The organism is Nesterenkonia populi (assembly GCF_007994735.1).
Lineage (GTDB): Bacteria > Actinomycetota > Actinomycetes > Actinomycetales > Micrococcaceae > Nesterenkonia > Nesterenkonia populi.
Genome location: NZ_VOIL01000001.1, coordinates 114,818 through 172,488, shown reverse-complemented (window position 1 = coordinate 172,488; position 57,671 = coordinate 114,818). Strand labels below are relative to the sequence as shown.

General features: G+C 66.5%; 51 protein-coding genes and 1 tRNA gene (1 of these 52 cut by a window edge). 33 read left to right on the top strand and 19 right to left on the bottom strand.

What is annotated here, in order from left to right; genetic code table 11:
• The 15 genes from FWJ47_RS00770 to FWJ47_RS00700 form a co-directional block, all read left to right on the top strand.
• Positions 1-882, top strand: partial view of a TRAP transporter substrate-binding protein gene (locus FWJ47_RS00770; protein ID WP_147102951.1) — the 3' portion only. The gene continues 255 nt to the left of window position 1, outside the view; 882 of the gene's 1,137 nt are visible here — the last part of the coding sequence; its start codon lies off the left edge, out of view; its stop codon occupies positions 880-882.
• A 201-nt stretch (positions 883-1,083) separates the two neighbouring features.
• Positions 1,084-2,331 carry a cytochrome P450 gene (locus tag FWJ47_RS00765; RefSeq protein WP_147102949.1) on the top strand — a complete coding sequence of 416 codons (1,248 nt, stop codon included), beginning with the start codon at positions 1,084-1,086 and terminating at the stop codon, positions 2,329-2,331.
• Positions 2,332-2,376: 45 nt separating this feature from the next.
• Positions 2,377-2,703: a 2Fe-2S iron-sulfur cluster-binding protein gene (locus tag FWJ47_RS00760; RefSeq protein WP_147102947.1), complete on the top strand. Its 327-nt coding sequence runs from the start codon at positions 2,377-2,379 to the stop codon at positions 2,701-2,703.
• A gap of 1 nt (position 2,704) precedes the next feature.
• A complete protein-coding gene (locus FWJ47_RS00755) occupies positions 2,705-3,967 on the top strand; it encodes an NAD(P)/FAD-dependent oxidoreductase (protein WP_211358938.1) in 1,263 nt (420 codons plus the stop codon).
• 10 nt (positions 3,968-3,977) lie between these two features.
• Complete coding sequence (locus FWJ47_RS00750; protein WP_147102945.1) at positions 3,978-4,607, top strand: TRAP transporter small permease; 630 nt, start codon at positions 3,978-3,980, stop codon at positions 4,605-4,607.
• Entirely contained in the window at positions 4,604-6,103 is a 1,500-nt protein-coding gene (locus FWJ47_RS00745; protein WP_170228420.1) for a TRAP transporter large permease, read from the top strand. The genes FWJ47_RS00750 and FWJ47_RS00745 overlap by 4 nt, the downstream gene beginning before the upstream one ends.
• A gap of 63 nt (positions 6,104-6,166) precedes the next feature.
• Positions 6,167-7,327 carry a TRAP transporter substrate-binding protein DctP gene (gene dctP, locus FWJ47_RS00740; protein WP_147102943.1) on the top strand — a complete coding sequence of 387 codons (1,161 nt, stop codon included), beginning with the start codon at positions 6,167-6,169 and terminating at the stop codon, positions 7,325-7,327.
• Between the two features lie 11 nt (positions 7,328-7,338).
• Complete coding sequence (locus FWJ47_RS00735) at positions 7,339-8,916, top strand: GMC family oxidoreductase (protein ID WP_147102941.1); 1,578 nt, start codon at positions 7,339-7,341, stop codon at positions 8,914-8,916.
• Positions 8,903-10,357 (top strand): fumarylacetoacetate hydrolase family protein, encoded by a 1,455-nt coding sequence (locus tag FWJ47_RS00730; RefSeq protein WP_147102939.1) that lies wholly within the window; start codon positions 8,903-8,905, stop codon positions 10,355-10,357. The genes FWJ47_RS00735 and FWJ47_RS00730 overlap by 14 nt, the downstream gene beginning before the upstream one ends.
• The gene (gene hpaE, locus FWJ47_RS00725) at positions 10,354-11,859 is read left to right on the top strand and encodes a 5-carboxymethyl-2-hydroxymuconate semialdehyde dehydrogenase (RefSeq protein WP_147102937.1); all 1,506 of its coding nucleotides are present in this window, start codon (positions 10,354-10,356) and stop codon (positions 11,857-11,859) included. The genes FWJ47_RS00730 and hpaE overlap by 4 nt, the downstream gene beginning before the upstream one ends.
• A gap of 33 nt (positions 11,860-11,892) precedes the next feature.
• Complete coding sequence (hpaD, locus tag FWJ47_RS00720) at positions 11,893-13,008, top strand: 3,4-dihydroxyphenylacetate 2,3-dioxygenase (RefSeq protein WP_147102935.1); 1,116 nt, start codon at positions 11,893-11,895, stop codon at positions 13,006-13,008.
• Between the two features lie 15 nt (positions 13,009-13,023).
• Positions 13,024-13,809: a 2-oxo-hept-4-ene-1,7-dioate hydratase gene (gene hpaH / locus FWJ47_RS00715; protein WP_147102933.1), complete on the top strand. Its 786-nt coding sequence runs from the start codon at positions 13,024-13,026 to the stop codon at positions 13,807-13,809.
• Positions 13,794-14,585, top strand: coding sequence for an HpcH/HpaI aldolase family protein (locus FWJ47_RS00710; RefSeq protein ID WP_147102931.1), 792 nt, complete (start codon positions 13,794-13,796; stop codon positions 14,583-14,585). The genes hpaH and FWJ47_RS00710 overlap by 16 nt, the downstream gene beginning before the upstream one ends.
• Positions 14,586-14,618: 33 nt before the next feature.
• Entirely contained in the window at positions 14,619-16,514 is a 1,896-nt protein-coding gene (locus FWJ47_RS00705) for an FAD-binding monooxygenase (protein ID WP_147102929.1), read from the top strand.
• Positions 16,511-17,893 (top strand): NAD-dependent succinate-semialdehyde dehydrogenase, encoded by a 1,383-nt coding sequence (locus FWJ47_RS00700; RefSeq protein WP_147102927.1) that lies wholly within the window; start codon positions 16,511-16,513, stop codon positions 17,891-17,893. Before FWJ47_RS00705 ends, FWJ47_RS00700 begins: the two co-directional genes overlap by 4 nt.
• 117 nt (positions 17,894-18,010) lie before the next feature.
• Here the strand turns inward: FWJ47_RS00700 and FWJ47_RS00695 are convergent, their stop codons facing one another.
• Genes FWJ47_RS00695 through FWJ47_RS00680 form a run of 4 tightly spaced genes read right to left on the bottom strand, consistent with a single transcriptional unit; the run spans position 18,011 to position 22,449 of the window.
• Positions 18,011-19,798: an acetyl/propionyl/methylcrotonyl-CoA carboxylase subunit alpha gene (locus FWJ47_RS00695; protein WP_147102925.1), complete on the bottom strand. Its 1,788-nt coding sequence runs from the start codon at positions 19,796-19,798 to the stop codon at positions 18,011-18,013.
• 1 nt (position 19,799) lies between these two features.
• Positions 19,800-20,522, bottom strand: a complete 723-nt coding sequence (locus FWJ47_RS00690; RefSeq protein ID WP_147102923.1) for a Maf family protein — start codon at positions 20,520-20,522, stop codon at positions 19,800-19,802.
• Positions 20,519-20,848, bottom strand: coding sequence for a hypothetical protein (locus tag FWJ47_RS00685; protein WP_147102921.1), 330 nt, complete (start codon positions 20,846-20,848; stop codon positions 20,519-20,521). The genes FWJ47_RS00690 and FWJ47_RS00685 overlap by 4 nt, the downstream gene beginning before the upstream one ends.
• The gene (locus FWJ47_RS00680; protein WP_147102919.1) at positions 20,845-22,449 is read right to left on the bottom strand and encodes an acyl-CoA carboxylase subunit beta; all 1,605 of its coding nucleotides are present in this window, start codon (positions 22,447-22,449) and stop codon (positions 20,845-20,847) included. Before FWJ47_RS00680 ends, FWJ47_RS00685 begins: the two co-directional genes overlap by 4 nt.
• 115 nt (positions 22,450-22,564) lie before the next feature.
• Between FWJ47_RS00680 and FWJ47_RS00675 the strand changes: the two genes are divergently transcribed.
• The 9 genes from FWJ47_RS00675 (at position 22,565) to FWJ47_RS00635 (ending at position 32,637) form a co-directional block, all read left to right on the top strand.
• On the top strand, positions 22,565-23,407 hold the full coding sequence (locus FWJ47_RS00675) for a biotin--[acetyl-CoA-carboxylase] ligase (protein ID WP_147102917.1): 843 nt from the start codon (positions 22,565-22,567) through the stop codon (positions 23,405-23,407).
• A gap of 38 nt (positions 23,408-23,445) precedes the next feature.
• On the top strand, positions 23,446-24,090 hold the full coding sequence (locus tag FWJ47_RS00670) for a hypothetical protein (RefSeq protein WP_147102915.1): 645 nt from the start codon (positions 23,446-23,448) through the stop codon (positions 24,088-24,090).
• On the top strand, positions 24,080-25,483 hold the full coding sequence (locus tag FWJ47_RS00665) for an adenylate/guanylate cyclase domain-containing protein (protein WP_342779628.1): 1,404 nt from the start codon (positions 24,080-24,082) through the stop codon (positions 25,481-25,483). Before FWJ47_RS00670 ends, FWJ47_RS00665 begins: the two co-directional genes overlap by 11 nt.
• A 53-nt stretch (positions 25,484-25,536) precedes the next feature.
• A complete protein-coding gene (locus tag FWJ47_RS00660) occupies positions 25,537-26,307 on the top strand; it encodes a PP2C family protein-serine/threonine phosphatase (RefSeq protein WP_246126102.1) in 771 nt (256 codons plus the stop codon).
• Positions 26,308-26,607 (top strand): Asp-tRNA(Asn)/Glu-tRNA(Gln) amidotransferase subunit GatC, encoded by a 300-nt coding sequence (gene gatC, locus FWJ47_RS00655; protein WP_147102913.1) that lies wholly within the window; start codon positions 26,308-26,310, stop codon positions 26,605-26,607. It begins immediately after the preceding gene.
• A gap of 10 nt (positions 26,608-26,617) precedes the next feature.
• Entirely contained in the window at positions 26,618-28,144 is a 1,527-nt protein-coding gene (gene gatA / locus FWJ47_RS00650) for an Asp-tRNA(Asn)/Glu-tRNA(Gln) amidotransferase subunit GatA (RefSeq protein WP_147102911.1), read from the top strand.
• Between the two features lie 11 nt (positions 28,145-28,155).
• Complete coding sequence (gene gatB / locus FWJ47_RS00645; protein ID WP_147108678.1) at positions 28,156-29,661, top strand: Asp-tRNA(Asn)/Glu-tRNA(Gln) amidotransferase subunit GatB; 1,506 nt, start codon at positions 28,156-28,158, stop codon at positions 29,659-29,661.
• 173 nt (positions 29,662-29,834) lie between these two features.
• On the top strand, positions 29,835-31,460 hold the full coding sequence (locus FWJ47_RS00640) for an alanine/glycine:cation symporter family protein (RefSeq protein WP_147102909.1): 1,626 nt from the start codon (positions 29,835-29,837) through the stop codon (positions 31,458-31,460).
• Between the two features lie 223 nt (positions 31,461-31,683).
• Complete coding sequence (locus FWJ47_RS00635; protein WP_147102907.1) at positions 31,684-32,637, top strand: L-lactate dehydrogenase; 954 nt, start codon at positions 31,684-31,686, stop codon at positions 32,635-32,637.
• A gap of 11 nt (positions 32,638-32,648) precedes the next feature.
• Here FWJ47_RS00635 and purL read toward each other — a convergent pair whose 3' ends face one another.
• Genes purL through purS form a run of 3 tightly spaced genes read right to left on the bottom strand, consistent with a single transcriptional unit; the run spans position 32,649 to position 36,057 of the window.
• A complete protein-coding gene (gene purL / locus FWJ47_RS00630; RefSeq protein WP_246126101.1) occupies positions 32,649-35,024 on the bottom strand; it encodes a phosphoribosylformylglycinamidine synthase subunit PurL in 2,376 nt (791 codons plus the stop codon).
• The gene (gene purQ / locus FWJ47_RS00625) at positions 35,021-35,803 is read right to left on the bottom strand and encodes a phosphoribosylformylglycinamidine synthase subunit PurQ (protein WP_147102905.1); all 783 of its coding nucleotides are present in this window, start codon (positions 35,801-35,803) and stop codon (positions 35,021-35,023) included. Before purQ ends, purL begins: the two co-directional genes overlap by 4 nt.
• Positions 35,800-36,057 (bottom strand): phosphoribosylformylglycinamidine synthase subunit PurS, encoded by a 258-nt coding sequence (purS, locus tag FWJ47_RS00620; RefSeq protein ID WP_147102903.1) that lies wholly within the window; start codon positions 36,055-36,057, stop codon positions 35,800-35,802. Before purS ends, purQ begins: the two co-directional genes overlap by 4 nt.
• Positions 36,058-36,202: 145 nt before the next feature.
• Between purS and FWJ47_RS00615 the strand changes: the two genes are divergently transcribed.
• Both FWJ47_RS00615 and FWJ47_RS00610 read left to right on the top strand, forming a co-directional pair.
• Complete coding sequence (locus FWJ47_RS00615) at positions 36,203-36,835, top strand: LysE family translocator (RefSeq protein ID WP_147102901.1); 633 nt, start codon at positions 36,203-36,205, stop codon at positions 36,833-36,835.
• A gap of 269 nt (positions 36,836-37,104) precedes the next feature.
• Complete coding sequence (locus FWJ47_RS00610) at positions 37,105-37,758, top strand: NADPH-dependent F420 reductase (protein ID WP_147102899.1); 654 nt, start codon at positions 37,105-37,107, stop codon at positions 37,756-37,758.
• 8 nt (positions 37,759-37,766) lie between these two features.
• Here FWJ47_RS00610 and FWJ47_RS00605 read toward each other — a convergent pair whose 3' ends face one another.
• The 11 genes from FWJ47_RS00605 to FWJ47_RS00555 form a co-directional block, all read right to left on the bottom strand.
• Entirely contained in the window at positions 37,767-38,798 is a 1,032-nt protein-coding gene (locus FWJ47_RS00605) for a hypothetical protein (RefSeq protein ID WP_147102897.1), read from the bottom strand.
• Between the two features lie 156 nt (positions 38,799-38,954).
• Positions 38,955-40,238, bottom strand: coding sequence for an aspartate kinase (locus FWJ47_RS00600; protein WP_147102895.1), 1,284 nt, complete (start codon positions 40,236-40,238; stop codon positions 38,955-38,957).
• 77 nt (positions 40,239-40,315) lie between these two features.
• Positions 40,316-41,137, bottom strand: coding sequence for an ectoine/hydroxyectoine ABC transporter ATP-binding protein EhuA (ehuA, locus tag FWJ47_RS00595; protein WP_147102893.1), 822 nt, complete (start codon positions 41,135-41,137; stop codon positions 40,316-40,318).
• Positions 41,121-41,798: an ectoine/hydroxyectoine ABC transporter permease subunit EhuD gene (gene ehuD / locus FWJ47_RS00590; RefSeq protein WP_147108672.1), complete on the bottom strand. Its 678-nt coding sequence runs from the start codon at positions 41,796-41,798 to the stop codon at positions 41,121-41,123. The genes ehuA and ehuD overlap by 17 nt, the downstream gene beginning before the upstream one ends.
• 41 nt (positions 41,799-41,839) lie before the next feature.
• Positions 41,840-42,736: an amino acid ABC transporter permease gene (locus FWJ47_RS00585; RefSeq protein ID WP_147102891.1), complete on the bottom strand. Its 897-nt coding sequence runs from the start codon at positions 42,734-42,736 to the stop codon at positions 41,840-41,842.
• A gap of 90 nt (positions 42,737-42,826) precedes the next feature.
• A complete protein-coding gene (locus FWJ47_RS00580; protein WP_147102889.1) occupies positions 42,827-43,795 on the bottom strand; it encodes a transporter substrate-binding domain-containing protein in 969 nt (322 codons plus the stop codon).
• Between the two features lie 184 nt (positions 43,796-43,979).
• Positions 43,980-44,576: a recombination mediator RecR gene (gene recR / locus FWJ47_RS00575; protein ID WP_147102887.1), complete on the bottom strand. Its 597-nt coding sequence runs from the start codon at positions 44,574-44,576 to the stop codon at positions 43,980-43,982.
• An 11-nt stretch (positions 44,577-44,587) separates the two neighbouring features.
• Positions 44,588-47,200: a DNA polymerase III subunit gamma and tau gene (locus FWJ47_RS00570; RefSeq protein WP_147102885.1), complete on the bottom strand. Its 2,613-nt coding sequence runs from the start codon at positions 47,198-47,200 to the stop codon at positions 44,588-44,590.
• Between the two features lie 10 nt (positions 47,201-47,210).
• Entirely contained in the window at positions 47,211-48,212 is a 1,002-nt protein-coding gene (locus tag FWJ47_RS00565; RefSeq protein WP_147102883.1) for an acyltransferase family protein, read from the bottom strand.
• Complete coding sequence (locus FWJ47_RS00560) at positions 48,212-49,309, bottom strand: acyltransferase family protein (protein WP_147102881.1); 1,098 nt, start codon at positions 49,307-49,309, stop codon at positions 48,212-48,214. Before FWJ47_RS00560 ends, FWJ47_RS00565 begins: the two co-directional genes overlap by 1 nt.
• Positions 49,310-50,235: 926 nt before the next feature.
• Positions 50,236-50,940: a hypothetical protein gene (locus tag FWJ47_RS00555; protein ID WP_147102879.1), complete on the bottom strand. Its 705-nt coding sequence runs from the start codon at positions 50,938-50,940 to the stop codon at positions 50,236-50,238.
• Positions 50,941-51,066: 126 nt separating this feature from the next.
• On the opposite strand from FWJ47_RS00555, the gene FWJ47_RS00550 reads away from it, so the two are divergent.
• The 7 genes from FWJ47_RS00550 to FWJ47_RS00520 all read left to right on the top strand — a co-directional run bounded on the left by FWJ47_RS00550 (position 51,067) and on the right by FWJ47_RS00520 (position 57,453).
• Complete coding sequence (locus FWJ47_RS00550; protein ID WP_147102877.1) at positions 51,067-51,303, top strand: helix-turn-helix transcriptional regulator; 237 nt, start codon at positions 51,067-51,069, stop codon at positions 51,301-51,303.
• A gap of 234 nt (positions 51,304-51,537) precedes the next feature.
• The gene (locus FWJ47_RS00545; protein WP_147102875.1) at positions 51,538-51,759 is read left to right on the top strand and encodes a helix-turn-helix domain-containing protein; all 222 of its coding nucleotides are present in this window, start codon (positions 51,538-51,540) and stop codon (positions 51,757-51,759) included.
• A 366-nt stretch (positions 51,760-52,125) separates the two neighbouring features.
• Positions 52,126-53,772, top strand: coding sequence for a Rep family protein (locus tag FWJ47_RS00540; protein WP_246126100.1), 1,647 nt, complete (start codon positions 52,126-52,128; stop codon positions 53,770-53,772).
• A 43-nt stretch (positions 53,773-53,815) separates the two neighbouring features.
• Positions 53,816-54,094, top strand: a complete 279-nt coding sequence (locus tag FWJ47_RS00535) for a hypothetical protein (RefSeq protein ID WP_147102871.1) — start codon at positions 53,816-53,818, stop codon at positions 54,092-54,094.
• Positions 54,081-54,626 carry a plasmid mobilization protein gene (locus FWJ47_RS12395; protein WP_425465986.1) on the top strand — a complete coding sequence of 182 codons (546 nt, stop codon included), beginning with the start codon at positions 54,081-54,083 and terminating at the stop codon, positions 54,624-54,626. Before FWJ47_RS00535 ends, FWJ47_RS12395 begins: the two co-directional genes overlap by 14 nt.
• Positions 54,623-55,894, top strand: a complete 1,272-nt coding sequence (locus tag FWJ47_RS00525; protein WP_147102867.1) for a relaxase/mobilization nuclease domain-containing protein — start codon at positions 54,623-54,625, stop codon at positions 55,892-55,894. The genes FWJ47_RS12395 and FWJ47_RS00525 overlap by 4 nt, the downstream gene beginning before the upstream one ends.
• A gap of 506 nt (positions 55,895-56,400) precedes the next feature.
• The gene (locus FWJ47_RS00520; protein WP_170228419.1) at positions 56,401-57,453 is read left to right on the top strand and encodes a tyrosine-type recombinase/integrase; all 1,053 of its coding nucleotides are present in this window, start codon (positions 56,401-56,403) and stop codon (positions 57,451-57,453) included.
• A 97-nt stretch (positions 57,454-57,550) separates the two neighbouring features.
• Here the strand turns inward: FWJ47_RS00520 and FWJ47_RS00515 are convergent.
• Positions 57,551-57,639: transfer RNA gene (locus tag FWJ47_RS00515), tRNA-Ser, on the bottom strand.
• Between the last annotated feature and the right edge of the window lie 32 nt (positions 57,640-57,671).

Here is a 57,671-nt window from a genome sequence, read left to right as displayed (position 1 = left end):
TCACTCTGCGACGCCGTCGAAGTCATTGACTGCGTCCGCGACGGCCGCGCCCAGCTCGGGGTGAGCATCCCCGACTACACCCCGGCCTACTTCCCCTCGACGTCGATGGTCTCAATCCCCTTCATCGGCCAGGACTGGCAGGCCATCACCCAGGCCCTGCACGAGCTGCACGTCACCAACGAGGACGCCCAGGCAGTGATGACCGGCAACAATATCCACCACCTGGCCACCTGGCCGGTCGGACGGATGCTCATCGGTACCCACGAACCTGTGGAAACGCCCGAAGACCTGGCGGGACTCTCCCTGCGCGCCTCCGGGCCCCTGGCCATCTCCCTCTACGAGAACCAGGGGGTCAACGTCATCTCCCTGGCCGCCAACGAAGTCTTCGAAGGCATCGAGCGCGGCGTCATCGACTCTGTGGCCGCCAGCATCGACTTCCCTGTCAACTACCAGCTCAATGAGCTGCTGCCCCACTGGACCGACCCGGGTGTCGGCGAGTACTCAGCCTTCGGCATGTGGATGAACCTCGACGCCTACGAGGAGCTCGACGACGAGCTCAAGCAGGTGGTCGACGACGTCGCCGCCGACCTCTCCAGCGGCGCCGGAGCTGGGATCTTCTACGAGCAGGCCATCGAACAGTGCCCCCAGATGCTCGAGGCTGAGAACCTCGAGAGCTTTACCCGCTGGGACGAGGATGCTTCCAACGCCTGGGCCGAGGGGACCGGCGACAGTCTCCAGGAGGAGTGGGTCGCGCTGGCCGCCGACCAGGGGCTGGAGAACGCCGACCAGGTCCTCGAGGACTACCTGGCTAGCCTCGAGGAGCACACCGACCCCGACGCCGAAGACGCCACGAGCAGCTGCATTGACCAGGCCGCCCAGTGATCGGCTGCAGCTGCTGAGACCGTCTGCCCGGGACCGCGCCAGCGGCCCGGGCAGGCGCATCTGCGGACCTTGCTGACAATCACGGTTCTACCGCGGATATACCCCGAATCAAACCGTTTTACCCGGTTATGTGATCCACGCCATACTGATGTGAGCGCACGAATGTGCTGTGAATCACATTTTAGAGCGAGGAGGCTCACGATGACGATCACACCCACCCCCGAGACCTGGGCCGCGAACACCGCCCCCATCGAGGCGCCGGTGGCCGACGGCGTCGCCATCGACCAGCTCTACGCCGACCCGTATCCCATCTACCGCCGGCTGCGCGAGATCGCGCCGGTCCACTGGGTGCCCGCCATCGACCGCTACCTCGTCGTGGGTTTCAGCGCCATTCACACCATCGACCACGACCCCGAGACTTACACCGCCGACGAAGAGGGCTCGCTGATGAAGCGGGCCATGGGACATTCGATGCTCCGCAAAGACGACCCCGAGCACGCCGTCGAGCGCGCCGCCCTGGGCGGAGTGCTCAAGCCCAAAGCCATCAAGACCGTGTGGAACGAGGTGTTCCAGCGCAACTACGAGCACTACCTCGCCGAGTTCATCGCCTCCGCCGAGGAGGACACCATCGATGGCCGCCCGGTGAGGCGCGCCGACTTCCACACCGGATTCGCCGAGCCTTACACCGCCGAGAACCTCCGCGAGATCCTTGGGCTCCGCAACGCCACCTGGCAGGACATCCGCCGATGGAGCCAGGATATGATCAACGCCACCGGAAACTACGCCGACGACCCTGAGATTTGGCGGCTTGGCGAGAAAGCCTTCGACGAAGTCGACGACGCCATCGACGAGGTTCTCCCCACCGGCGAAGGCCACACCCTGCTGGCCCAACTCGCCGAGTCCGGCATGCCGCTGCAATCCATCCGGGCTAACGTGAAAATGACCATCGGTGGCGGATTCAATGAGCCCCGCGACGCGATGGGGACGCTGCTCTGGGCCCTGCTCGAACGTCCCGGCCAGCTCGTCCAGGTCCGCGAGGCCGGCCCGTCCGGCTGGGAACGGGCCTTCGACGAAGCTGTTCGCTGGGTCGCGCCCATCGGCATGTACTCCCGCCAGACCACCCGCGAGACCGTCCTGGAGGACGTGCGGCTTCCTGCCGGAGCCAAACTCGGCGTCAACGTCGGCGCCGCCAACCGCGACCCTGCCCAGTTCGAGGACCCCGAAGCCTTCGACACCAACCGCGAGCAGAAGCCCCACCTGGCCTTCGGCGCCGGCACCCACTACTGCGCCGGAGCCTGGGCGGCCCGCGCCCAGGTGTCCCGCGTAGCCCTGCCCCAGATCGACCAGCGCCTGCCCGGCCTGCGCCGCGACCCTGAACGCCCCGGCGTCGCTGGCGGATGGGTCTTCCGCGGCATGCTCTCGCTGCCGGTGGTCTGGGACACGGACTGACCGCCAGACGGCCCCGGCAAGCACCCACCACCACCAGGAGACCCCGTGCCCCGCATCACCTACCACCAGCCCGGTGGCAGCAGCCAGACCGTTGAGCTCGAGACACCTGCCCCCATCATGCAGACCGCGCTGCGCAACGGCGTACCCGGCATCGTCGGCGAATGCGGCGGCCAGGCGATGTGCGCCACCTGCCACGTCTACGTCCGCAACGAGTACCTCGACCAGCTGCCGGAGAAGTCTGAGGAGGAGGAAGAGATGCTGGAAGAGGCAGCCGCCGAGCTCGACGAAGAACGCTCCCGGCTGGGCTGCCAGATCACCATCGGCGAAAACCTCGACGAGATCGCCGTCGATATCCCCGAAAGACAGGTCTGAGATGGACACCACGACACCGCTGACCGGCGAGGACCACGTCGTCATCATTGGCGGAGGCCTGGCCAGCGTCGAACTGGCCGACGCACTGCGCCAGCAGGGCTATCCCGGCCGCCTCACCCTGGTCTGCGCCGAGACCCACGCGCCCTACCAGCGGCCCCCGCTGTCGAAGGACCTGAAGCTCACCGACGCCGTCCTCGAAGTCCTGCCCCTGCGCGGGCCCGGCTTCTTCGAGGCCAACGACGTCGATGCCCGCTTCGGGGTCACCGCCGAGCACATCGATCGGGCCGCTCGTCGGGTGCGGCTCTCCGACGGCAGCGACCTCGACTACACCCACATGGTGCTGGCCACCGGGGCCCGCAACCGCAGCCTGCCCGTCGTTGGTGCCGAGCTCATCGGAGTGCAGGCCCTGCGAACCTTCGACGACGCCGCAGTCCTGCAGACCGCACTGAGCCACGCGGAGAACGTCGTCATCGTCGGCGCCGGATTCATCGGGCTGGAAGTCGCCGCCTGCGCTAACGGACTGGGGAAGAACGTCACCGTCCTCGAGTTCGCCGAACGCCCCATGGGCCGGGCGCTGTCACCGCTGAGCAGCGGGCACATAGCCGAGACTCACCGGACCGCCGGCATCGACCTGCGGCTCGGCGAAGGGATCGAGCGTATCGAGGGCGAAGCCGGCTCGGTCGCCGTCGCCCTCGGCAGCTCCGGGACCCGGTACCCGGCCGACACAGTGCTCATCGGCGTGGGCGTGGCCCCTAACACCGAGCTCGCCGAGGCGGCAGGACTGGCCGTGGACAACGGCATCCTCGTCGACGCCCGGCTGCGTACCGAGGACCCGCGCATCTGGGCCATCGGCGACTGCGCGAACTATCCCAACGCCCACAGTCGCTCGATGACTCGCCTGGAATCGGTGCAGAACGCCACCGACCAGGCCCGATACCTGGCGACGGCGCTCACCGCCGCAAGCGCCGAAGACCCCGGCGACTACTGCAGCCTGCCGTGGTTCTGGTCCAACCAGGGTCCCGTCCGCATTCAGATCGCCGGCCTCATCATCCCCGGGGACGAGACCGTCCTCCACGGTGACCCCGCCAGCGGGAAGTTCTCCGTGCTGGCCTTCCGCGACGGCGTGCTCGCCGCCGTCGAATCCATCAACTCCCCTCGTGACCACCGGGCCGCCCGGGCCCTTCTCTCGGCCCCCGTCCCACCCACCCGCGAGCAGCTGGCCGACCCAGAGTTGGATCTGCGCGCGTTCGCCGCCGTGAAATGAGGAACTGACGATGACGATCCTTGAGACCGCAGTCCGCCAGATAGCCCGCGTGCTCGCCGTGCTCTCCGCCGGCGCCATCGTGGTGATGGTCGTCGCCATCGCCTGCGATGTCATCGTGCGCAACACCACCGGAGCCAGCGTGCGCGGCATGCTCGAACTTGCGGAGACCAGCCTGGTCATCAGTGTGTTCTTCGGCCTCGCCTGGGCCGGGGTCAAAGGCGAGCACGTCTGCGTGACTCTGCTCGTCGACCGCTTCCACGAGGCCGCCACCCGTTTGGTGCAGATCGTGGTCTGGGCGCTCTCGACGGTGTTCATCAGCTGGCTGCTCTACGCCACTGTGCTGCGCGCCATCGATTCGACCACGATGCGCGAGGAGCGGTTCGGCCTGGTGCGCTGGCCCATCTATCCGATGCGCTGGGTCATCGTCGCCGGGCTCGTCGCCCTGCTGCTGGTGGCGCTGCTCAATCTGGCGCGTTCGGTGGCCGGACGCCTCCCCATGGGGCCGGAGAGCGAGCTTCAGGCCGTGCTGGTCCAGCAGGAGAGGGTCGCGGCCCAGACTGAGGAGAGCCTCGAGGCCCTCGACAAGCAGGTCCCCGGCGCCTCGGCGGCCGAGACGATCCCCGCGGGAGGCACCCGATGACCACCGGAATGATTATCACCGCCGTGCTCGTGCTGCTGGTGGCCCTGCTGCTGTTCCGGGTCCCGGTGGCCATCGCCCTGGGCGGCTCCGGCGCGGTCGGGCTCCTGCTGCTGCACAGCTTCGACTACACCACCAACCTGCTGGGCTCCGAACCTTTCGGTCAGACCGCCAGCTTCGGGCTGACGATCATCCCGATGTTCATCCTCATGGGCATGTTCGCGGTGCGCGCCCACGTCGCCGAGTACGTCTTCCGGATCGCCGACAGCGTCCTCGGCCGCTTCCCCGGCGGCCTCGGCGTGGCCACCGTCGCCGCCAGCGCCGGGTTCTCCGCTGTCTCGGGCTCGAGCATCGGCACCGCGGCGACGATGGCCCGGCTGTCGGTGGCAGAGATGCGCGCCGCCGGGTACCCAGCCTCCCTGGCGACCGCACTGGTGGCCGTGGCCGGGACGCTGGGCTCAATGATCCCGCCGAGCACCTTCCTGGTTCTCTACGCGATCCTCGCCCAGCAGTCGGTGGGCCAGATGCTCGCCGCGGGCATCGTGCCCGGCGTGCTGACCGCCATCGCCTACTCTGCCTACCTTGTCATCGCCGGGCAGCGACTTAAGCGCAAAGGCGTCATCCGCCCCCCGCATCTGCGTCACGCCGTCAGCGAGCACGTCGCGGCCGCCAAGACCGCCAAGACGACGACGGCGGGCAGTGCGGAAGAGCCGGCGACGGTGGCCGCGGCCGCCATCGCCACTGAGGAGCCGCCCGCCGGGCCGGAGTCTGTCGAGGCAGTACCGCCGCAGGGTGCCGCCTCGCGCAAGCCGACCCCGCTGAAAGAGCTGCCCTGGCGCGGCCTCTTCTACATCGCCGCGCTGTTCTGCATCGTGCTCGGCGGCATGTACTCCGGCTACTTCACCGCCACCGAGTCGGCAGCCTTCGGTGCCATCGCCGCGGTGCTCATCCTGCTCTTCGAGCTGCGCAAGACCGGGCTGCGCGGCATTTCCGCCGGCATTGCCGGAGCGCTGCGGGACACCGCCTCGACCACGGCGATGGTTTTCTTCATCGTCATCGGTTCAGGCATCCTCACCGCCTTCTTCGTCGCCGCCCGGGTGCCGCAGATGATCACCGACGCGGTGATGAGCGTGAATCTGCCGCCCATGGTGGTCATGGCTCTGCTGCTGCTGGCGCTCATCCCGCTGGGCATGATGCTGGAGTCCCTCTCGATCCTCGTCATCTCCGTGCCGCTGCTGCTGCCCATCGCCACCGAATTCGGCTTCGACGCCATCTGGCTGGGCATCCTCATCGTCAAGCTCATCGAAATCGGCATGGTCACCCCGCCGGTGGGGATCAACGCCTTCGTCGTCGCCGGAACCACCGGGCTGCCGAGCGAGACCGTCTTCCGCGGCATCGTGCCGTTCTTCGTGGTCGACCTGGCGCTGATCGCTCTGTTCTTCTTCTGGCCCGACCTGGTGCTGCTGCTGCCCAGCTACGTCGCCGAAGGCGCCGGCTAGCCCGGAACCCGTCACCTGCCTGGTCCATTGCACCCGCATCCACACCATCGAGGGAGAAACACTATGACACTGCACCCCCGCACCTCTGCCCCCCGCCGCCTGGCCCAGGTCACTGGCCTGATCGCCGTCGCCGCCTTGGGGCTGACCGCCTGCGGCAACGGTGAGGGCGAGCCCACCGGAGGCGACGGCGCTGACGATGGTGAGACCTACACCTTCACTCTGGCCGCCGGTGCCCTGGAAGGCACCCCGCACTCTGCCATCGAGCAGCACTACCTCGACCTCGTCGAGGAGCGCACCGACGGGCGCATCGAGTTCGAGCGCACCTCCTTCGAGGCCCTCTGCGCCGTCGACGAGGTCATCAACTGCCTGCGCGACGGGCGCGCCGACATCGGCACCACCGTCACCGACTACACCCCGCATATGCTGCCGACCCTCTCAGTAGTCAGCATCTCCTTCCTCAACACCGACATCCAGGCCACAGCTGCCGCACTCTACGACATGCACACCGACTACGAGCCGGCCCGCGAGCAGCTCGAGCAGAACAACCTGCAGTACGTGGCCACCTGGCCGGTGGGCACCATGTTCCTCGGCTCGGCCGGCCCGGTTGAGAAAATCGACGACCTCAACGGGCTGCGGGCCCGCGCCGCCGGCCCGGTCACCCAGCTGACCCTGGAGTCGGCCGACATCAATGTCAACGCGATCACCGCGCCTGAGACTTACGAGTCCGTCCAGCGCGGGGTCATCGACTCCGTCGCCGCGGCATTGGACTTCGGTGTGAACTACCAGATCATCGAGCAGCTGCCCTACTGGACCGACCCCGGGTTGGGCCAGTACACCGCCTACGGCATGTGGTGGTCCAAGGAGGCTTACGAGTCGCTCCCTGAGGATCTGCGCGAGATCGTCGGCGAGGTTACCGAGGAAATGAACTACGGCGAGGCCATCGAGACCTACAACGAGGCGATGCGCGACGTCTGCGACGGGATGCTCGAATCCCCCGACGTCGAGTCCTTCACCCGCTGGGACGAGGACGCCACCGCCGAATGGCACGACCTGGTCGGCGACGAGGCTGAGGACCTGTGGCTGGAGATCATGGACGACTACGGCTACGAGGACGCCGAGGCCTACCTCGAGGAGTACAAGTCCGCCTACGCCGCTCACGAAAGCGACGACAACCCCGTCGACGCCGGGATCTCCTGCGTGGACGAATGGCAAGCAGCGAATTGAAAGGCCAGACCATGAGGCAATCTATCCAGACCGCAGATTTTGATGTGCTCATCATCGGCGCGGGCTCGGCCGGGAACGTCATCGCCCGCCGTCTGCTGGACCACGGCTTAACTGTGGGTCTGCTGGAAGCGGGCGGCCCCGACAGCAATCCCACCATCCAAGACGTCTCCTCCGCCGGGGCGCTGTGGTTCGGCCCAGAAGACTGGCAGCACTGGACCACGGAGCAGCCCGGCTGCCAGGGGCGTCGGCTGCATCTGCCCCGCGGCAAGGTGATGGGCGGTTCCCACGCCCTCAACGCCGCTATCTGGATGCGCGGAGCCAAACAGGACTTCGACACCTGGAACTACCTCGGATGCCCCGGCTGGGGCTGGGAGGAGGTGCTCCCGGTCTACATGGCCATCGAGAAGTACGACGGCGGGGCCTCCTCCACACGAGGAGGATCGGGTCTGCTCGACGTCGTGAAGGACTACCCGATGAATCCCATCCAGGACTCCATCCTCACCGGTGCCGAGGAGATGGGCATCCCGCGCAACGAGGACTACAACTCCGGCGATGTCGAAGGCGTCTCTAAGATGCAGCTGACCATCCGCGACGGCAAACGCTTCAATACCTGGAGCGCCTACCTGAAGCCTGTGGCCCAGCACCCCAACCTCACCATCCTCACCGAAGCCCATGTGCGGCGCCTGATGGTTGAGGAGGGTCAGGTGACCGGCGTCGTCTTCACTCATGAAGGAGAGGAGAAGACCTTCCGCGCCGGGGAGACCATGCTCACCGCCGGTGTCATTGGATCAGCCGAGATCCTGCTGCGCTCCGGCATCGGGCCGGCCGAGGAGCTGCGCGAAGCGGGCGTCGCCCCAGTTCACGACCTCCCGGGGGTCGGCAAGAATCTCCATGACCACCTGCTCGCTCCCGTCATCTACACCACTACTGCCCGCGAGGTTCCCGCCCCGCAGACCGGGGCGGCCGAGACGCACTTGTTCTGGAAGAGCCGCCCCGATCTGGCCGTGCCGGATACCCAGCCCATCCACTTCGCGCTGCCGATGTACTCTGTGGACTCCATGTCTGGGCCAGAAAACGGATTCTCCCTTATGGGAGGCCTGGTCCGGCCGCTCAGCCGCGGCGAACTGACCCTGACCGGACCCGATCCTGAGGATCAAGTTCGGATCGATCTGGGCGCCCTGACCGAACAGGCCGACGTCGACTCCCTGGTCGCATCCGTCCGGCAATGTCGGGAGCTGGGGTGCACCCAGGCGCTGGCCAGCTGGGGTCCAGAGGAGCTTTACCCCGGGCAGGATGTCTCCGACTCCGAGGAGGACCTCGAAGAGTACGTCCGCAGCACCGCAGTGACCTACCACCACCAGGTCGGCACCTGCCGGATGGGACTCGACGTGCTCGCCGTCGTCGACCCCCGCACTTTTGCGGTGCGTGGACTGAAAGACCTACGCGTGGCTGACGCTTCCATCATGCCGCTGGTCCCCACCGGCAACACCAACGCCCCCACCATCATGATCGCCGAGCGCGCCGCCGCCTTCCTGACCGGCAAGGACATCATCGGCGCGGAGAAAGAAGCTGTCCATGCCCAACCCTGAGCAAACCATCCCCCGACCCTCGAAGATCATCGCCGTTCATCTCAGCTATGCCTCCAGGGCCGCCCAGCGCGGCCGTGAGCCGGACGCTCCCTCCTATTTCCTCAAGCCCACCAGCTCTATCTCCCCATCCGGCGCAGCAGTCCACCGTCCGGCAGGCACGGAGCTGCTGGCCTTCGAGGGGGAGGTCGCCCTGGTGGTCGGAACTCCCGCGCGACAGGTCTCGGTCGAACGGGCCTGGGATCACGTGCAGTGGGTCACCGCCGCGAACGACTGGGGCCTCTATGACCTGCGCGGCGCCGACAAAGGCTCCAACGTCAGGAACAAGGGGCGTGACGGCTACACCCCTCTGGGGCCGGAGCTGATAGACGCCCGCAAGGTCAGGCCGGAGGACCTGCGGCTGCGCACCTGGGTCAACGGTCAGATCGTCCAGGAGGACATCACTGCCGGGATGATCTTCCCGCTGGCGCAGTTCGTCGCGGATCTATCCCAGCACCTCACCCTGGAGGAAGGGGATGTCATCCTCACCGGAACCCCGGCGGGAGCCTCCGTCGCCCAGCCCGAAGACGTGGTCGAGGTGGAGGTCGACGTCCCCCAAGCGGGGTTAAGCAGCGGTCGCCTGGTCTCCCGCGTCGAGGAAGGGCCCGACACCTTCGACCCTGCATTGGGCTTCACCCCAGCAGTGGACGACAAGCAGCGTGAAGAGGCTTGGGGAAGCCGCGAGGCGGCCGGACTGCCGCAGCCGCGCACAGGGCTCAGCCCTGAGCTGAAGGCCAAGTTGCAAGAGGTGCCGGTTGCAGGACTCTCTCAGGAGCTGCGCAAGCGTGGGTTCAACAGCGTCTCCATCGACGGAGTGCGGCCCACCCGTCCCGGCACCAAGCTGGTCGGAACCGCGAAGACTCTGCGCTTCATCCCCAACCGCGAGGACCTCTTCAAGTCCCACGGCGGTGGAGGCAACGCCCAGAAGCGTGCCTTCGACGCGGTCGGCGAGGGTGAGGTCATCGTGATAGAGGCGCGCGGGGAGCGCGGCTCCGGCACTCTGGGAGACATCCTCGCCCTGCGCGCAGTCGCCCGCGCGGCCGCCGGGGTGGTGACCGACGGCGGAGTCCGCGACTACAGCACCGTTGCAGAGATCGACCTGCCCGTCTTCAGTCAGGGGCCCCACCCCGCGGTGCTGGGCCGCAAGCACGTTCCCTGGGACACCGACATCACCATTGGTTGCGGAGGCGCAGCCGTGCAGCCCGGTGACGTGATCGTCGGGGACAACGACGGCGTTGTCGTCATCCCTCCGGAGATCGCCGAGGACGTGGCTGATGCCGCACTGGCCAAGGAGGCCGAAGACGCGTGGGTGGCCGAGCAGATCAAGGCCGGCCACCCTGTCGACCAGCTTTTCCCCATGAACGCCGAATGGCGTGCACGCTACGCAGAGGAGACCAACCGATGAGCTCGTTCAACTCCCCCGTCCCCGCTGAGCTGCCCGAGCGGATCCAGCACTACATTGGCGGCGAGTATGTCGACTCCGCCGGCGGCGCCACCTTCGATGTCCTCAACCCCGTTACCAACGAGGTCTACATCCAGGGGGCTGCCGGCCAGAAAGAAGACATCGACCGGGCCGTGGTCGCCGCCCAGCGAGCCTTCGACGAGGGCGCCTGGGCCAACGCCCTGCCCAGGGAGCGCTCCCGGGTCCTGCACCGCATTGCCGACATCGTCGAGGAGCGCGGCGCCCGGCTGGCTGAGCTGGAGACCTTCGACACCGGTCTGCCCATTACTCAGGCCCGCAGCCAGGGCAAGCGCGCGGCCGAGAACTTCCGCTTCTTCGCCGATCTCATCGTCGCCCAGCACGACGACGCCTTCAAAGTCCCCGGGCGCCAGGCCAACTACGTCAACCGCAAGCCGATCGGCGTGGCCGGGCTCATCACTCCCTGGAACACCCCGTTCATGCTTTCGAGCTGGAAACTGGCACCCGCTCTGGCCACCGGTAACTCCGTGGTGCTCAAGCCGGCGGAGTTCACCCCGCTCTCAGCAGGCCTGTGGGCCGGGATCTTCGAGGAGGCCGGACTGCCCAAGGGTGTGTTCAACCTGGTCAACGGCATCGGCGAGGAGGCCGGCGACGCGCTGGTCAAGCACCTTGACGTGCCGCTGATCTCCTTCACCGGTGAGTCCCGGACCGGCCAGATCATCTTCGGCAACGCTGCCCCGCACCTGAAGGGTCTCTCCATGGAGCTGGGCGGGAAGTCGCCGGCCGTGGTGTTCGAGGACGCGGACCTGGAAGCCGCCATCAACGCCACCATTTTCGGCGTCTTCTCGCTCAACGGCGAGCGCTGCACCGCGGGCTCGCGCATCCTGGTCCAGCGCAGCATCTACGACGAGTTCGTGGAGCGCTACGCCGCCCAGGCCAAGAGGGTCAAGGTTGGACTGCCTCACGAGCCCGCCACCGAGGTCGGCGCGCTGGTCCACCCCGAGCACTTCGAGAAGGTGATGAGCTACGTCGAGCTGGGCAAGACCGAGGGCCGGCTCGTCGCAGGTGGCGACCGTCCCGAGGGCCTGGAGTCCGGAAACTTCGTCAACCCCACCGTATTCGCCGACGTGCCCCGTGACGCCCGGATCTTCCAGGAGGAGATCTTCGGGCCCGTGGTCGCCATCACCCCCTTCGACACCGACGAAGAAGCGCTAGAGCTGGCCAACGACACCAAGTACGGGCTGGCTGCCTACATCTGGACCAACGACCTGAAGCGCTCCCACAACTTCGCCCAGAACGTCGAGGCCGGAATGGTGTGGCTGAACTCCAACAACGTGCGTGACCTGCGCACTCCCTTCGGCGGAGTCAAAGCTTCCGGCCTCGGGCACGAGGGCGGCTACCGCTCGATCGACTTCTACACCGATCAGCAGGCCGTACACATCAACCTCGGCGAAGTTCACAACCCCGTGTTCGGCAAAGCCGACTGACCCCTGCACGCACCAGAGCAAGGACGCCCTGACATGACCCAGAACCCCACCGCATCCGACGACGTCGTCCCCACCCCCTCTTCGCCTGCACCTGACGTGGTGCGCTGCGCGTACATGGAGTTGGTGGTCACCGACCTGAAGCGCTCCCGGGACTTCTACGTGGATGTGCTGAACCTGGTGGTCACCCACGAGGACGACACCACCATCTACCTGCGCTCCATGGAGGAGTTCATCCACCACAACCTGGTGCTGCGCCAGGGCGAGCAGCCCGCTGTCGCCGTGTTCTCCTACCGGGTCCGCAGTCCCGAGGAGCTGGACAAGGCCGTGGCCTTCTACGAGGAGCTCGGCTGCCCGGTGAAGCGCAGCAAGGATGGGTTCCTCAAGGGCATCGGTGAGGCCGTCAGGGTCCAGGACCCGCTGGGCTTCCCGCTGGAGTTCTTCTATGAAGTTGACCACGTGGAGCGGCTGGCCTGGCGCTACGACCTCTACACCCCCGGGGCGCTGGTTCGCCTGGACCACTTCAACCAGGTCTACCCGGACGTTCCCAAGGCCGTGCGGCACATGGAGGACCTCGGGTTCCGGGTCACCGAGGACATCCAGGACGATGAAGGCACCACCTACGCCGCCTGGATGCGGCGCAAGCCGACCGTCCACGACACCGCCATGACCGGCGGGGCCGGCCCGCGGATGCACCACGTCGCCTTCGCCACCCACGAGAAGCACAACATCCTGGCGATCTGCGACAAGCTCGGCGCCCTGCGGCTGTCCGACCACATTGAGCGCGGCCCCGGCCGGCACGGGGTCTCCAACGCTTTCTATCTCTACCTGCGCGACCCTGACGGCCATCGGGTGGAGATCTACACCCAGGACTACTACACCGGGGATCCGGACAACCCGGTGGTGACCTGGGACGTTCACGACAACCAGCGCCGCGATTGGTGGGGGACCCCGGTGGTCCCCTCCTGGTACACCGAGGCATCCACCGTGCTGGACCTCGAGGGGAACCCCGTGCCGGCCCAGGTGCGGACTGATGACTCTGAGATGGAGGTCACCATCGGCGCCGACGGGTTCTCCTACACCCGTAAAGGCGATGAAGACTCCATGCCTCATTGGAAACTCGGCGAGTACAAGCTGGGACACCAGCTGTAGAGGAAGGACGGACCCATGCTGACATCTGAGAAGATCACCGCCATCGCCGACGAACTCGCTGAGGCCGAGCAGAGTCGCAGCACCATCAAGCTCCTCACCGCACGCTACCCGGAGATGACGGTCGAGGATTCCTATGCCGTGCAGAACGAATGGCGCAGGCGACGCATCGAGGCCGGTCGTCGTCCGGTCGGGCGCAAGATCGGGTTGACCTCCAAAGTGATGCAGGCGGCCACGGGCATCACTGAGCCGGACTACGGGGCGGTCTTCGCCGACATGGTCTATGAGAATGGCGCAGTGATCGAGCACAGCCGGTTCTCCAACGTCCGGATCGAAGTGGAGCTGGCCTTCGTGCTCAGTGAGGGCCTCGCCGGTCCCGAGGTCACGGTCTTCGACGTGATGCGCGCCACCGAATACGTCATCCCGGCGCTGGAGATCCTCTCCAGCCGCATCGAGATGCAGGGCCGCACCATCGTCGACACCGTCAGTGACAATGCCGCCATGGGTGCGATGGTCTACGGAGGTAACCCGACCAAGCCCCACGACGTCGACCTCCGGTGGGTCTCGGCGCTGCTGTACCGCAACGAGACCATCGAGGAGTCCGGAGTCGCTGCGGCCGTGCTGAACCACCCCGCGAACGGGGTGGCGTGGCTGGCCAATAAGCTTGCCCAGCACGGAGACTCCCTCTCCGCCGGGGAGATCGTCCTTGCCGGGTCCTTCACCCGTCCGATGTGGGTCCAGCCCGGCGACACGGTGCTGTGCGACTACGGGCAGATGGGAACCGTGACGTGCCGATTCGACTGACGCCGACACTTGGGGAGCAGATCTCCCAGTCCCCACGGACCCTCTTCGGCGGATGGATCTGCTCCGGCTCACCGGTGGTCGCCGAGATCATGGCAGGCTCGGGCCTGGACTGGCTGCTCATCGACATGGAGCACGCCCCCAACGGGCTGGATTCGGTGCTCGCCCAGCTGCATGCCGTCTCCGGATACGCGTCCACCCCGGTGGTCCGGGTGCCCTGGGGGGACCCGGTCACCATCAAGCAGGTGCTGGACCTCGGCCCCCAGAACATCCTGGTGCCGATGGTCTCCACCGCAGAGCAGGCACGGGAAGTCGCCTCCGCGGCGCACTACCCGCCGGCGGGCATCCGAGGCGTGGGCAGCGCCCTGGCCCGCTCCGCACGCTGGAACCGGGTGGAGAACTACCTGCAGAACGCAGCCGAACACGTCTCGGTCTTCGTGCAGGTCGAAACCCTCGAGGGCATCCGCAACGCCCGGACGATCGCAGAGGTCGAAGGCATTGCCGGGATCTTCCTCGGCCCTAGCGACCTGGCCGCCTCCATGGGACTCATCGGGCAGCAGGCCCACCCCGACGTCGTCAGCGCCGTGAAGGGAGCCTTTGAGGAGATCGCCGCGGCAGGCAAGCCCGTCGGCGTCAACGCCTTCGACCCCGCCGTGGCGCGCGAATACGCCGAGGCAGGAGCCTCCTGGATGTTGGTCGGCGCCGACGTGGCCCTGCTCGCCCGCGGCTCCGAGAAGCTCGCCGCCGACTTCATCCCGCCCCGCGCATCCGGCGACTGAGCCGGCCTGCGCCAGACGAAAGGTTCAGCTTCCGTGCACTTCCACCACCACGGCTACGTCTCAGCAGACCCCCGCGTCCAGGCACCTGCCGGGATCGGACTCGACCGGCCCCAGGAGCTCCCCGACGAGATGGACGTCCTGATCGTCGGCAGCGGTCCGGCCGGGATGATCGCCGCAGCACAGCTGGCGCAGTTCCCCGAGATCCACACCCGAATCATCGAACGCCGCCCCGGTCGGCTCGAGGTCGGGCAGGCCGACGGGATCCAGGCCCGCAGCGTCGAGACGTTCCAGGCGTTCGGGTTCGCCGACGAGATCATCAACGAGGCCTACCGGATCTCCGAGATGACGTTCTGGAAGCCGGACCCTGAGAACCCGGACCACATCGTCCGCACAGCCCGGCCCCTCGACGACGAGCACGGCATCAGCGAGTTCCCGCACCTGATCGTCAACCAGGCGAGGGTGCTGGACTACTTCGCCGAGCACATGCAGCGCTCGCCGTCCCGGATGAGCCCTGACTACGGCGTCGAATTCCTCGGTCTGGCGCTCGAGGCTGACCACGAGCATCCCGTCAGCGTGCGGGTCAGGCATCTCACCGGAACACATGAAGGCCAGGAGCGCACCGTCCGGGCCAAGTACGTGCTGGGCGCCGACGGGGCCCGCAGCGGGGTTCGCGCAGCCATCGGGCGCAAGCTCAAAGGCGACCAGGCCAACCACGCCTGGGGTGTGATGGACGTGCTGGCCACCACCGACTTCCCCGACATCCGCCTCAAATGCGCCATCCAGTCCCGTTCCGGCGGCAACATCCTCCACATCCCCCGGGAGGGCGGGCACCTCTTTCGCATGTACGTGGACCTGGGCGAGGTCGCCCCCAACGACGGTGGTAAGGTCCGCGAGACCAGCTTGGACGAGGTCATCGCCAAGGCAAACTCGATCCTGCACCCCTACACCCTGGACGTGAAGCACGTCGCCTGGCACAGCGTCTACGAGGTGGGGCATCGGATGACCGACAAGTTCGACGACGTGCCAGAGGAGGCCGCCGGAACCCGGGCCCCGCGGGTATTCATCGCCGGGGACGCCTGCCATACCCACAGCGCCAAGGCCGGGCAGGGGATGAACGTCTCCATGCAGGACGGGTTCAACCTGGCCTGGAAGCTCGGCCAGGTGCTCACCGGCCGCAGCCCGGAGTCCCTGCTGAGCACCTACTCCGCAGAGCGGCAGACCATCGCTCAGAACCTCATCGAGTTCGACAAGGAGTGGTCCGCTCTCATGGCGAAGAAGCCGGAGGAGCTGGACGACCCCGCCGCCGTCGAAGAGTTCTACGTCAAGACCATCGAATTCCCCGCGGGGTTCATGACTCAGTACGAGCCGTCGATGATCACCTCAACATCCGAGCACCAGGCGCTGGCCGAGGGTTTCATGGTGGGCAAACGGTTCAAATCGGCGATTGTCTCCCGCGTATGCGACAGCAACCCAATGCACTTGGGGCACCACGCCACCGCCGATGGCCGCTGGCGGATCTACGTATTCGCCGACTCCCCGGCAGCCGGACAGGATTCCGCGCTCAACGGCTGGGCGGAGTGGGCAAGCACATCCCCGGATTCCCCGGTGATCCGCTATACCCCCGAGGAGAGCGACGGCGACGTCATCTTTGATGTCAAAGTCATCTATCAGCAGAACTACCGAGAGATCGAGATCCCCCAGGTCCCTGAGGCCTTCCTGCCGCAGGTGGGGCCCTTCGAGCTGAACTATCGAGAGAAGGTCTTCGCCACAGGACACGGCGAAGACATTTTCTCCGAACGCAGCGTCAGCCGTGACGGAGCCGTCGTCATCGTCCGCCCTGACCAGTACGTGGCGCATGTGCTTCCGCTTGAGGACACTGCTGCGCTGGCCGACTTCTTCTCCGCGATCTTCTCGGAGCCCTCCGCATGAGCACGCTGACAGTTTTCAACCCAGCCACCGGGGAGCCCATCGATGAAGTCCACGACTTCACAGGTGAAGAGGCCGCCGCTCTGGTGAACACCGCCCAAGCTGCCTTCGAGCAGTGGTGGAGGACCTCCCCGCGGCACCGGTCCGAAGTGCTCATTGATGCTTATCAGAGGATGAATGACGATGCGGAGCGGCTGCGCGATCTCATTGTCGCCGAGAACGGCAAATCACGGTCCGACGCTGCAGCGGAGGTCGCTTACGCCTCCGAGTTCTTCCGCTGGTACGCCGAGGAAGCAGTGCGCGCCCCCGGATACTACGGGGAAGCTCCTGCCGGGGGAGTGCGCAACGTCGTCACCCGCCACCCGGTGGGCGTGGCCGTGCTCATTACTCCCTGGAATTTCCCCGCGGCCATGGCCACCCGCAAGATCGGCCCGGCGCTGGCCGCCGGATGCTCGGTGCTGCTGAAGCCGGCGAGTGAAACCCCGCTGACAGCCTTCGCCATCGCCGAGATCCTCGCCAAGGCGGGAGTGCCTGACGGGGTGGTCCAGGTCGCGGCCACATCCAAGGCTAGTCGAGTGGTCACTGCGTGGTTGCAGGATGAACGGGTGCGCAAACTCTCCTTCACCGGGTCCACCGGAGTGGGCCGGCGGCTGCTTGCGCAGTGCTCGGAGAGAGTGGTCAACACATCCATGGAGCTGGGCGGTAACGCGCCCTTCATCATCACCGCTGACGCCGACATTGACGCGGCCGTGCAAGGGGCGATGCTCGCCAAGTTCCGCAACGGTGGTCAGGCCTGCACTGCCGCTAACCGGTTCTATGTCCACGATGCCGTTGCCGAAGAGTTCGCCGACAAATTCGGCCAGCGGATCAGCGCTCTCACAGTGGGCAACCCCGTCGAGGGATACCAGATCGGCCCCGTCATTCACGCTGAGGCAGCACAGGAGATACAGGCGCTGATAGACAAGGCGCTGGAGCAGGGCGGCAGCATTGCGGCTCGGGCCCAGCTGCCGCAGGGGGCGGGGAAAGCTTTCCTCGCGCCTACCCTGCTGACCGGAGTCCCTTCGCGCGCGGAGATCCTCTCCGAGGAGATCTTCGGGCCGGTGGCACCAGTGGCCACCTGGAGCGAGGAGGATGAGGTCATCGCTGAGGCCAACGCAGCTGAGGTAGGGCTGGCCTCCTACGTCTATGCAGGCAGCCTCCGCCGGGCGATGCACATCGGTGAACGTCTGGAGGCGGGAATGGTAGGCGTCAACCGAGGGATCGTCTCGGACCCCTCCGCACCCTTCGGTGGAGTCAAGCAGGCCGGAATTGGCCGTGAGGGCGGTTCCTTCGGCATCGAGGAGTTCACCGAAATCCAGTACCTCAGCGTCGACTGGTCCTGAGGGGCCTCGGCCAGGCCGGCCTCGACGCTCAGTCTTGGGTTCCTCTCGGTCCACGTTTTCGGCGTGCGGCCCATTGTCCCTTACTGAGGACGGCCCCATCTTGGAGTGAAGAGCGACTCAGCCTTCGATGCCGGCGATGGTGTCGCCGCCCTTGACGCCGGTGCCGGGCTTGACCTTCAGGCCCTTGATCTTGCCGGACTTGTGGGCGGTGATGGGCTGCTCCATCTTCATGGCCTCCAGCACCACGACAAGGTCGCCCTCGGCCACCTTGTCGCCGTCCTTCGCGGCGACCTTCACCACTGTCCCCTGCATGGGGGACGTGAGTGCCTCACCGCTGGCTGCCGCGACCGTCGTCGTGCGCTTGCGGCGGGCCTTCTTGGGCGCGGCGGCCTTGCCGGCGCCCAGCTTGCCGTTGGCGAGGCCGCCGGGCACTGAGACGGTGACCCGCTTTCCGTTGACCTCCACCACCACGTCTTCACGGGGCTCGGCCTCAGCCCCCCCGGTGTGAGCGGTCAGGGCGTTGTAGGGGGTGATCTTCCCTTCGAACTCAGTCTCGATCCAGCGGGTGTGAACCGTGAAGGATGACGGCGACTTCTGGGTCAGCTCGGGAGCGAACGCCTCGTCGGCGACCACGATCCGGTGGAAGGGCAGGACGGTCGGCATGCCGTCGACCTGCATCTCATCCAAGGCCCGGGAGGCTCGCTGCAGAGCCTGCCTGCGGTCTGCGCCGGTGACGATCAGCTTCGCCACCATGGAGTCGAAGGCCCCGGAGATGCTCTCCCCGGCCCTCACCCCGGAGTCCACGCGCACGCCGGGCCCGGCTGGGGTCTCGAAGCGCTCCAGGGTGCCGGGGGCCGGCATGAAGCTGCGGCCGGCGTCCTCCCCGTTGATGCGGAACTCGAAGCTGTGCCCTCGGACCTCCGGGTCCTCGTAGCCGAGCTTCTCCCCCCGGGCGATCCGGAACTGCTCGCGGACCAGGTCGATGCCGGTGACCTCCTCGGTGACCGGGTGCTCCACCTGCAGACGGGTGTTGACCTCGAGGAAGCTGATGGTGCCGTCCTGCCCGATCAGAAACTCGCAGGTGCCGGCCCCGGTGTAGCCGGCCTCCTTCAGGATCGCCTTGGAGGACCGGTACAGCTGCCGGGTCTGCTGCCGGGAGAGGTAGGGGGCGGGGGCCTCTTCGACCAGCTTCTGGTTGCGGCGCTGCAGGGAGCAGTCGCGGGTGGAGACCACGACGATGTCGCCGTGGGCGTCCGCCAGGCACTGGGTCTCCACGTGGCGGGGCCTGTCCAGGAACTTCTCGATGAAGCACTCCCCGCGGCCGAAGGCGGCGGTGGCCTCACGCACCGCGGACTCGTAGAGCTCCACGATCTCGTCACGCTCGCGGACCACTTTGATGCCGCGTCCGCCGCCGCCGTGGGCTGCCTTGATGGCGATCGGCAGGCCCTGCTTGTCGGCGAACTTCAGGACCTCCTGGACGTCTTTGACCGGCTGCTTGGTGCCCGGTGCCAGGGGGGCGCCGACCTTCTCGGCGATCTGCCGGGCGATGACCTTGTCGCCCAGCGTGCGGATCGCCGCGGGGGAGGGGCCGATCCACACCAGCCCTGCATCGAGCACCGCCTGGGCGAAGTCGGCGTTCTCGGAGAGGAACCCGTAGCCGGGGTGCACGGCGTCGGCGCCGGTGGTCTTCGCGGCGTCGACGAGCTTCTCGATCACCAGGTAGGAGTCGGCGGCGGACTCGCCGCCGAGGGCATATGCCTCGTCGGCCAGGCGGACGTGCACGGCGTCGCGGTCCGGCTCCGCGTAGACGGCTACCGCGGAAAGGCCCTCGTCGTGGGCGGCGCGGATGATGCGGACCGCGATCTCCCCGCGGTTGGCGATCAGTACTTTGGAGAACTCGGTCATCTCAGGCGTCCTTCGTGGTGTTGGTGCGGAAGTCTTTGATGGTGCTGCCCAGGCGCTCCAGGAGCCGGCCCAGGGCGGCGGGCGAGACCCCGATGACGGCATCACGGTCGCCGTCCACGCGGTCGATGAACTCGGCGGCCCCGCCCTCCAGGGTGAACGCGCCGGCGCAGTGCAGCGGCTCCCCGGAGGCGCAGTAGGCCCGGATCTGCTCGTCAGAGGGCTGACCGAAGGTGATGTCGGAGGAGACGGTCTCCTCCGCGGAGGCCAGAGAGCCCTCGGGCACGCCCAAGGGTCCGGAGGTCAGGGCGGCGGAGCCCAGCCAGGAATGCTGCGCGGTGGACGTCGCCGACCCGGCCGCCACCAGGAAGTGGCCCGTGTGCAGGGCTCCGGTGCGGCCGCGCATCTGCTGCCAGCGGGCCACGGCGACGTCGACCTCGTAGGGCTTGCCGTAGGCGGTGCCGTCCAGCTCGAAGACGGAGTCGCAGCCCAGCACGAACGCGCCGCGGGCCTCCGGGCGGGAAGCCACATTCTCTGCCTTGGTCTGGGCGAGCAGCAGCGCCTCCTCGGCGGGGCCGACCTGCTGACCGGCCTCACGGGCGGCCTCGACGGCGGCGCGCTCGTCCACCTCGGAGACGACGATGTCGAACTCGATCCCGGCGTCGAGGAGGATCTGGCGCCTGCTGGGCGAGGCTGAGGCGAGGATCAGGCGGGGCTGGGCGCTCATCGCAGACCTCCTGCGTTCTTCCAGGAGTCGGTTCCGGGGCGGCCCCAGAGGCCTATCCGGCTGAAGGTCAGGCTGCGGCGGCGCTGCAGGCGACGGTCCCGTGGCCCGGTCTGCCCGGCGTCGTCGTGCTCCCCGCTCTTGGCGCCGGCCAGCGCGGAGATCACGGTGACGACGGCGGCGGTCTCCTCAGCGGAGAGCTCCGCTCCACGCATGCTCAGCTCGGGGCCGTCAGCGGTGCGGTTCGCGTCGCCCGGCGGCGCCTCATCGGCTTCGGGGCGACGCAGCGTGCCCGCCTGAGCTTCGGTTCCTGGGTCGAGGGCGCTCACAGCGGGATGTTCCCGTGCTTCTTGGCGGGCAGGGACTCACGCTTGTGGAACGTGGCGCGCAGGGCCTTGGCGATCTGCCAGCGGGTCTCGGCGGGCTCGATGACGACGTCGATGTAGCCCAGCTCGGCGGCCTGGTAGGGGTTGAGCAGCTGGGCCTCGTAGTCGTCGATGAGCTCGGTGCGCCTGGCCTCGACGTCGCCTCCGTCCTTCTCGGTCTCGGCGAGGTCCCGGCGGTAGAGAATGTTGACCGCACCCTGGGCGCCCATCACGCCGATCTGGGCGGTGGGCCAGGCGAGGTTCACGTCAGCGCCGAGCTTCTTGGAGCCCATCACGATGTAGGCGCCGCCGAAGGCCTTCCGGGTGATCACGGTGATCTTGGGGACGGTGGCCTCCGCGTAGGCGTAGAGCAGCTTCGCGCCGCGGCGGATGATGCCGTTCCACTCCTGGTCGGTGCCGGGCAGGAACCCGGGCACGTCCACCAGGGTGAGCACGGGGATGTTGAACGCGTCGCAGAAGCGGACGAACCGGGCGGCCTTCTCGGAGGCGGAGATGTCCAGGGTGCCGGCGAACTGGGAGGGCTGGTTGGCGACGACTCCGACGCTGCGGCCCTCCACCCGGCCGAAGCCGATGATGATGTTGGGCGCGTACATCGCCTGCAGCTGCAGGAAGTGCCCGTCGTCGAGGATCTGCTCGATCAGAGCCGTCATGTCGTAGGGGGTGGAGGCCGAGTCGGGGATGAGCTCGTTGAGCGCCTCGTCCTCCGGCTCCACCTTGGGGCGTGCCTCTGCGGCGTCTGCGGTGTCCTCCTCCACGGGGGCCTCGGCGAGGTTGTTCAGCGGCAGGAACTCGAGGAGCTCCTTGGCGAACTCGATCGCGTCCTCCTCGTCCTGGGCCATGTAGGCGGCTGTGCCGGTGGTGGTGGAGTGGGACCGGGCCCCGCCGAGGCTCTCCATGTCCACGTCCTCGCCGGTGACGGATTTGATGACGTCGGGGCCGGTGATGAACATGTGGCTGGTCTTGTCGACCATGATGATGAAGTCGTTCAGCGCCGGGGAGTAGGCAGCCCCGCCGGCGGAGGGCCCCATGATGAGGGTGATCTGGGGGACGACGCCGGAGGAGCGCACGTTGTTCCGGAAGATGTCGGCGAACATCGCCAGGGAGGCGACGCCCTCCTGGATGCGGGCCCCGCCGCCGTCGTTGATCCCGATCACCGGGCAGCCGTTGCGGGCGGCGAACTCCTGAACCTTGACGATCTTCTCGCCGTTGACCTTGGAGAGGGAGCCGCCGAAGACGGTGAAGTCCTGGGCGTAGACGGCCACCAGCCGGTCGTCGACGGTGCCGTACCCGGAGACCAGCCCGTCGCCGATGGGGTGCTTGCTGTCCATCCCGAAGGCGGTGGAGCGGTGGACGGCCAGCGCGTCGAGCTCTACGAAGCTGCCTTCGTCCAGCAGCATCTCCACGCGTTCCCGGGCGGTGTGCTTGCCGCGGTTGTGCTGCTTCTCCACGGCGGCCTGACCGGCCGGGGCCAGGGACTCATCACGACGACGCCGGAACTCGGCCAGCTTCCCAGCAGTCGTCTTCAAGTCGGGCTCAGAGGTCATATTCGGCACGCACTTTCGTCGGAAATCCACAAAACTGAGGCCAGTCTATGCACCGGGTCACAGTGCACCTTTGTGGAGCCCCTACAAATCCTGGGGCTCGTCTAATGTGGCCGCCATGGAGACTCAAGCGCGCACCCTGGATGAGGCCCGGCTGAGGCGAGAGCTGGTGGACGCCGGGGTGTGCGGCCGCCTGGTGCGCACGGAGTCCACGGCCTCGACCACCGCGGACCTCGCGAAGGCCGCCCAGCAGTCCGGCTTCGCTGAGGTGTGGCCGGACTTCTCGGCGCTGACCGCGGAGAAGCAGACCGCGGGCACGGGCCGCACGGGACGGTCATGGTCCTCGCCGCGGTGCACGAGCCTCTCCACCTCGTTGGTGCTCCGCCCGGCCCTGCCCCCGGAGCAGCGGCATTGGCTGAGCCTGGTCTCAGGGCTGGCCCTGGTGCAGGCTCTCCGGGAGGAGCACGATGTCGACGCCTCGCTGAAGTGGCCGAATGACGTGCTGATAGGTGTCGGCGAGGACGCCTCGGGCCGCAAGATCGCAGGCAGCGCGGCGATGATCCCGCCCGGCGACCCGCAGGCGGTCATCCTCGGCTGCGGCATCAACGTGCTGCAGACCGCCGAGGAGCTGCCCACCCCGACCTCGACCTCCCTGCTCCTGGAGACGAGTGAGCCCCTGGGGGAGGACCCGCGCACCGACCTGCTCATCAGCTGGCTGCGCCGGTTCCGCGCCCTGTACCTGATGGCGCACGGCGAGGGGGACATCGCCCCCGTCCGGCCGCTGGTGGTGGAGCAGGTCAGCACCATCGGCCAGCAGGTCCGGGTGCACCTCCCCGGCGAGGAGCAGGTCACCGGATCTGCCGTCGCCGTCGAGGAGGACGGCGGCCTCACGGTCGAGACCCCCCACGGCTCCCGGACCTTCCGCGCAGGCGACGTCGTCCACCTCAGACGCGACCCGTAGACTGATCTCAGAGCTGAAACTCGTGAAGGAGGTGCGCTGTGCTGCTGAAGCTTGTGGATGAGGAGCAGGTGATCGTGCGCACCCGCGCGCACTTCCGCGCACTGATCCCGCCGGTGATCAATCTGCTCGTCACCATCGCGATCATGATGTTCCTCATCGGATACCTGGGCCGGCCCTCCCAGCCGGCGTTCATCCAGCACTACAGCCACATCGGGATCTTCATCGTGTGGGCCGTCGGCGGCCTCGTGCTGCTCTTCGGCACGGCGAAGCCGATGCTGGGCTGGCTGAACCGGTACACGTATCTGACCACCCACCGGGTGGTGCAGAAGAACGTGGTCGGCGCCGCGAACGCGGTCGTCGTGCCCCTGGGGCTGGTGACCGGCGCGGACTGGCGGCAGTCCAAGGCTCAGGAGATGTTCGACGCCGGTGACATCGTCCTCGCACACGGCGCCTACGACCAGTACCAGCGCACCCGGCTGAAGGACATGCCCGACGCCGGACAGATGCACAGCCTGCTCAGCCGGCAGCTGCAGGAGTACCGCCGGCAGGCCGCCCAGCAGCACCTGGCCGCCCAGCAGCAGTTCGGCGGGTACGGGGGGCCGCCGCCCGGACGTCCCCATCCTGGGCAGATGTCTCCGGCCCAGGTGAACGCCCACCCCTACGCGGCGGGCCATGGCTACTGAGCAGCCGGACCGCACCGCACGGCCCGACTACATGGCCGGGGAGACCGGGGCCATAGAGGCGGCAACCCCGGGATCCTTCACGGATGAGGAGCTGGAGGCCGCCCGCGCGGACTGGTCAGACTTCCCCGCCCCCAAGCAGAAGGGGGCTGCTGAGATCGCAGCCCAGGCGGCATCGTCGAATCCCACCGTCTCCCAGACTGAGGACGCCGCAGCCTTCCGCGGAGACGCCCTCGACGACGAGGATGAGGACGACGATTACTCCCGCCACCCGGAGACCGCCGCGATCCCCGTCCCCACGCCCCTGCAGGTGGAGGCCGACACCGTCCAGCGGGCCTGGCACCGGCGCATCAAAGACCTGGAGACCCGGCTCCTGGGAGCTGAACGCACCTTGACCTACCGGGAGATGGCCCAGCACATGGGGGTCTCCACCCGCTCGGCCCGCAAGCTCTGGCGGGCCCTGGGCTTTCCCAACCTGGAGGAGGATGCCCGCGCCTTCACCGCCGCGGACGCTGAGGCGCTCGCCACCATGGTTGATCTCGTCCGGCAGGGACTGCTGAACGAGGAGACCGCCATCAGCCTCACCCGGTCGGTGGGGCAGATGACTGATCGGATGGTCGTCTGGCAGATCGAAGCGCTGGTGGAGGACAAGATCACCAACGAGGGGTACGACGACGCCGAGGCCCGCACCCACGTGGTCGAGAGCCTCCCGGAGCTCATCGAGCCGCTGCAGCGGCTCATGGCCTACGCCTGGCGCCGGCAGCTCTCCGCCGGGCTGCAGCGGCTCACCGTGCGGGTGGAGTCAGGGCTCGCGGCCGTGAAGCGCGGGCGGGGCACCCAGCAGGCGCCCGATGCGCCGCTGCCGCTGGCCCGCGCCGTCGGATTCGCCGACCTGGTCTCCTACACCTCCCTGTCCCGCCAGATGAGCGAGCGCACCCTGGCCCAGATGGTCCAGCGGTTCGAGTCCAAATGCGCGGAGATCATCAGCATCGGCGGCGGCCGGCTGGTCAAGACCGTCGGGGACGAGGTCTTCTACAACGCAGAGACCCCGGAGGCCGGCGCGGAGATCGCCCTCGCCCTGGCGGAGACCATCGCCGCCGATGACGTTCTGCCCCAGGCTCGGGTCTCCGTGGTGTGGGGCAGGGTGCTCTCCCGCATGGGCGACATCTACGGGCCCTCTGTGAACCTCGCCGCCCGGCTCACTGCGCTCGCCGATCCCGGCACGGTGCTGGTGGACACCGCCACCGCCGAGGCCCTGGAGGACAACGAGTCCTATCTGATGGTGCCGCAGCACCCCCGGGTGGTGCGCGGGTTCGGGGAGGTGGCGCCGTCGATGCTGCTTCGCTCCGGGGGCGGCGGAATCATGCTTGATGAGGCGGAGATCACAGCCGGGTAACACTGGGGACGCGAGCATCACGGCCCAGCAACGATCCGTGACAAGATGGGAGAGTGACTCTGAGCGACGACAGCACCGACGCCCTGCAGGGGCCTTACGTCGACTACGGCTACGGCTCTCATGTGGGGCTGCGCCGCGAGCTCAACGAGGACTCCTACGTGGTGACCGACGGGCTCTTCGCGGTCGCCGACGGCATGGGCGGCCACGAGGCCGGCGAGGTCGCCTCGTCCCTGGCGGTCCAGGCGCTGGCTGAGGGATGGGAGCGCACCGGGGGCGACGTCGGCGAGGCCGAGATCCAGGAGTTCCTCGACGACGCCGATCGCCGCATCCGTGAGGCCACCGACTCCAAAGCCGGGACCACTCTCTCCGGCGCCGTCGTGGTGGAGACCCCCACCGAGGACAGCTCGTCCCAGTGGCAGTGGCTGGTGTTCAACATCGGCGACTCCCGCACCTACCTGCTCAATGACGGCGCGTTCATCCGGCTCACCCGCGACCACTCCCAGGTCCAGGACCTGGTGGACTCCGGAATGATCACTGCCGAAGAGATGCACACCCACCCGCAGCGCAACGTCATCACCCGAGCCCTGGGCGCCGGGGACGTATGGGGCGCGGACTTCTCCACTGCCACCGTCACCACCGGGCAGCGGCTGCTGATCTGCTCCGACGGGCTCACCGGTGAGCTCACGGACCAGCAGATCGCCACTATTCTCAACGCCGGCCACAGCGCCCAGGAGACCGTGGACTGGCTGATCCACCAGTCCCTGCGCTTCGGCGGCCGGGATAATGTCACGGTCGTACTCGTGGACGTCAAAGAAGGGAACTGAATGTCTGAGGAGATCTCGCGCGCCGACGTCGAGCATCTTGCCAAGCTGGCACATATCGCCATGACCGAGGAGGAGATCGACCGCACTGTCGGGGAGCTCGCCGAGATCGTGGACGCGGTGAAGACCGTCCAGGAGGCGGCCGGGGAGGACGTGCAGGCGACCAGCCACCCGCTGCCGCTGACCAACGTGTTCCGCGAGGACCTCATCGGGCACACCTTCACGCCCGAGCAGTCCCTGGCCAACGCCCCCGACGCCGAGGACGGCCGCTTCAAGGTCCCGGCCATCCTGGACGAGGAGTGATCTTCTACCCATGACCGTTGACAGCAACCCGATCATCCGGCTGACCGCGGCCGAGATGGCATCCAAGCTCCAGTCCGGCGAGATCACGTCGGTGGAGCTCACCCGAGCGCATCTGGACCGCATCGCTGAGGTGGAGCCCACCCTCCACGCGTTCCTGCACGTGAACGCCGATGAGGCCCTTGAGGTCGCCGCCGAGGTGGACAGGGCTCGTGCCGCCGGCGGCCAGGAGGCAGAGAAGCTTCACCTGCTGGCCGGCGTGCCGATCGCCGTGAAGGACCTCATCGTCACCAAGGGGCAGCCCACCACCGCGGCATCAAAGATGCTCGAGGGCTGGATGAGCCCCTATGACGCCACTGTGATCGAGAAGATCCGTGAGGCGAAGCTGCCGATTCTCGGCAAGACCAACCTGGACGAGTTCGCGATGGGCTCATCCACTGAGCACTCCGCCTACGGGATCACCCGCAACCCGTGGGACACCAGCCGCATCCCCGGCGGCTCCGGCGGAGGCTCCGCGGCCGCCGTCGCCGCCTTCGAGGCCCCGCTGGCGCTGGGCACCGACACCGGCGGCTCCATCCGTGAGCCCGCCGCGTTCACCGGCACCGTGGGCACCAAGCCCACCTACGGCGGGGTCTCCCGCTACGGGGCGATCGCGATGGCCTCCTCACTGGACCAGATCGGCCCCTGCGCCCGGACGGTGCAGGACGCGGCCCTGCTGCATGAGCTGATCGGCGGCCACGACCCCAAGGACTCCACCTCCCTGCCCGATGAGGTGGGCGAGTTTGCGAAGGCCGCCAGCACCCACGATGTCGCCGGCAAGAGGATCGGCGTCATCAGGCAGCTCTCCCACGGGGAGGGCTACGAGCAGGGCGTGCTGGACGCGTTCAGCTCCTCCCTGGGCTCCCTGCGTGAGGCCGGAGCGGAGATCGTGGAGGTGGACTGCCCCAGCTTCGACTACGCCCTGGGCGCCTACTACCTGATCATGCCCTCGGAGGCATCCTCCAACCTCGCGCGGTACGACGGTGTGCGCTACGGCACCCGCGTGCTGCCGGAGGAGGGTCCGCTCACCATCGAGCGCGTCATGGCCGCCACCCGTGCTGCCGGTTTCGGCGAGGAGGTCAAGCGCCGCATCGTGCTGGGAACCTACGCGCTCTCGGCCGGCTACTACGACGCCTACTACGGCTCAGCGCAGAAGATCCGCACGCTCATCCAGCGGGACTTCGACCGCGCCTTCGAGCAGGCCGATGTGCTGATCTGCCCCACCGCGCCCACCGTGCCGTTCAAGCTCGGCGAGAAGATGGACGACCCGCTGTCCATGTACCTCAACGACATCGCCACCATCCCCGCCAATCTCGCCGGAATCCCCGGGATCTCGGTCCCCGCGGGCCTCTCCGGGGGCCTGCCGGTGGGCATCCAGTTCCTCGCCCCGGCACGTGAGGACATACGGGCCTACCACGCAGCCGGTGCCCTCGAGCACCTGCTGGGCGAAAAGGGTGAGGCCATCTGGCAGCAGATCCCCGAGCTCGAGGAGGTCAAGTGATGACGGAGCCTATGAACGACGTCGCGCCCCTCGGCTTCGACGAGGCCCTGGAGAAGTACGAGCCGGTGCTGGGCTTCGAGGTGCACGTGGAGCTCAATACCAAGTCCAAGATGTTCTCCTCCGCCCCCAACGCGTTCGGCGATGAGGCGAACACCAACGTCAACGAGGTGGACCTCGGGCTTCCCGGCACGCTGCCGGTGGTCAACGGCAAAGCCGTGGAGTCCGCCATCCGCCTGGGTCTGGCGCTGAACTGCTCGATCGCCGAATACTGCCGGTTCGCCCGCAAGCAGTACTTCTACCCGGACCTGCCGAAGAACTGGCAGACCTCCCAGTATGACGAGCCCATCGCCTTCGACGGCTGGCTGGACGTGGAGCTGGACGACGGGGAGATCTTCCGGGTGGAGATCGAGCGCGCCCACATGGAGGAGGACGCCGGCAAGCTCACCCACGCCGGCGCCTCGGGCCGCATCCAGGGGGCGGACTACTCCCTGGTGGACTACAACCGCACCGGTGTGCCGCTGATCGAGATCGTCACCAAGCCGATCACCGGCGCCGCCGGACGTGCCCCGGAGATTGCCCGGGCCTACGTGGCGGCCGTCCGGGATCTCGTGAAGGCCCTGGACATCTCGGACGCGAAGATGGAGCACGGCAACGTCCGCTGCGATGCCAACGTCTCCCTGATGCCTCGGGGCGCAGAGACGTTCGGCACCCGTTCCGAGACCAAGAACGTCAACTCGATGCGCGCCGTCGAGCACGCCGTGAACTATGAGATCCGCCGCCACGCGGCGGTGCTCGAGGCCGGCGGCAGCATCGTCCAGGAGACCCGCCACTGGCAGGAGACCTCCCGGACCACCTCTTCGGGGCGTCCGAAGTCGGATGCTGACGACTACCGGTACTTCCCGGAGCCGGATCTGGTTCCCATGGTCACCACCCCGGAGTGGATCGACCAGCTCAAGGGCACACTGCCGGAGCCCCCGGCGGAGCGCCGCCGCCGCCTGCGTACCGCCTGGGACTATGCGGACAAGGAGTTCCGTGACGTCGTCGCCGCGGACCTGCTCGATGAGATCGAGGAGACCGTCGCACAGGGCGCCAGCCCCGCCGTCGCCCGCAAGTGGTGGATGGGCGAGATCTCTCGCCTCGCCAACGCCCGTGGCGCCGAGCCCGTGGAGCTCGGCGTGCAGCCTGCCACCATCGTGGAGCTCAACCAGCTGATCGAGGACGGCAGGATCAATGACAAGATCGCCCGCCAGGTGCTCGAGCACCATCTCGACGGTCAGGGCTCCCCGGCCGAGATCGTCTCCGACCGCGGGCTGGAGGTCGTCTCCGACGACGGCGCCCTGACCGCCGCGGTGGAGAAGGCCATGGAGGAGAACCCGGACGTGGTGGAGAAGGTCCAAGGCGGCAAGCTCAAGGCGATCGGCGCGCTCATCGGTCCGGTGATGAAGGAGACCAAGGGTCAGGCCGACGCCGGCAGGGTCCGCGAGATCGTGCTGGAGAAGCTCGGCATCGAGGACTGACCCGCCGGTGCCGCCGCTGAGAGAGGCTCCAGGGCCGCCCATGAGGGTGACCTGGAGTTTGTCTTTTTCTTAACGCGGTCGAAACAGCTGTTTGGGTAGCGTTTGGCGCAACGCTGGGGGGAACCCCCTCCAGCTGCACCTCGCCCACCAACATCCGAGGGGATGAGAACACTATGAGCGCAGGAGTACTCCTTGCGGAAGAGGCTGAAGCGGCCAACGGAGCCGGCTTCGACCCTGAGACTGACCCGGAATCGTGTGACCCGGCAGTGCGGGAGACGTTCCTCGACGACGTCGCCTGCCAGATTGACAGCAACTTCGGCGTGGTCGCCGACTGGTTCGGAAGCATCATTTTCTGGGGCCCCGAGTATGACGGCCAGAGCATCCTGCTGGTCGTCCTGTGGTCCGTGATCGCCGCGATCGGCTTCACCATCTATTTCAAGGGTGTGCAGTTCACCGGCTTCAAGACCGCCCTCGAGGTGGTCCGCGGCAAGTACTCCCGGGCTGATGACCCCGGTGAGGTCAGCCACTTCCAGGCACTGACCTCTGCACTGTCCGCCACCGTCGGACTCGGAAACATCGCCGGTGTCGCCGCGGCGATCTCCATGGGCGGACCTGGTGCCACCTTCTGGATGATCCTGATCGGTCTGTGCGGCATGGCCACCAAATTCGTGGAGGCCACCCTCGGTGTGAAGTACCGCTACATCGACGAGGACGGTGTGGTCCACGGCGGACCCTTCCAGTACCTGAAGATCGCCTTCGGCAGGCTGCCGCAGCCCCTGGTCGCTGTCATCACCGGTGTCTTCGCCTTCGCGATCATCGCCTTCGGCGTCGGCGGCGGCGGCATGTACCAGACCAACCAGACGATGTCTCAGGCCCAGGCGGTCTCCACCCAGTACTTCAGCGGCACCGCTCTTGAGGACTTCTTCAACTCCACCGCAGGCGCGTTCATCTTCGGCATCATCTTCGCGTTCCTGGTGGGCCTGGTGATCATCGGCGGCATCAAGTCCATCGGCAGCGTGACCTCCAAGCTCGTGCCTGCCATGGCCATCATCTACGTGGTCGGCGCTCTGATCGTCATCCTGGTGAACATCACTGAGGTGCCTGACGCATTCGGCATCATCATCTCCGGTGCGTTCAACCCTGAGGGCATCGCAGGCGGCATCCTTGGTGTGATCATCATGGGTGCTCAGCGTGCGGCGTTCTCCAACGAGGCCGGCATCGGCTCCGCTCCGATCGCCCACTCTGCGGCGAAGACTCGCCGCCCTGCCTCTGAGGGCTTTGTGGCTTCGCTGGAGCCGTTCATCGACACCGTGGTGGTCTGCACCATGACCGCCCTGGTGATCATCATCGGTATGCAGAACCCGGCCTTCGCCGACCTGCACGCTGACGGTGAGCAGGTCGGCACTGTGGCTGACACGTCGGCCGCCTTCGCCACCGTGATGGGCTGGTTCCCGATCGTGCTGCTGCTCTGCGTGGCGCTGTTCGCGTTCTCCTCCATCGTCACCTGGGCCTACTACGGCACTCAGGCATGGCGCCATGTCTTCGGCAAGTCGCCGGTGAAGGACAACATCTTCCGCGCGATCGTGCTGGTCTTCGTGGTGCTGGGCTGCCTGACCAGCTTCGGCTCCATCCTTGAGTTCGCCGACGCGGCACTGTTCCTCTGCATCTTCATCAACGTGATCGGCCTGGTCATCCTGGCTCCGAGGGTGAAGGCCGAGGTGCAGCAGTACGTTGCTGACCGCAAGGCCGGCCGTCTCATGGAGGACCCGGCCCCGCTGGACGACGACGCCCGCGTCTGACCCCAGCCTCCACCGCAATGGGCGGTGAGCTCTGACCGGAACCCCCTGGCCGACCAGGGGAGAAGAGTCAGGAGCTCACCGCCCATTGGCGTGTCTGGGGGAAGCGGTCATCGCATGCGTTCATCTGACTTCTCCATTCGTCGTGAGGATGCAGAACCGGCCTGAGCCTGAGGTGTGATCTGGCTCTCTTCATCCCCGGGGTGCAGGCTGACAGAATCAGCCCATGGTTGCCATCGAGAACTCCAAGCTGGGAATCGTCGGCGCTGGGAGCGTGGGCACCAGCACCGCCTACGCCGCCATGATCCGCGGGTCTGCCCGCCACGTCCGCCTCTACGACATCGACGCGGCCCGCGCGGAGGCCGAAGTGCTGGACCTCGCCCACGGCAGTCAGTTCACCGGCGCCAGCGACATCGACGGCGGAGCTGACATCAAGCATCTGACCGGCTGCGACGTGGTCGTCATCACTGCTGGGGCTAAGCAGACCCCCGGTCAGTCGCGGCTGGATCTGGCTGCTACCAATGTGGAGATTCTGCGCAGCCTGGTGCCCAAGATCCTCGAGGCGGCGCCCCATGCGATCCTCATCCTGGTCACCAATCCCTGCGATGTGCTCACCGTGGCCGCCCGGCAGATCTCCGGGCTTCCGGGCCATCGGGTGTTCTCCTCCGGCACGGTGCTCGACACCGCCCGGCTGCGCTGGCTGTTGGCTGAGCGTGCCGGGGTCGCGCAGCAGAGCGTGCACGCCCACATCGTCGGTGAGCACGGCGATACCGAGTTCCCGCTCTGGTCCACCGCCACCATCGGCGCCACCCCGCTGCTGGACTGGCAGCGTGACGGCGCCTCGGCCTTCACCCAGCAGGAGCTGGAGAGTGTGGCGGAGGATGTGCGCACTGCCGCGTACCGCGTGATTGAGGGCAAGGGGGCCACCAACTATGCCATCGGCCTCAGCGCCGCCCGGATCGTGGAGGCGGTGCTGAATGACCAGCATGCGGTGCTTCCGGTGAGCACGGTTCTGGACGGAGCCTTCGGGGTGGAGGGCGTGGCGCTCTCGGTGCCGAGCATCGTGTCTGCCGGCGGAGCCCGGCCGGTCACGTCCACCCCGTTCGACGGCGTCGAGTATGCCAGGCTTCACGCCTCGGCGGAGGCGCTGCAGAAGGCACAAGCTTCCTTGGGGCTCTGAAGACGCGTTGCCTACTGCTCCGAGCGGACGGCAGCCTCAGCCTTCTGCAGGGTGTCGAAGCGGCCAGGGAGCACGCTGCTCCAGGCCTCTTTCAGCTCGTCCAGGGCGATCCCGAAGCTGCCGCCCGCGAAGGGGCCGGACACCTCCAGGCCGCCGGACTCCGCGTCGACCACACCCAGGCGGATTGCGGGGAAGCCGCGAGCGCTGGTCATATCGGTGAAGCGCAGCTCCTCCGAACGGGGGAGTGCGACGACCGCCCGCGCCTGAGACTCGCTGAACAGGGCGGTGAACGCGTCCACGCCGTCGCGCTCGCACACGCCGTCGAGCGCCGCCCGGGCGCCGACGCCGAAGCGCAGGCTCATCTCCGCCAGGCCGGCCGCCAAGCCGCCCTCAGAGAGGTCATGGGCGGCGTCGATCATCCCGTCCCGGGACGCGTTGATCAGCAGCTCGCCCAGAGTCTTCTCGGCGGCGAGGTCCGCCTGCGGAGGGGTGCCCCCCAGGTGGCCGCGCATGCGGGCGAACTCCGAGCCGTCCAGCTCGTCCCGGGTGGTGCCCAGCAGATAGATCGCCTGCCCGTCCGCCCAGCGCTGATGGCCGGAGGGGGTGCGTCGTCCGACGTCGTCGAATTTACCCATCACTCCCACCACAGGGGTCGGGTGGATGGCCCGGCCGGCGGTCTGGTTGTAGAGGCTGACGTTGCCGCCGGTCACCGGGATGCCCAGCTCCATGCAGCCGTCCGCGAGGCCGCGGACGGCCTCGGCGAACTGCCACATGACCTCCGGGTCCTCCGGGGAGCCGAAGTTCAGGCAGTCTGAGACGGCCATCGGGATCGCGCCCGAGGTGGCCACGTTGCGGTAGGCCTCAGCCAGGGCCAGCTGGGCACCCGTATAGGGGTCCAGGTAGGCGTAGCGGCCGTTGCAGTCAGTGGCCAGGGCCACGCCCAGGCCGGTCTCCTCGTCCACGCGGATCACACCGGCGTCGTCGGGCTGGGACAGCGCGGTGCTGCCGCGGACGAACCGGTCGTACTGGTCAGTGATCCAGGAGGCGTCAGCCATGTTCGGCTGGCACATCAGCTCCATCAGGGCCTCACCGAGCTGCTCAGCCGATGCCGGCAGGCCAGCGGAGGCCTCGGAGGAGCGGAAAGTGTCGGCCTGCAGATCGTCCTGCCAGGCGGGACGATGGTATGGCCGCTCATAGACGGGGCCGTCGTGGGCCACAGTGCGGGGGTCGACGTCGACGATCGTCTCGCCGTCCCACTCAATGACCAGCCGGCCGGTGTCGGTGACCTCGCCCAGCCAGGAGTGCTCCACGCCCCATTTGCCCAGCACTGCCTCGAACCTGTCCGCATTCTCCGGGGTGACCACGGCCATCATCCGTTCCTGGGACTCAGACATCAGGATCTCGCCGGGGGTCAGGGTGGGGTCGCGCAGCAGCACGTCGGTCAGCTCCACGTGCATGCCGCCGTCGCCGTTGGAGGCCAGCTCGCTGGTGGCGCAGCTGATCCCGGCCGCGCCCAGGTCCTGGATGCCCTCCACCAGCTCGCCCTTGAACAGCTCCAGGCAGCACTCGATGAGGACCTTCTCCGCGAAAGGGTCGCCCACCTGCACGGCCGGACGCTTGGAGGGCTTGGTGTCGTCGAAGGATTCGGAGGCCAGCACGGAGGCGCCGCCGATGCCGTCGCCGCCGGTGCGGGCACCGAAGAGCACCACCTTGTTGCCCACGCCTGAGGCGTTGGCCAGGCGCAGGTCCTCGTGCCGCATCACGCCCACTGCCAGGGCGTTGACCAGCGGATTCTGCTGGTAGACCTCATCGAAGACGACCTCGCCGCCCACATTGGGCAGGCCGAGGGAGTTGCCGTAGCCGCCGATGCCGGAGACCACCCCGGGCAGCACCCGCTGGGTGTCTGGGTGGTCAATGGCGCCGAAGCGCAGCGGGTCCATCACGCCGATGGGCCGGGCGCCCATGGAGATGATGTCCCGGACGATGCCGCCGATGCCGGTGGCCGCGCCCTGGTAGGGCTCCACGTAGGAGGGGTGGTTGTGGGACTCGATCTTGAAGGTCACGGCCCAGCCGTCGCCCAGGTCGGTCACGCCGGCGTTCTCGCCGATGCCGACCATCAGGTCCTTCCTCATCTCCTTGGTGACCTTCTCGCCGAACTGGCGCAGGTGCACCTTGGAGGACTTGTAGCTGCAGTGCTCAGACCACATGACGGAGTACATGGCCAGCTCGGCGGCCGTCGGGCGTCGACCGAGGATCTCTGTGATCCGCCGGTACTCGTTCTCCTTCAGGCCCAGCTCGGCCCAGGGAAGCTCGGTGTCCGGGCTTGAGGCGGCGTCCTCGACGGTGTCGATGTTGAAGGTCTGCTCGCTCACGCTCTGGTCAGTCACTGGGATCCTCCTGCCAGGGATGAGATGACGGAGGTGAACAGGGTCAGCCCGTCGGTGCCGCTGCGCATCCCGGTTGCGTCGTCGGGGCCGTAGCCGGCCTCAATGGCGTGCTCAGGGTGAGGCATCAGCCCCACCACGTTGCCGGCCTCGTTGCTGATGCCGGCGATGTTGTTGCGGGAGCCGTTGGGGTTGGCGCCCATGTAGCGGAACACCACCCGGCCCTCGCCCTCGAGGCGCTCGAGCTCCTCGGCGGAGGCCACGTACTGCCCGTCCTGGTTCTTGAGCGGGATCGCGATGATCTCGTCCTGGGTGAACTGGGAGGTCCACGCGGTCTGGGTGTTCTCCACGCGCAGGGCCTGCTCGGCGCAGATGAACTTGAGGTGGTCGTTCTTGATCATCGAGCCGGGCAGCAGGTGCGCCTCGGTGAGGATCTGAAAGCCGTTGCAGATGCCCAGCACCGGCAGAGGGGCCGACGATGTCGCGGCTGCGCCGGCCTCCTTGATGAGGGTCTCCATCACGGGAGCGAAGCGGGCGATGGCCCCGGCGCGCAGGTAGTCGCCGTAGGAGAAGCCGCCGGGCAGCACCACGGCGTCGACCCCGTGCAGGGACTGGTCGGCGTGCCACAGGGAGACAGGGGTGCCGCCGCCGAGACGGACTGCGCGGGCGGCGTCGCCGTCGTCGAGGGTGCCGGGAAAGGTGACCACGCCGATGCGCGCACCGTCCAGGGACTCGGCGGGCTGGGCGCTGAAGTCGCCGATCAGCGGAACCGCTGAGCTCAAGAGGGATCCTCCTCCACGCGGACGGAGACCACGTCCTCGATGACCGGGTTGGAGAGCATCTCCGCGGCGGCGCTGCGGGCGGACTCGAGGGTCTCCTCGGTCACCTCGCCGTCCACGGCCAGCTCGAACCGCTTGCCCTGCCGCACCGTGCTGAAGCTGGTGAAGCCCAGGTGGGGCATAGCGCTGACGATCGCTTTGCCCTGCGGGTCGAGGATCTCGGGTTTGGGCATGACCTCGACGATAATGCGCGGCATGGAATCTCCTGCGTGAGAAGGATACGGGTGAGCGCCCGCGAAAGTGCCGTCTCACGCTCGAGACCGAACGCTCCGCGAGCTTGCCCGTCAATCCTACCCGCCGCTCAGGGTTCCCGGAGGCGATGAATGGTGCGAGACTCGTCAGATGGAATGGGGTCTCTATATGAGCTTCTTGGCGGTGGTGCTCGTCATCGCCATCACGCCTGGTGCAGACACCGCGGTGGTGCTGAAGAATGTGGTGACTGGCGGTCGGCGGGGTGGAGTCGCCGCGGCGGGCGGGGTTTTTGCGGCCTCTGCAATGCAGGCGGTGCTGGTCGCCATCGGGTTAGGCATTCTCATTGCCCAGTCCCAGACCCTGCTGCAGGTTATCCGGTGGGTCGGTGCGGCCTACCTGCTGTGGCTGGCCTTCCAATCGGTGCGCTCGGCAGTTGGAGGCGAGTATGGACGAGTCGCTCAAGATGCTGGAGCCGCGGCCCGTCGGGGCTTCCTCCAGGGCTTTCTCGCCAATGCCACCAACCCGCAGGTTCTTCTCTTCTATCTGGCGCTGCTGCCGCAGTTCATCTCCCCCGACACCGGAATCGGAATGCTCCTGCTGTGGGCGATGACCCTGCCCGTCATCGGCACCGCCCTGCTGCTGGCAGCGGTGCTGCTGATGCGCAAAGCCACGGGCTGGCTGGAACGCCGGGCTGTGCGCCGCAGCCTCGATGCGATCACCGGCGTGATTCTCGGGGGACTGGGCGTACGGGTAGCGGCCGACGCCGTCCGCGAAGCCGCGTGATGCTCCTTCAGGCTCTATGAGTTGAGCCTGTGGGGCAGAGCGCTGGTCACACCCGGCGCGCAGCCTATTCCCCACGGGGGCAGGGCAGGTCTGCCACTGATTGCTGAGCGGAGCTGTTCGACACTTCGCAGCAGAGCATCAGTTTGCACATTCGCCATCTGTTGGAGAGCGGTGCCGAGGTTGGGGCGGGAACAGTCAGCGGCCGTAGGGTGTTGGTAAGCCCTGAGACAGTTCAAATTTTGAAGAGCTACCCGTGGAGGGGATCCCCAATGGCAGAAGCACTGAGCATCGGCATCCTCGGCGCCGGCCGTGTCGGAACCGCCGTGGCCCGGCAGGCGATCCGCGGCGGCCACAGCGTGAAGATCGCGACCTCCAAGCCAGCCGAGGAGATCAGGCTGCTCACCGAGGTGATCGTCCCGGGCGCCACGGCCGTGGACAAGGAGGAGCTGCGCGGCTCCGACATCATCATTACCGCCGTGCCGCTGCACAAGTACAAGGACGTCGACACCTCTGTGCTCCAGGGCCACGTGGTCATCGACACCATGAACTACTGGGCCCCGGTGGACGGGCTCATGGACGAGTTCGAGGGCGAAGCCTCCACCTCCGAGGTGATCGGCGACTTCTTCGGCGATGTGCGTCTGGTCAAGACTCTCAACCACATCGGATACGGAGACCTGGAGGTCGACTCCCACCCAGCCGGTGACCCCAACCGTCGTGCCCTGGCCCTCGCCGGTGACGACCCGGAGGCGAAGGAGCTGGTCTCAGGACTGATCGAGACCCTGGGCTATGACCCGGTGGACGCGGGCCCCCTCAGCGCCGGCAAGGCCTTTGAGAACGGCACCGACATCTTCAACGGCCGCCACAGCCGGGATCAGATGGAGGCGCTGCTCGACCAGTGCCAGAAAGTCCTGACCAACGCCTAAGCTGAGGCTCAGTCCTCACTCTCGTGCTCAGCCATCAGGCTGCTGGGCTGAGTGTCGAAGAGCCCGATCCGGATCTCCAGCTGCTGCTCCGTGGCGCTCTGGGCCAATTCTGCGTAGTCCTCTGCCGCCTCGATCATCTCCTGCGTGGGCTCCACCTCACTGCTGGGGACGCCGCTGCGCTGGTCTTCGTCATTCGCGGCAACGTTCAGCTTCCCGTAGTCGCTGCCCAGAGACAGTTCGAACTCCTGCACACCATCCCAGCGATCCTCCTCCTGCGCGGCCTCAAGAAGGGAGACGGCGAGCTCGGCATATTCGACCTCCACGGAGAAGTCCAGCACGAAGATGCCATAGTCCGGGTGCAGGCTGCTCTCTCCGAAATTCATCGTCCCATCATCCTCATGAACGGTTCGCTGCCGCAGATAGCCTCCCTCCACGCCGAAGCTGAAGCGGTCCGCGCCCGCAGGCGCGGTCAGCTCGGCCCAGGACAGGAGCGTGTCCGCAGAGCTGGGGGCGGACTCATCCTCCTCATCGGTGAGCCTGCGCAGTGTGACACCGGTGCTGCCGTCGTCGCTGCCGAAGATGAAGATCTCATCCACGTGGTCCTGGTGAGCGTGGGACAGAACGTCGGTCCAGCCTTCAGCCGGGAGCTCACCAGCAGTGCCCCGCCTTTCGAGGTCTCGGATCTCTGTGCCGTTCTCCAGTTCAAGATCAGGGGTGCGGCCATAACGCTCCTGCAGCTCCTCCATATGCGCTCCCACCTCATGGAGGTCAGCATCCGAATGTACGGTCGCTTCGAAGGCAGTGATCGTCCGGGGAGGGAAGGGGCCGTCCCCGCGGCGCTCCACGGTGACCTCGACATCCGCGAGGAGGTCATCATCTGAGGCACGCTCCAACTGCCAGGCCTGCCAGCGCACGCCGTCGCCGAACATGAACCACAGCCATCCCAGCAGCAGGGCGAGGAGCGGTCCGAGAACCAGCAGCCCCGCGCAGGAAATGCCCCACAGCACCGGTCGGCGACTTGCGTCCCCCACCTTGCTCATGATCCTCCCTCGTGCCCGGTGTTCGTCCAGAAAAGGCCCAGTTGCTGACAGCGGGCTGGTTGCTCGCTATGCTGGGGCTCAATCACATCGCGCCCGAAACGAAGGGCCGGGAGGACAACCTCCCGGCCCTTCGTCGTGCTCACGGTTCTCTCCGACTCAGCGCCCGGTCCCTGCGTAGACCTTGGCCTCCTCGTCCGAGTCCAGGCCGAAGGCGGTGTGGATGGCGGCCACAGCCTTGTCGAGCAGCTCGATGTCAGTGATGACCGAGACGCGGATCTCGGAGGTGGAGATCAGGCCGATGTTGATGCCGGCGTCGCGCAGCGCGGTGAAGAACTTCGCGGAGACGCCGGGGTGGTTGCGCATACCGCCGCCCACCAGAGAGACCTTGCCGACCTGCGGGACGAAGCTCAGCTCCTGGAAGCCGATGGCCTCTTTGTTCTCCAAGAGGATCCGCTGAGCCTTGTCGCCGTCGGAGCCGGGCAGAGTGAAGGAGATGTTGGTGGTCTGATGCTCCACCGAGACGTCCTGGACGATCATGTCGATGTTGATGCCCGCCCCGGCGATGTGGTTGAAGATCTCCGCGGCCTTGCCCGGCACGTCCGGAACGCCGGTGATGGTCAGCTTGCCTTCGGACGCGTCATGGGAGACGCCGGTGATGATGGGCTGTTCCAAGGGATCGCCTTCCTTGAGGGTGACTTTGTCTTTCTCATCCGGGATGACCCAGGTGCCCTCCGTGTCGGAGAAGGAGGAGCGCACGTGCAGCTTCACGCCGAAGCGGCGGGCATACTCCACGCTGCGCAGGTGCAGCACCTTGGTCCCGGCGGCCGCCATCTCCAGCATGTCCTCGCTGGAGACGACGTCGAGCTTGCGGGCGGACTTCACCACGCGCGGGTCGGCGGTGAAGACGCCGTCAACGTCGGAGTAGATCTCGCATACGGCTGCGTCCAGGGCGGCGGCCAGCGCCACCGCAGTGGTGTCGGAGCCGCCGCGACCCATGGTGGTGATGTCCTTGGACTCCCTGGACATGCCCTGGAACCCGGCCACGATGCTGATGTGCCCGGCGTCCACCGACTCCTTGATGCGAGTGGGGGAGACCTCGATGATGCGGGCCCTGCCGTGGTGCGGCTCGGTGATCATGCCGGCCTGGGATCCGGTGAAGGACTGGGCCGGTTCGCCGAGCTCATGGATCGCCATCGCCAGCAGCGCCATGGACATGCGCTCGCCTGAGGAGAGCAGGATGTCCATCTCGCGCAGCGGGGGCTGCTCGGAGATGTCCGCGGCAAGGTCCAGCAGGTCATCGGTGGTGTCGCCCATGGCGGAGACCACGACGACGACCTGGTGGCCGGCGTTCTTGGTGTCCACGATCCGTCGGGCCACCCGTTTGATGGACTCCGCGTCCTGGACGGAGGAGCCGCCGTATTTCTGAACGATAAGACTCATAGCACTGCAGTCTAGCGATTCCGCACGGATGCCCACGGGGTGCTGTGCGCGGCGGTCCGGAACATGTTATTGGCCGCTCAGTTGTCGCCGAGGACTGCGGAGAGGAACCGCTGGGTGCGCTCGTGCTCCGGATTCGTGAAGATCTTCTCCGGGTGCCCCTCCTCCACCACATGCCCGCCGTCGAACATCATCACCTTGTGGGAGACGTCCCGGGCGAAGCCCATCTCGTGGGTGACGATCAGCATGGTCACGTCGGTGGCGTCGGCGACATCGCGCAGGATGTTCAGCACATCAGAGACCACCTCGGGGTCCAGGGCGGAGGTGACCTCATCCAGCAGCAGGATCTCCGGGTCCATGGCCAGCGCGCGGGCGATCGCCACACGCTGCTGCTGGCCGCCGGAGAGCGAGGTGGGGTGGGCGTCGGCCTTGTCCGGCAGGCCGACCTGCTCCAGCAGCCGGTGCGCCTTCTCAGTGGCCTCCTTCTTGGAGCGGCCCAGCACGTGCACCGGGGCCTCGATGATGTTCTCCATCACCGTCATGTTCGGGAAGAGGTTGAACTGCTGGAACACCATCCCGATGCGGGTGCGCAGCTTCTTCTGCTGCTTCTTGGAGACCGGAGTCCGTTTGCCGTCGCGGTTCTCGTGGGTGAGCGGCTCGCCGTCCACGTAGATGTACCCGCCGGTGAGCTCCTCCAGGGTCATCACCAGCCGCAGGATGGTGGTCTTCCCCGAGCCGGAGGGGCCGATCAGGGTGACGCGTTCGCCGCGGGCCACCGAGAAGTTGAGGTCCTTGAGGACCACATTGTCGCCGAAGCGCTTCTCGACGTCGACGAATTCGATGACCGGGGACGCTCCGGCGCTTCCCGAAGCGGGGGCGGGGGTCTCAGTGGGCGTAGGCAAGACGCTTCTCCAATCGGTTGACCAGAACGGCGGTGGGGTAGCTGGCGGCCAGGAACAGCAGCCCGGCAATGGTGTACACCTCGGTGTAGCGGAAGGTCGGGGCGCCGATCTCGCCGGCCACGGTGACCATCTCGGCCACGCCGATGACCAGCAGGAACGGGGTGTCCTTGAACATTGAGATCGCGTAGTTGCCCAAGGACGGGACGGTGGAGCGCAGCGCCTGCGGGATGACCACCTTGCGCCAGGTGCGGACTGCGGACATCGACAGTGCCGTCGTCGCCTCCCACTGCCCCTTCGGCACCGACTCGATTCCGGCCCGGTACACCTCCGACATATAGGTCGCGTAGTGCACGCCGAAGACAATGATGCCGATAGTCAGGGGCTCCATCCACAGGAAGGCCCAGAACACGAAGATCAGCTGGACCACAATCGGCGTCATCCGGATGAAGTTCGCCGCCCACCGGACGACCCACGCCAATGGTCTCGGGAGCACCATGATGAGGATCGCGATGACCAGGCCGAGCACCGCTGCGATCAGAGTGCCCACCACCGTCACCAGGACAGTGACCTCCAGGAACGCCATGAACATCTCAGGGAAGGCCTCGAAGGCGAACTCCCAGTCCCAGAACGGGCTGCCCTCGACCTCCTCCTCATCCACCATGGTGGGGTCATCGACTTCGACGGCACGAATGCTGCTGAGAATCATCGGTAGCCTCCTCCTGTGCCCATAAAGCCGCCGGATCCGGGGTTCGAGGGGTGGGCGCCGGCCCCCGACGCCGGCTGCTTGGGCCCTCCGCCCGGTCCGGTCATGTCCTTCGGATCAGGGGCTGCGGCATCCGGGGGTGCGGTTTTCGGATCGGGGGAGAGGATCTCTCGAAGAGAGGGTCCGCGGCCCAGCCTGTGCTTGGCTCGCGCCTCGAGCACCTGCATGAACAGGGTGATGATCAGTGCGAGGAAGAAGTAGACCACCAGGCCGATGAACGCGTGGGAGAACCAGATGTCGGTGGGCCGACGGAGCTGGTTCAGCTCGGCGGTGAAGTCGCTGACGAACGGCATGATGTAGGCGATCGCGCTGCCCTTGAGCAGGTGCACCCACAAGTTGGTCAGAGACGGGAGCATCAGCGCCCAGGCCTGGGGGAAGATGACCCGGCGCATCTTGTGCGGCCAGGACATCGAGAGCGCCGTCGTTGCCTCCCACTGGCCCTTGGCCACTGTGGTCAAGGACGCTCGGACCGCCTCGGCGCCGTAGGCGCCATAGTTGACGCCCAAGGCGATCACGCCGAGCAGGAACGTGTTGTAGACCAGGTCCTCGAAGGGCAGACCGTCGGCGCGCATCCAGATCTGCGGCAGCACGAACATCAGCCAGAACAGCAGCACCACCAGGGAGACGCCGCGGAACAGCTCGATGACAATGCGCGCCGGAACGCGCAGCCAGGCGTTCGGGCTGCCTGCGATCAGACCCAGCACGACGGCGACGACGAAGGCCAGCAGCCCGCCGTAGATGGTCAGCTGGACGGTGGTCCACAGCCCCTCGAGCAGGCGGTCCGACCAGTTGCCTACGACTTCGAAGTACTCGGGCCAGTCTTCGAAGAATTCCATGGACACCCCTCAGAAGTTCAGGTTCGGTGAGACGATCTGCGGCCGGCCCCTGTATGAGGCCGGCCGCAGGGATCGTTCAGCGGGCGAGGATCAGTCCTCGATGTACTCCTCGGTCAGCTCAGCGGGGTCCTCCTCGCAGAGCTCCTGGGCAGTCAGGCCGCTCGGGGGCATCTCGTCCTCGGTGAAGCCGAACTCCTCGACCAGCTCGAGGTACTCGCCGGACTCCATGAGGTCCTCCAGCTCGGCGTTGAACTCCTCAAGGAGCTCGTCGTCCTCCGGGTGGAAGGCGTGGGCGCCCACGGAGAGCTCGTGCGCGAAGGAGTCGGTGACCTCCAGGCCGTCCATGTCGCCGGCCATGGCCTCCAGGGAGATGGCGGTCAGGGCGAACACGTCAGCGCGGCCGCCGTCGACGAAGTCGATGCCGTCATCGGCGCTGTCCACGGTGTCGTGGTCGATGCCTTCGTCCTCCATCCAGCCGGATTCGACAGCACCGGACAGGGCCACGACGTCAAGGTCAGCGTCCTGCAGGTCCTCGAACGTCTCCAGGCCCTCAGGGTTGCCCTCCTCCACGAGGAAGGCGGTGGTGTAGACCAGCTCCGGCTCGCCGAAGGCGGCCTCAGCGCAGCGGTCCTCCGTGATGGACATGCCCGCAGAGACGACGTCCCAGTGTCCGGCGCTCATGCCGGGGATGAGGTTGTCCCAGTTGGGCTCCTCCTCAATGGTGACCTCGTAGCCGAGGCGGTTCTCGAAGATCTCCTCAGCCACGGCGATGGTCGCACCGGTGGGCTCGCCGTCATCTCCGATCCAGGAGTAGGGCTCTTCGCCGAAGAGCGCGATGGTCAGCTCGTCGTCGTCGGCACCGGCCTCAGCGTCGTCATCACCGTCGGCGTCCTCATCATCGGTGTCGACGTCGTCGCCGTTGTCCTCGGTCTCGACGTCGGCGCCATTGTCCTCGTCGACGTCAGCGTCGTCATCGCCGTTGTCGCCGCAGGCGGTCAGAACCAGCAGGGCGGCTGCGGAGAGTGCGACGCCGCGCATCAGGGGAGTCTTGGAGTCCATCGACTTGTAACCTCAGTTCTCTTTGGTTGTGCGTACGTGCGAGGTGCCTCTCCTTCAAGCAGGTGAAGCGTTCTTCACCGTACGCAGGACTCATTACGCCAGAATGAGGTGGTGTTACAGGGATGTGAACAAGTTCTTGGAGAACAGTCCTTCAGGGGTGAGCTTTTTGGGAAAAGGGGAGGGATCAGCTCACGCTGCGGCGGCCTTCGAAGGCGCGGCCGAGGGTGACGTCGTCGGCGTACTCGAGGTCCCCGCCCACCGGGAGGCCGGAGGCGAGCCGGGTGATCCTGATTCCGACGGCGCCGAGCATCCGCACCAGGTAGGTGGCGGTCGCCTCACCCTCGAGGTTGGGGTCGGTGGCGATGATGACTTCCTGCACCTCGTCGTCGGAGAGGCGGGTGAGCAGCTCGCGGATATGCAGCTGGTCGGGGCCGACACCCGCGATCGGGTTGATGGACCCGCCGAGCACGTGATAGAGGCCGCGGAAGCTGCGGGTCCGCTCGATCGCCATGACGTCCTTGGACTCCTCGACCACGCAGATCACCGAACCGTCGCGCCGCTCGTCCCGGCAGATTCGGCACTTCGACTCTTCGGAGACGTTGAAGCAGATCTCGCAGAACTGGACCTTGTCCTTGACCGTGCTGATCGCCGCGGCCAGACGCTTCATGTCCTCCGCGTCAGCCTCGAGGATGTGGAACGCCACCCGCTGGGCGGATTTGGGCCCGATGCCGGGCAGCCGGCCGAGCTCGTCGATCAGGTCCTGGACCGCGCCTTCATACACAGCAGATCACCTTAGTGCGCCTGCTCGTCCAGACGCCGCTCCTCGATGAGCGCGCCGCCGAGGATCCGCTCAATGGCACGCCGTCCGAACACCCCGGAGTGGGTGATCTCGACGTCGTCCTCGCTCGGGACGTCCTCAGAATCTCCGGGGCCCTGTTGGTGCTGGGCAGGCGGGGAGGAGTGCGACCGGGCGGGTGCGGCTGGCGGGGACGGGGGTGCAGTCTCCGCCCAGTCCGGCGGGGGAGCGCTCGGGTCCTCCGGCTCCTCAGGGTGAGGGGCCGGCGCGGGCGGCTCCGGGGGCGGCGTCTCGTCCACGTCATCCAGGCCGTCCGAGGAGGGGGCGGGCACAGCCACCGGAGCATTCTTGGACTTACGGGCGAAGATCGGAACCACCGGCTTCTCCGGCACCTGCGAGCGCTGAGGCGCCGGCTGGTCCGGCGCAGTGCCGACAGCGGGCTCAGCCGCGGCTGAGCGGTTGTTGACTGCGGCCCGCTGGAGGGCCTGAGCCTCTTCAGGGCCCGGCTGCCAGGTGTCCGGGCCTGCCCAGTCCTCCGGGTCGGACAGCCAGTTCTCCTCACCCTCAGGGGGCGCGCCGGGCGAACGGGGCGCGTCCCCGCCCGGGGAGGGGCGTGCCGGCTCGACGTCGGCCGGGGGCGCGGAGTCAGTCGGCTGCTGCGGGTCGGCCGGCTGCTGAGGGCGCCGGCCCTCAGCTTTTGGGGGCGCTCCACCGCCTATGGCCAGGTCCAAGGACACCTGCATGCCGAGCACCTGGTGGATCGCCTCAGCCAGGGCATCCTTGCCGCCCCGGTTGGTGAACGTGCTTCGGGCGCCGTCGTTGGCGAAGTTCAGGGTCAGAGTCTGACCGTCGAACCCGCCGACGGTCACGTTGCCCTTCACCAGCATCCACAGCATTCGGGACCGGGACTTCATCGCCTCCACGATGTCCGGCCAGGCCCGCTGCATCATCTGATGAGAGCTCGACCCGCCGTCGCTGGGTGCGGGCGGGGCCTGCTCAGGGGCCGAGGCCGGGGTGGGTGCGGCAGCAGGAGGCTCACTCGGCTGCTCCGAGTGCTGGGGCCGCTGCTGCTGAGGAGCAGAAGGCGAAGTCGGCGCCTCCTGCTGCGGCTGATGAGGTGCCTCGGGCTGCGCAGAAGGAGAGGGCTCTGGGTCGGGCGGAGGGCCCCAGCTGACCCCTGGAGCGGCCCAGCCGTCGTCGTGCTGCTGCGTCGGCTCCTGGGGAGCCCGATCACCGGAGCTGCTTGGGGGGTCTTCACCACTCTGGGCGGAGGATTCGGCCTCCGGATCGGGGAGATCTGCTCCAGCAGGTGATGCCTGGGGCTGGGACTCTGGGGCAGGCACGGTCTCAGGCGGCGTGGGGGCAGCCGGCTGCGGGGCAGGCTCCGACTCCGGCTGCGCTGCCGGGGCGGGGGCCTCGGCCGGGGGTGTGGAGCCGGCGCCGGAGGTGAAGTCCATGCGGCGCTCGAGACGCTCTAGCCGAGCCGCCAGGGAGGAGTGCCCGGACTCGGCGTGGGGGAGCAGCAGGCGGGCCATCAGCAGCTCCAGGTGCAGGCGCGGTGAGGTTGCCCCCACCATCTCGGTCAGTGCGGCAGCGGTGGTGTCCGCTGCCCGGGAGAGCTCAGCGGGGCCGACTCTGCCCGCCTGGGCGACCATCACGCGGATCTGGTCCTCCGGGACTCCGCGCAGGATGGCGCCGGGATTCTCCGGCACGGACTTGACCACGATCAGGTCCCGCAGCCGCTCCAGGAGGTCTTCGACGAATCGGCGAGGGTCCTGGCCGGATTGGACCACCTGGTCCACCACCTCGAAGGCTTTGGCCCCGTCAAGATCTGCCGCGGCGTCGATCACCTGGTCCAGCAGGGCGGCGTGGGTGAAGCCCAGCAGCGCCACTGCCCGGTCGTAGGCGATCCCGTCGGCGTCTGACCCTGCGATCAGCTGGTCCAGCACGGAGAGCGTGTCGCGCACCGAGCCGCCGCCGGCCCGCAGCACCAGCTGCAGCACCCCGGGTGCCGCAGCCACGCTCTCGGAGGCGCAGAGCCGCTCCAGGTAGTCCAGCAGGGGCTCCGGCGGCACCAGGCGGAACGGGTAGTGGTGGGTGCGGGAGCGGATGGTTCCGATGACCTTGTCCGGCTCGGTCGTCGCGAAGATGAACTTGATGTGCTCGGGCGGCTCTTCGACGATCTTCAGCAGCGCATTGAAGCCGGCCGCGGTGACCATATGGGCCTCATCGATGATGAAGATCTTGTACCGGTCCCGCACCGGCGCGAAGGTGGCCCGCTCGCGGAGGTCGCGGGCGTCGTCGACACCGCCGTGGGAGGCGGCGTCGATCTCGATGACGTCCAGGGAGCCGGAGCCTCCGGTGGCGAGCTCCCGGCAGGAATCGCACTGTCCGCAGGGGTTCCCGGTGGGGCCCTGCGCACAGTTCAGGCATCGGGCGAGGATGCGGGCTGAGGTGGTCTTGCCGCAGCCGCGCGGCCCCGAGAACAGGTACGCGTGGGAGACCGCGTCCTTGCCGAGGGCGGTGACCAGCGGGGCAGTGACGTGCTCCTGCCCGATGACGTCGGCGAAGGTGTCGGGCCGGTAGCGGCGGTACAGGGCAGTGGTCACGACGAAGACCTTACCTGCGCGGGAACACGTAGAGCCATCCCGTCCACGGGCGCAGACGGGCTGCCAGCAGGGAGATTCCCAGCGCCGCGGCGGTCACCAGGGAGACGTGCGCGAAAGCTCCCAGGTCAAGGCCGCTGAGCTGCCGGTGAACCAGGACGACGGCGGGCATGTGCACCACGTAGATCACGATTGAGTTCCGTCCGGCCCACTCCAGCAGGCGCAGCAGCGGCCTGGGGGCCAGCCGCAGCTCATAGATCCGGGGTGCGGCCCACAGCAGCACCGCCAGGCCCAGCACCGCGGTGCCGGCCGAGCAGAGGGTGCCGAAGCGCAGCTCCACATTGGACACCCCATAGTGGGACAGCACGGCGGCCGGCGCTGCCAGCAGCAGGATCAGCGGCCAGGGGGCGCGCACCCAGCGGCCCGCGAAGTGCACCACGGCCGCGCCGAGGAAGAAGAAGGCCCCGTAGTAGAGGAACCGGTTGATCAGCGTGAGGTCCCAGTCGGTGAAGTGCCGGGTCGCCAGCATCGCCGCCGCCAGTGCCGGACAGCCGACCAGCAGCACCAGCGGCCGGGAGGCTCCGGGGCGGAAGGCAAGACCGACGGCGTAGCACATGGTGAGCACGCCCAGGAACCACAGGTAGCTGCCGCCGGTCAGCCAGTAGTTGAGGTTCCCGGGGCCGGCGTGGTGGACCAGGAACCCGTAGCCGACCATCCACAGCAGCCATGGCCACACCACGGCGGCCAGCTTGCCGCGGATGTAGTAGGCCGCCGGCTTGGAGAGCGCCCGCGGAAGCAGCATCCCGGAGAGGAGCATCAGCAGCGGCATCCGGAACGGTTCGAAGTACCGGTTGAAATGGGACCACTCCTGGCTTCCGCTGCCGTTGGACATGGGGATGTCCGCGGCGTGCAGCACTACCACCAGCAGCACGGCCAGTCCGCGCAGCATATCCATCCACCGCATGCGGGCGTCGGTGCCGCGGGCGGACTGGGGAGGGGCCGACGTCGTGCTCATCAGACGCGCCGGGCAGGTTCGGGCAGGTGGGCCTCAGCGGCCTTCCCGGCGGCGCGCTGGGACAGCCGGGCCTGGACCCTGCCGGCCCGCGGCGCCACATACAGCCAGGGGGTCCACGGGCGGGCGGCGGCGATCAGCAGGGTGATGGCCATGCCTGCCAGGGTGCAGACGGTCACGTAGACCAGCGGCTCCGCGTCCAGCTCACGCATCAGTCGGTGGACAAGGATGATCACCGGGAAGTGCGCCGCATAGATGACGATCGAGTTCCGGCCGCACCACTGCAGGAACCGCAGCATCTGTGCCGGCAGGAGCCGGCGCCGGCAGATGCGGGGCGCAGCCCAGAGGGCGACGGCGATCCCGGCCAGTGCGGTGGGGGCCGCGTAGAGCGAGCCCAGCCGCAGTGCCGGGTCATCCACCGCCAGATGGGACATGTAGCCGGCGTAGATGCCCAGCAGCAGCACCAGGGCGGCAGGCGCCTTCACCCAGCGGTCCACCAGCCGGACAGCGGCCGCGCCGAGGAAGAAGAACGCCCCGTAGTAGAGGGTGCGGCTGATCAGCAGCAGGTCGGTGACCTCAGCGTGCCGGGCCAACAGCATCAGCGACCCGATGAGGAGGGACGCGGCGGGCAGCGCCCACGTGTACGACGTCGTCGTGGCAGGGCGCAGCGCCAGGGCTGCGGCGTAGCAGAGCACCAGGGCCATGAGGAACCACAGATAGTCGCCGTTGAGCCAGTAGCCGAGGTCGCCTGGGCCGCCGTGGTAGATCAGGAAGCCGAAGCCGACCATCCAGATCGCCAGCGGCCACACGATCGCCGCGAACTTCCCCCATAGGTACTGGGCTATAGGTTTGGAGAGGGAGCGGGGCAGCAGCATTCCCGACAGGAACATGAGCAGCGGCATCCGGAACGGCTCCAGATACATGTTGATCTCGGTCCAGGCTTCGATGCCGGCGCCGTTGGCCCGGGGGATCCCGGCGGCGTGGAGCACCACCACCAGCAGCACGGCCACACCGCGCAGCATGTCCATCCAGTCCATCCGCGGCCCGGCGGGCGCATCCGTTCCTGCGCTCGCGGCGGCGGTTGAAGGTCCCTCTCGCATCAGATCAAGCTTAGCGTGACCTGAAAAACCGGGGCCAAGAGGCCTGATCAGATGCAGAGGGGGCCCGGAACCGTGGTGGTTCCGGGCCCCACTTATTTTATTGCGGGCAAATATGGTCAGCCTCGTTGTCTACGCTTATTGAGGAAGTAGAGCGATATGCCCACTGTGAGAGCAACGACCACGAGCGCTGCCAAAATGAGGAAAATCCAGGAGGATAGTGCGGCGGCTTCCATTTTGAACCTTTCGGGAAAAGGACTAGTTGTTGCTGGTGGTGATTTGTGTGCCAGTTCCTTGGTTGACCTGCATCCATGCTGTCCAGCCAACAGGGAATCCTTGGAACGCGACACTTTTATGCCAATCCTAAAGTAAATGTTTTTATAAGTTTTGTATGGTGATATGCATTTTGGTGCAGTGAAGCTATAAAGTGTCCCCCTCCCGTTCCTTCACCAGCATTCCATGCGCCGGTCCCACCTGGGAGCCCCCTATAAGCAACCGTTACGTGGGCTTAACATCTTGGGGGCTGAGGGGGTGTCAGGCTGGATTGTGAAGACTGGTCAGGGCCCGGCTCAAAAGGTTTGGGGGTCAGCGGATACAGATGGGGCCCGGAACCGCTGAGTGGTTCCGGGCCCCATGGCTGCGGAGGCGGGGGGATTTGAACCCCCGATCCCCGGTTTATCTGCGATTATGTTTCGGGGTCTCATGTCAGAGCACTGTTTGCCCTGATCAGAGCGGGATTCTGGCGTGTGACTCCATCGCCACAGATGGATACAGATAGCCAAGAATGACTCTTTACCGCGTAGTTTTCCGCGTAGGTGTGATCAGTTGGGAAGTGGGACAAAAGAAACCGCCCCGCAGCCGTCAGGCCACGAGGCGGTTCGGATGAATATGGCTGTTCAGTTCAGGGGTCGTCGCTATTCAGTTGCGGGTCAGTCGTGCCAGTGGTCTGAGTCGCAGGCGTCGGTCTCGGTGTAGACGGTCCACTGGTTACTGGAGGGGAATGGGTAGTCGAGCTCGGAGTTGTCGGGCAGATCATCCCAATCGAACTCGTCCTCCTCGGCTCTAGTAGTAGGCAGCTGGATGCCATTGAGGTCATCGACGATGCGCTTGAGCTGGCTGCTCACAGCGGCGAGGTGGTCCTCTTCCTCGTAGTCACAGGTGAAGGCGTAGATCTGGTATAGATCGGGATCGAGGTGCTCGAAGGCACCGTCAACGAAGGTCACGTGAGTGTGAGCGGTGATGTAGTGCGGGTCAAAATCCAGGTCCGGCTGCTCGACCTCAGTGGTGACATCAGCGATCATGTCCGCCGTAATTTCGAAAGGCTCGACGCGACCCTCCTCAACCATGAAGCCATCGAGGAAGTCGGCGGCTTCCACGTCGATCACTTCGGCTGTTTTTTCATACTCAGCGATACGGTCCTCAACGCTAGGTGACTCTTCGGGGGCTTCGTCGTCTTCGTCAGTCTCGTCGTCGAAAAAGCCGGCCTCGGCGGCCTCCTCGTCGGTGGCCTCGGTTTCAGTGGCGGTGTCCTCGTCGGTGCTGGTGTCGGCGTCGTCGCCGTTGTCACCGCAGGCGGTAAGGGCCAACAACAGGGCAGCGGAGACGGCAGTGCCCTTGCGTGTGAATTTGTGCATGATTCTGCTTTCGAGATTCGTTGGAGCGGGAATGGTGCGAGAAAAGCATCACTTCACCGAAGCCTATCCAAATAGGACTGGATCCAGTGCTGTGTTAACTGCCTGACCTGGGATGAGCAGAAAACTATGCCGCTTCAGTCTGATCCCGACCTCGATCAGTTGAAGCACATCCTTGGCAAGGCGCGAGTGGACGCGGGCATGACCCTGGAGCAGCTTGCGGAGGCTTCTGGCGTCGGCAGGCAGACCATCGTGCAGCTGTCTAACGGCAAGTACTACGGCGATCTGAAGACTTGGCTGAAGCTGTCCCGCGCGCTCGGGGTGAGCCTGGACGAGCTGACTGCGCCGGTGTGGCACCGCGATTAGAAGTAGAAGTCGCCTCATCCGGTCAGGGCAAGGGTGGTCAGCTGAGGGCATCTGTGTCATACTGCTGCCAACCGAATATCTGGCAGAGCACGCACCGCTTCAGCGGAAGGCCCTGATGCCAGTGCCGGGAGGGCATTAACGCCAAGGGTCGGTTGATACCTGGGGACTGAAGATGGTCCCAGCTCCCCTCAGAGCCAGGGAGTCATCGCTTCTGAAAAGAAGGATGACTCTGTCATGCCCGCAATCAAGTCTGTTACTGCTGGCCTCCCAGCGAATTCCCGACCAATCTCGGTCAACACCATTGATGCTGCGCGTTACTTAGGCGTGGAGTCTGCGACGCTGGCGAAATGGCGCTCCCAGGGTGACGGTCCACCGTTCGTCAAGATCAACTCCAAGGTCTTGTATCGGTTGGACTCACTCGACGAGTATCTGCGCACCCAGGAGGTGCGTCGATGATGCGCGATTCCGCAACCACCGCAGCAGTCTCCCCGCTACCTTCTGCATGTCCGTTCCTGGTGTCCAAACAGGGGTCTCTGGGGGTCTCCAAGAGTTTTCTGGCAAAAACCCCTCTAAATGACTCCACACTGTCTCTACGCGCGGGCGGGATGGGCTTGTCGAATCCCGCCCGCGCGGTGGTGGCAGGGCGTCGCTTTGCCTGGTTTACCAGGGCAAAGCGTAAGCTTCGCCACCACTTCCGAGCACTAGATTCCCAGAGCCGCAGGCCCGCAATCTCGCGGGAACATTTGCAGGGACTTTTGCGGGACCTTTGCGGGACATTTGATGCCGCCTTGGGCAAAGGTGCCCGTCTCGGGGGTGATCTCGGTGCCTAAGCAGCAGAATCCAACGATCATCGGCGTGACGCAGTACCTCGACCCCAAGTACTGGGACTGGGCCGACGCGAACACTGCAGAGCGCAAGGCCAAAGACGGCACCATTGTCAGCAACCGGCTCGGCCTGAGTCGGCAGGCTGCGATCGATCTGGTCGAGTACGGCACCGCCGAGCAGCTCACCGATTACGTCGTGCAGCGGCTGGAGCATAAAGGCGATTTCTTCGCTTCCGGCGGCGAGGACAAGCATCCGGGCACGGTCGTAGGCGAGGCCTACGGCATCATCCACGATCGTGATGAGCGCGAAGTCTGGGACGAGGCGCGCGGCGAATCTGTCACTGAGCTGAAGCCCCGCCACATCCATATGGTGATCAAGTTCAAGGATCGGAAGGCTTCGGCTCCGCTGGGCTACCTGGCGAAGCGGATCGGTGTTGCGGCTCAGTATGTCGAGAAGCCTGGTCGCGGCGCTCATGCCTACGACAACATGCTCGCCTACCTGATCCACATCAAGTACGACGACAAGTTCCAGTACGAGCCTGCCGATGTCGCCACTGTTCGTGGCCGGGACTACACGGCGGTCTATCAGGAGCGCCGGGCAGATTGGCTGAAGGGCCGCGCTCAGGTCAAGAAGAAGAAGGCCGCCGAGGACATTGAGGACCTCCGCGAGAAGATCCTCAACGGCGAGCTCACAGAATCGCAGATTGTTCTCACCGATGAGCTCTACGAGACCTACAAACGGCACCCCGAAGTCTGCGACAAGGCTTTCGAGGTTTACGCCAAGCGCCGGGCCTACCGAGCTGCTGCGAAGCTCCGCAACGGTGACTACAAGATCATGGCCGCGTACATCCACGGTGACGCTGGCGCCGGTAAGACGCGCTTCGCCAACGGCATGATCAGCGAGGCGATCCGCCGGGCCTCTGAACGTGGGGAGCTGTGGCAGGTCTACCGCGTCGCCACAGGTAACCCGATGGACGATTGGAAGGGTGAGGAGATTGTTCTGCTGGACGATCTGCGCGCCTCCGCGATGGATGCCAATGACTGGCTTCTGCTGCTCGATCCGTACAACGCCAGCCCGGCCAAGGCCCGCTACAAGAACAAGGCCGAGGTGGCCCCGCGCATGATCGTCATCACCGCCACTATCGAGCCGGTGGAGTTCTTCTTCTACGCCCGGCAGAAGGGGCAGGTGGACGAAGCTCTGGACCAGTTCATCAGGCGGCTGCAGTCCATCGTTCAGGTCTATCGCGAGGACGACATTCAGCGTTATCTGGTCAGTCAGGTTGGGAAGGTCCAGTCATATCAACGACGGCTGGTGACATCCGGTCCCGGTGGCGTCGCCCAGCACAACACGTTGTCGCTGACCTACGGCTCATCGGAGGTGATCGAATGCACCGCCGAAGGTGCCACTGCTGCGCTGCTCCATGGCCTGGCTGGCGCCAGCCCCGATGTGGGTTTCGCTGAGGCCGCTGACTGGTCGCAGCTGCCTGCTCCTGGTCGAGACTTGGACCTCGCGGTTGAGCGCGCCATGCGTCGCCAGGAGGCCGAAGACCTCGCCTATGCGGACGAGCTGGCGAAGGCTGCTGGCCGGTCGCGAAATGTGTTCGACAACATCCCCTCGCCGTGGGACCAGCAGTCCGGGCATTAATTCATCAGACAGGAAAAAGCAGCGACACAGAAGGAGCAGGATCATGGCAAAGACAGCAGCAGAGTTGAAGGCAGCGCGCAACGAGCTGAATCGCAAGATCAAGGCCGCCGAGCGTGCCGAAAAGTGCAAGCAGGAGGAGGCGTTCGATAAGGCATATCTCGCCCTCGGCAAGGCCGTTGCCGAGCAGCAGGAGGCGACCACGCCTGAGGCAGTGACTCGGCTTGCGACACAGCTGGCTAAGCGGTCGCAGCCGACGCAGCAGTCGCCGCAGCCGAAGGTCGAGGCTCAGCGCGAGACAGGAGCGCGGCATGAGCAGCGTTGAGGCCCCCGCCGGACCGCAGGATCCTGAGGATCCTCGGACCGCCGGGCCAGCGCGATCTTCCGACTTGTCGGACAGTCTGCATGCTGGCCTGTCAGGATACTCAGACACCTCGCGCCCCAGGATCCTCAGTACTTCTGCCCCAAAAAGCGACGCCTCCGACCACAACCATGATCGCCGCGATGAGTCTCTGGATGTACGCCTCACCCGCGCTGAGAAGACCGCTGTTCGGGGTCGTGCATCAGCTCTGCGGGTCAAACCCTCAGCATGGGCACGGGAGACTCTCCTGGATGCTCTGGATGCCCGTCGTGATGGTGTCGCTGCGTTGGAAGTCGCCGCCTCAGTTCCGGCACCCGATCCGCAGATCGGCGAATGCGTCGAAGAGCTTCGGCGGATCGGCCAGAATCTCAATCAGGAGGTGAGGCGCGGCCATAAGCGGGGAGGCGATGCAGAGAGTCTCGCCCGGCTGTTGGGGGAGACCATCAAAAAGGTGGACGATCTGCGCGCCGCCCTCGGAGACAGGACCGCGGTATGAGCACCATCAAGACGATGGGCAGCGCGTCTATCGATGACTCGCTCGGCTACGGCATCCACGGTCCCGGCGAGAGTGTGAAAGCACCCTCTGCCGAGGCCGTGGAGCGCGCCGGAGATCACGGAATCCTCATCCGCATGGCAGGTGCGGAGAATCCCACTGTGCAGCAGTTCGTGGAACGCGGCGAAGCTCTCGCCAGGGCCAACGGGCGGACCAAGGAAGCACAGCTCTACATCCAGGCATTCCGCCCAGAAGAGTTCGATCCAAAGAACACCGCCGATGTCGCCAGAGGCGCGCAGGTCGCCCAGCGGACGATGGAGGCGATGCAGTCTGCCGATCACGTCATCGTGCCGCATACCGATCGCGGACATCTTCACTTCCACTGCTACGTCCTCAACCATGACAATCTCACTGGCAAGGCGCTGAGCCAGAACACGCGATGGGATCGCGGTGTGCAGCGCGTCAACGACATGGTGATGGAGCGTGAGGGTCTGCTGGTGGAGAAGGACCCTCACCGCGAGCACCCCGGCTGGGCGCTGCGCCGTGAGGAGTTCGCCGTCGGTGGGTTCGAACGTACCCTCGGTGACAAGATCGCCGCCGCGCAGAGGGACACCCGATCAGTCGACTTCGCCAGCTACCGCCAGACGCTGTCAGAGCAGAGTGTGAAGCTGCGGCAGACCAAGCGCACCGCCAAGGATGGAACAGAGCGCATTGGGTGGCACTACGCGATGAGATACGAAGGCCGGGAGATTCGAAAAGCGGCCACGAAGTTGACCCCGGAGTTCGCCGAAGCGCAGACCCGGGAGAGGTTCGTGCTCAACGCCCGGCAACAGATCTTGGATGACCAGCTTCCCGGCTACGAGGCGCAGCAGGTCGCCGCCGCCGAGAGTCGCCTCGACAGGAACGAGGTGAACGCCTCCGTGGTGGCTGAAGAGCATCTCCGAGAGCGTGAGCGGCGTCGTCAGCAGCAGGTCCCCCAGCGCCCCGCAGCGGAGTGGCCGACATTCCGCAGCAGGCCGCAGCCGAAGCAGGACGCCGAGCCGGAGCACGTCACTGAGCCAGCGCAGCTGTCGGCATATCAGCAGGCACTCAAGACCCACCGCATAGACCCACAGCCGAAGCCGCAGAACGCCCGTCAGAAGGCGATGCAGGCGCTTGCGGGTAAGGTCCCGCAGACCGAGGATGAGCGCCGCCAGGCTGCACGAGACGAGTTTCGCGCCGCGACCCGGAAATCCAGAGAAAAGACCCAAGACCGAGGAATGAGCTTGTGACCGGCCCGGCACCCGCTGTAGTCCGCTCCGCCAGGGCAAGCGCCGCCCCCGGCGGCGTGCGGCAGCACCAACAGCCAGCCGGAGCATCACCGGCAGATCACGCCCGAAAAAGAAGGAGCAGCCCGGACCCTACGGCGCACCCAGCCTGCGCCGCAGAGCCTATCCAAGCTTTCGCCCTCTTCGGACACACAGACCGCGTGATCTGATCGGAGCGCTGAATAGCGCGCCGGTGCCCTCCGCACCTTCTCCCGGCTCCGGGTGGGTTTGGCAGTGGACTATTGAACCCCGTTGAAAAACTACGCATAATGAGAGCTATGCCTAAGAAATCTGCGTTGGCCCCTGGTCAGCATTCCATTGATAAGTCGACTCCGTACCGCGATGACAAGACCGGCCCGTGGAAGCTTGACTGATACGTCCGCCTGCTTGACGGCCAGGTCAAGAGGTCACGCACGCAGGCGGCGACCAAAGGTGAAGTACGAGCGAAGGCCAAGCGTATCGCCGAGGACTTGCTCAGCAGCACGGGCGATTGGCGAAGAACGGACAATCTAGGCGGCTACGCCGACCAGGTGAGCCGCGAAGCCATCGCCAAGACCGATCTGAAGGAGAGCACCCGGACCCGTTACACAGAGCTTCTGGGCCTGCTGCTGGGGGACTGCAAAGGGCATACACACCAGCACAGCCTGCGGCAGCACACCATCGAGCGAGGGGCCAAGGCGCGACCCTATGAGCGCTGTCTGCGGGAGATCGCCGAGCTACACGGCTACGCCTCTGCGAAGCAGGCCAGGACGGTACTGGGCAAGTACGTGTCCGGTCAGCTCCGGCGCGATGACCTGCTGGCCGGGGACCCGCTGGCAGGCATCGCCGACAAGGACCTCATAGGCCCGAAGCCTGATCAGATTCGCGGCGGCAAGTCGTTGGCCCAGGCTGACTATGACCGGGTGATCGAGCATCTGCTGAGCCTGAATCCGGCGGATTATCTGGAACCGCCGAAGCGCGGCAGATGGAGCCAGGCCGACCGCATCGCCAAGGCTCAGAACGCCATCGACTTGACCCTGTTGCAGGCAGCTACTGGTCTACGGATCAGCGAGGGCACGCAGGTCACCTGGACTGATCACATCGAAGTGACCGACGACGGCAAAATCTTCGTCGAGGTCACGCCGGACATCTCCAAGACGGGCAGGGGTCGCCGGGTGCCTGTTCTCAATGCGGACGTGGCCGGGCGGCTGTTGAAGCGCCGCAACGAGGCTGGTGGGGCTGGCTACGTCATCGGTTCCCCCAGCAACGCAGAGAAGCGCTGGGAGCCCCGCAACTGCCGTCAGGCTGTTGCCGACCTCTACTCCGAGTTGGCCGACGAGCTGGGGATCGAGCTGCTGAGGACAGAGCGATCGCACGTCTGGAGGGCGACGTTGAACACGATGTTCCTGGACAAGGTGCCGGAGGCTGTCCGAGCGGCATTCTTCGGTCATGATGCTGAAATGAACCGCAAGTCCTACACGGACTTGGCTGATGTGTCGGGGATGTTCGAGGCCGCCTCAGCCCGCAAGCTCAAGGCAGTTTGAAGCAGTTACCGCGTAGTTTTCCGCGTAGGTCGGAGGCTGTGGAGACGCAAAACCCCCGCCTGATCTAGGAAAACTCCTAGTCAGACGGGGGTAGCTGCGGAGGCGGGGGGATTTGAACCCCCGATCCCCGATTAAGAGGATCCTTCATTAGCAGTGAAGTCCGTTCGGCCGCTCCGGCACGCCTCCTTCACAGCGGACACCGGTCGCCCGGAATCCGT

Bases quoted from the DNA above. Each gene is read 5' to 3' on its own strand.
- FWJ47_RS00765 (WP_147102949.1), top strand. From the start codon at position 1,084: ATGACGATCACACCCACCCCCGAGACCTGGGCCGCGAACACCGCCCCC.
- FWJ47_RS00755 (WP_211358938.1), top strand. From the start codon at position 2,705: ATGGACACCACGACACCGCTGACCGGCGAGGACCACGTCGTCATCATT.
- FWJ47_RS00750 (WP_147102945.1), top strand. From the start codon at position 3,978: ATGACGATCCTTGAGACCGCAGTCCGCCAGATAGCCCGCGTGCTCGCC.
- FWJ47_RS00745 (WP_170228420.1), top strand. From the start codon at position 4,604: ATGACCACCGGAATGATTATCACCGCCGTGCTCGTGCTGCTGGTGGCC.
- dctP (WP_147102943.1), top strand. From the start codon at position 6,167: ATGACACTGCACCCCCGCACCTCTGCCCCCCGCCGCCTGGCCCAGGTC.
- FWJ47_RS00735 (WP_147102941.1), top strand. From the start codon at position 7,339: ATGAGGCAATCTATCCAGACCGCAGATTTTGATGTGCTCATCATCGGC.
- FWJ47_RS00730 (WP_147102939.1), top strand. From the start codon at position 8,903: ATGCCCAACCCTGAGCAAACCATCCCCCGACCCTCGAAGATCATCGCC.
- hpaE (WP_147102937.1), top strand. From the start codon at position 10,354: ATGAGCTCGTTCAACTCCCCCGTCCCCGCTGAGCTGCCCGAGCGGATC.
- hpaD (WP_147102935.1), top strand. From the start codon at position 11,893: ATGACCCAGAACCCCACCGCATCCGACGACGTCGTCCCCACCCCCTCT.
- hpaH (WP_147102933.1), top strand. From the start codon at position 13,024: ATGCTGACATCTGAGAAGATCACCGCCATCGCCGACGAACTCGCTGAG.
- FWJ47_RS00700 (WP_147102927.1), top strand. From the start codon at position 16,511: ATGAGCACGCTGACAGTTTTCAACCCAGCCACCGGGGAGCCCATCGAT.
- FWJ47_RS00695 (WP_147102925.1), bottom strand. From the start codon at position 19,798: ATGACCGAGTTCTCCAAAGTACTGATCGCCAACCGCGGGGAGATCGCG.
- FWJ47_RS00690 (WP_147102923.1), bottom strand. From the start codon at position 20,522: ATGAGCGCCCAGCCCCGCCTGATCCTCGCCTCAGCCTCGCCCAGCAGG.
- FWJ47_RS00680 (WP_147102919.1), bottom strand. From the start codon at position 22,449: ATGACCTCTGAGCCCGACTTGAAGACGACTGCTGGGAAGCTGGCCGAG.
- FWJ47_RS00675 (WP_147102917.1), top strand. From the start codon at position 22,565: ATGGAGACTCAAGCGCGCACCCTGGATGAGGCCCGGCTGAGGCGAGAG.
- FWJ47_RS00665 (WP_342779628.1), top strand. From the start codon at position 24,080: ATGGCTACTGAGCAGCCGGACCGCACCGCACGGCCCGACTACATGGCC.
- gatC (WP_147102913.1), top strand. From the start codon at position 26,308: ATGTCTGAGGAGATCTCGCGCGCCGACGTCGAGCATCTTGCCAAGCTG.
- gatA (WP_147102911.1), top strand. From the start codon at position 26,618: ATGACCGTTGACAGCAACCCGATCATCCGGCTGACCGCGGCCGAGATG.
- gatB (WP_147108678.1), top strand. From the start codon at position 28,156: ATGAACGACGTCGCGCCCCTCGGCTTCGACGAGGCCCTGGAGAAGTAC.
- FWJ47_RS00640 (WP_147102909.1), top strand. From the start codon at position 29,835: ATGAGCGCAGGAGTACTCCTTGCGGAAGAGGCTGAAGCGGCCAACGGA.
- FWJ47_RS00635 (WP_147102907.1), top strand. From the start codon at position 31,684: ATGGTTGCCATCGAGAACTCCAAGCTGGGAATCGTCGGCGCTGGGAGC.
- purS (WP_147102903.1), bottom strand. From the start codon at position 36,057: ATGCCGCGCATTATCGTCGAGGTCATGCCCAAACCCGAGATCCTCGAC.
- FWJ47_RS00615 (WP_147102901.1), top strand. From the start codon at position 36,203: ATGGAATGGGGTCTCTATATGAGCTTCTTGGCGGTGGTGCTCGTCATC.
- FWJ47_RS00610 (WP_147102899.1), top strand. From the start codon at position 37,105: ATGGCAGAAGCACTGAGCATCGGCATCCTCGGCGCCGGCCGTGTCGGA.
- FWJ47_RS00605 (WP_147102897.1), bottom strand. From the start codon at position 38,798: ATGAGCAAGGTGGGGGACGCAAGTCGCCGACCGGTGCTGTGGGGCATT.
- FWJ47_RS00600 (WP_147102895.1), bottom strand. From the start codon at position 40,238: ATGAGTCTTATCGTTCAGAAATACGGCGGCTCCTCCGTCCAGGACGCG.
- ehuD (WP_147108672.1), bottom strand. From the start codon at position 41,798: ATGGTGGATGAGGAGGAGGTCGAGGGCAGCCCGTTCTGGGACTGGGAG.
- FWJ47_RS00585 (WP_147102891.1), bottom strand. From the start codon at position 42,736: ATGGAATTCTTCGAAGACTGGCCCGAGTACTTCGAAGTCGTAGGCAAC.
- FWJ47_RS00580 (WP_147102889.1), bottom strand. From the start codon at position 43,795: ATGGACTCCAAGACTCCCCTGATGCGCGGCGTCGCACTCTCCGCAGCC.
- FWJ47_RS00565 (WP_147102883.1), bottom strand. From the start codon at position 48,212: ATGAGCACGACGTCGGCCCCTCCCCAGTCCGCCCGCGGCACCGACGCC.
- FWJ47_RS00560 (WP_147102881.1), bottom strand. From the start codon at position 49,309: ATGCGAGAGGGACCTTCAACCGCCGCCGCGAGCGCAGGAACGGATGCG.
- FWJ47_RS00555 (WP_147102879.1), bottom strand. From the start codon at position 50,940: ATGCACAAATTCACACGCAAGGGCACTGCCGTCTCCGCTGCCCTGTTG.
- FWJ47_RS00550 (WP_147102877.1), top strand. From the start codon at position 51,067: ATGCCGCTTCAGTCTGATCCCGACCTCGATCAGTTGAAGCACATCCTT.
- FWJ47_RS00545 (WP_147102875.1), top strand. From the start codon at position 51,538: ATGCCCGCAATCAAGTCTGTTACTGCTGGCCTCCCAGCGAATTCCCGA.
- FWJ47_RS00535 (WP_147102871.1), top strand. From the start codon at position 53,816: ATGGCAAAGACAGCAGCAGAGTTGAAGGCAGCGCGCAACGAGCTGAAT.
- FWJ47_RS12395 (WP_425465986.1), top strand. From the start codon at position 54,081: ATGAGCAGCGTTGAGGCCCCCGCCGGACCGCAGGATCCTGAGGATCCT.
- FWJ47_RS00525 (WP_147102867.1), top strand. From the start codon at position 54,623: ATGAGCACCATCAAGACGATGGGCAGCGCGTCTATCGATGACTCGCTC.